Below are 57,321 nucleotides of genomic sequence, written 5' to 3' on the forward strand. Positions count from 1 at the left end.
AAGTTTTTCTCCGGCGGCGCAGTCTCCTGTGCCTCTCAGCCCGTTTCCCGTTGCCGGTGTTCCGTGTTGATGGAGGCGCATTATAGGGAACGGCTGAGAGAGCGCAAGTGCAAACTTCAACTTTTTTGTTGATCGTTCAATTTGCACTCAAAAGGAATAATAAATAAGCAAAACCGCCTCAGAAGGGCCAAAAAAAACGGGCCAGCGGCCCGTTTTTTGATTCCCACTATTACTGATGTGCAGTAATGACGTCGTTTTCCACATCCATTTCGATGGTTTTGCCCGGCACCAGCGACCCTGCGAGGATCTGCTGAGCCAGCGGGTTCTCGATCTGCTGCTGTATCGCACGTTTTAGCGGACGTGCACCGTAGACCGGGTCATACCCATTCTCGGCCAGCAGTTTGATTGCCTCATCAGAGATGTGCAGCTGATAGCCACGTTCATCCAGACGTTTGTACAACCGCTGCAGCTGAATCTGCGCAATAGACGCAATGTGTTTCTCAGCCAGCGGATGGAACACCACTACCTCATCAATACGGTTGACGAATTCAGGACGGAAATGCTGGCCGACCACTCCCATCACAATATCTTTCATCTCCGGATAGCTGAGATTGCCGAACCGCTCCTGGATTAAATCTGATCCCAGGTTAGAGGTCATGATCACCACGCTGTTACGGAAATCGACTGTACGACCCTGCCCATCCGTCAGACGCCCATCATCTAGCACCTGCAGCAAAATGTTGAAAACATCAGGATGCGCCTTCTCGACTTCATCCAGCAGGATTACTGAATAGGGGCGACGGCGCACAGCTTCGGTCAGATAACCGCCTTCTTCATAGCCGACGTAGCCCGGAGGCGCGCCCACCAGCCGTGACACTGAGTGTTTTTCCATAAATTCGGACATGTCGATACGCACCATCGCATCGTCACTGTCGAACAGGAAGTTAGCCAGGGACTTACACAGTTCGGTCTTCCCTACCCCGGTGGGTCCCAGGAACAGGAAGGAACCGATCGGCCGGTTGGGATCAGACAGACCTGCACGGCTTCGGCGGATAGCATTCGATACCGCTTCAACCGCTTCATCCTGTCCGATGACCCGGCCATGCAGATCCTGCTCCATACGCAGCAACTTATCGCGTTCACCTTCCATCATTCTTGCCACCGGGATACCCGTCCAGCGAGCCAGCACATCGGCAATCTCCACATCCGTTACGCGGTTACGCAGTAACTTCATGGTTTTACCTTCCGCCTGAGTCGCTGCGGCTAACTGTTTTTCCAGTGCCGGAATTTTACCGTACTGCAGCTCTGACATCTGAGCGAGATCACCCTGGCGACGAGCCTGCTCTAGATTAAGACGCGCCTGCTCCAGTTCAGCTTTGATGTTCTGCGTGCCGGACAGTGAGGCTTTCTCAGTCTTCCATTCATCTTCCAGCTCGGCGTATTCACGCTCTTTCTGATTCAGCTCGGTTTCCAGCATCTCCAGACGCTTAATACTGGCATCGTCCGCCTCTTTCTTCAGTGCCTGCTGTTCCAGCTTCAGCTGAATGATACGGCGCTCCAGGCGATCCAGTGACTCCGGTTTTGAGTCCATCTGCATACGAATGCTTGATGCCGCCTCATCAATCAGGTCAATCGCTTTATCCGGCAACTGACGGTCAGCAATGTAACGATGAGACAGAGTCGCCGCCGCGACAATAGCCGGGTCAGTGATCTGCACATGGTGATGCAGTTCGTAACGCTCTTTCAGGCCTCGCAAAATGGCGATGGTATCTTCCACACTCGGCTCAGCCACAAAAACTTTCTGGAAACGACGCTCCAGCGCGGCATCTTTTTCAATGTACTGACGGTACTCATCAAGTGTAGTGGCACCCACGCAGTGCAGTTCACCACGAGCCAGCGCAGGCTTAAGCATGTTACCGGCATCCATCGCACCGTCCGCTTTACCGGCGCCTACCATAGTGTGCAGTTCGTCGATAAACAGAATGACGTTGCCTTCCTGTTTCGACAGGTCACTAAGCACACCTTTCAGACGCTCTTCGAACTCACCACGATATTTCGCCCCGGCCACCAGCGCCCCCATATCCAGCGCCAGTACCCGACGACCTTTCAGCCCTTCAGGCACTTCGCCGTTAATGATGCGCTGAGCCAGCCCTTCAACAATCGCGGTTTTACCCACACCAGGTTCACCTATCAGTACCGGATTATTTTTAGTACGGCGCTGCAGGACCTGAATAGTGCGGCGAATCTCTTCGTCACGGCCAATGACTGGATCGAGTTTGCCCTTCTCGGCACGCTCGGTCAGATCAATCGTGTATTTCTTTAATGCCTGGCGCTGATCTTCAGCCCCCTGATCGTTCACGTTGTCTCCTCCCCGCATCTGTTCAATCGCACCGGTGATTTTTTCGCGTGTTGCACCCGCTGCTTTGAGCAGATCGGCCAGTGAGCCACGAGATTCCAGGGCGGCCAGAACAAATAATTCTGATGAAATGAAGTTATCGTTGCGCTTCTGCGCCAGCTTGTCGCACAGGTTTAATACCCGGACGAGGTCAGATGAGGGTTGTACATCCCCTTCGCTGCCTTCAACTTGTGGCAGGCGATCAATGGCCTGCTCAACCTGAGCGCGAAAAGATGCTACATCGACACCGGCCGACGTCAGTAAAGGTGAAACCGATCCGCCTTCCTGTTTGAGCAACGCGCTCATCAGGTGCAGAGGTTCTATGAATTGATTGTCGTGTCCCAGAGCCAGGGACTGCGCGTCGGCGAGAGCCAGCTGAAATTTGTTAGTAAGACGATCCAGACGCATAATTCCTCCCATTACAGGTCAAAATGCTACTGGAGATTAAATGAGGTCATCCCTCAAAATTTCAAGGTTAATGGCCTGAGATTTGAGTAAAAAACACGCTAACTGGACCGTCTTATGGCGTAAGGTTATAACAGCCAGATCAAAGTTGCCATACGCCCGGTCATCCCATCGCGGCGGAAGGAGAAGAAATCGTCGCGCTGCGTAAAGGTACAACGGTTGTCGGCGCTGATTGAATTCACGCCCGCTGCCTGCAGTCGCATACGCGCCAGGAGCCAGATATCAGCGTAAAAACGGTCGCCTGAAGGACGGAAAGCCTGCACGGCGAGGGGATCCTGCATCATAAAGGCCTGACGCACTTCTGCACCGACCTCAAACGCATCCGGTCCAATCGCCGGTCCCAGCCAGGCATGAATCTGCTCAGGTGGCGAGCGAAACTGCGCCAGCGTCTTTTCCAGCACACCCGCACAAAGTCCGCGCCAGCCTGCATGTGCCGCCGCCACCTCCGTCCCATCCTGTGAACAGAACAGAACCGGCAGACAGTCAGCGGTCATGATGGCGCAGACGACGCCAGGCTGATCGGTAATACAGGCATCAGCACGTAATGGCGTACTTTCTCCCGCTGTCAGACGCACCACTTCAGTACCATGTACCTGCTCCAGCCACTGCGGCATTGCAGGCAAACCCGCATTTTTCACCAGCAATTGCCGATTACGCGCCACCGCATCCGGATTATCTCCCACGTGTGCACCGAGATTCAGTGCATTCCAGGGCGATGTACTGACGCCGCCCTGCCGCTGCGTCGAGCAAGCCCGAACGCGTGACGGAGCGGGCCATTGAGGAGTGATCAACTTCATCACCAATTCATCTGGTCTTTAAACTCTTCAGTGTCTGCTTTTAACGCCGCGATCAAATCAACCATGTCCTGCGGAAGCGCAGCATGGAATTCCATCTCAATACCGCTTATAGGATGATAGAGGCGCAACATCGTGGCGTGAAGCGCCTGACGATCGAAACCACGCAGCGTAGTAATGAATGCCTCTGATGCTCCTTTTGGCGGACGCGGACGGCCACCGTAAAGCGGATCGCCCACCAGTGGATGGCTGATGTGCGACATATGCACACGAATCTGGTGCGTACGACCGGTTTCCAGACGCAGACGCAGACGGGTATGAGCCCGGAAGTGCTCCATGATGCGATAATGCGTCACCGCCGGTTTACCCATGGGGTGCACCGCCATGTGGGTGCGTTTGGTTGAGTGACGGCTGATAGGCTGCTCAACAGTGCCGCCCGCAGTCATATTTCCAATCGCAACGGCTTCATATTCACGGGTGATTTCGCGACGTTGCAGCGAGTCCACCAGATGCGTCTGAGCCGGAACGGTTTTCGCGACCACCATTAAACCGGTAGTGTCTTTATCCAGGCGGTGTACGATGCCCGCGCGTGGCACATCCATGATCGCAGGAAAGTGATGAAGTAAGGCGTTTAATACCGTGCCATCCGGATTACCGGCGCCAGGGTGAACCACGAAGTCGCGTGGTTTGTTGATGACAATAATGTCTTCATCTTCATAAACGATGTCGAGTGGCAGATCCTGCGGTTCCCAGCGCTGTGCCTCTTCGATCTCAGCGTCAATCGTGACCAGCTCGCCGCCCAGCACTTTTTCTTTGGGTGTATCGACCATGACGCCGTTTACAGTAACGCGACGGTCAAGGATCCACTCTTTTATGCGAGAACGTGAATAATCAGGGAACAATTCCGCCAAAGTCTGATCTAAGCGTTGTCCGAGTTGTGATTCGGATACCGTTGCGGTGAGTTGAACTTGTTGTGCCATATACAGCTTCTTCGTTAACGTTGGGTTTTCACGGCGATGCCGTTTAATATAATGTGCTATCGTACCTGGTCATTACCGGGAGCTATACGGACAGCTTCCGCCATAACATTTGAGGATAATCACTTCGTCATGACGCGTATGAAACATCTGGTGGCTGCTGCCACACTGAGCCTGGCACTTGTTGGTTGTTCCGGCTCAAATGACGCGGTACCGGACAACCCGCCTTCTGAAATCTATGCTACAGCGCAGCAAAAGCTGCAGGACGGTAACTTTAAAGCCGCGATTAAGCAACTGGAAGCGCTGGATAATCGTTATCCGTTCGGTCCTTATTCGCAGCAGGTGCAGCTGGATTTAATCTACGCGTACTATAAAAATGCCGATCTGCCCCTGGCGCAGGCCGCCATTGCCCGCTTTATGCGTCTGAACCCTACGCATCCGAACATTGACTATGTCATCTATATGAAAGGTCTGACGGATATGGCGCTGGATGACTCCGCGCTGCAGGGCTTCTTTGGTATCGATCGTTCTGACCGCGATCCGACGCACGCTCGTGATGCTTTCCGCGACTTCTCCCAGCTGCTGCGTAATTACCCAAACAGCCAGTATGCGGCTGATGCTCAGAAACGTCTGGTCTATCTGAAAGACCGTCTGGCTAAATATGAGCTGTCAGTGGCGCAATTCTATACTAAGCGTGAGGCTTATGTCGCGGTTGTTAACCGTGTCGAAGGTATGATGCGCGATTATCCGGATACGCAGGCGACACACGATGCCCTGCCGCTGATGGAAAATGCCTACCGTAATCTGCAACTGAACGCAGAAGCCGATAAAGTGGCGAAAATCATTGCAGCAAACAAAAGCTGATAGCCCGAGAGATTTGAGCCATAAAAAAAAGCAGCCTGCGATGGCTGCTTTTTTTTGCTCAAAGAACAGTCAGAAGTGGATCTGATGCCAGCGAGCTAACTCATCAAGCATGCCGTGTTAATCGTTTCGCTTCAAGCCATTTCAGACAGTTTCTCTGCCTTTCTCACAGAATGTTGTGACTGACAAAAAGTGACATTTTTTCGTGATAGAAATCTCACATTCAACGCTTTTTCGCGCTATGCTGAGAAGACCAAGACGGAAATGACAGAGAGGTAAGAACGATGATTCTGAACATTACCAGTAAACAAATGGACATCACCCCGGCAATCCGAAGCCATGTTGAAGACCGTCTCGCCAAACTCGAAAAATGGCAAACCGACCTTATTAATCCGCATATTGTCCTGTCTAAAGAGCCCAAAGAATTCGTGGCTGATGCCACTATTAATACACCGAACGGGACTCTGGTGGCCAGTGCCAAACATGATGATATGTATACCGCCATCAACGATTTGATTGCGAAGCTCGAGCGTCAGCTGAATAAAGTTCAGCATAAGTCTGAAGCGCGCCGCGCCAGTGCCAGCGTAAAAGACATTATCCCCGCCGACGAAGAGTCCTGATTTTCATAACGCGCCTCCGGGCGCGTTTTTTATTGACAGCTTTTAAGCAGTACGGTTACTCTCAGGTCACTCTCTTTACGGACGTTACCATGAAACTTGATCTGTTTTTCTTCGCTTTCTTTTTTACCTTCCCCTGAACGGGAGGCCATTCGTCGTGTGAAAATGAAAGCGAAGACGAACAACGAAGCCTCCCAACCGGGAGGCTTTTTTATTGGATAGCATACAGGTGAGCCCTATGAATCCCGACAATCCATTGCTGGCGCTACGCGATAAGATCAGCGCAGTGGATAACAAACTTCTGACGCTGCTGGCCGAGCGTCGTCTGCTGGCAGTGGAAGTCGCACAAGCAAAACTGGCAACGCATCGCCCGATTCGTGATGTGGAACGTGAACGCGCCCTGCTGGAGAATCTGATTGTGCTGGGAAAAGCGCACAAACTGGATGCGCACTTCATCACCCGCCTGTTTCAGCTGGTCATCGAAGATTCTGTGCTGACTCAGCAAGCGCTGCTACAGAAAAACCTTAACCATCCCCATGCACACGCCGCCCGTATCGCATTCCTCGGCCCGAAAGGCTCTTACTCACACCTTGCCGCACGTAACTACGCATCACGTCATTTTGATAGCATGGTGGAGTGTGGCTGCCTTAAGTTTCACGACATCATTAAGCAGGTCGAGAATGGCGTAGCGGATTACGCGGTGATGCCGATTGAGAACACAAGTTCTGGCTCGATCAACGATGTTTACGATCTGCTACAACAGACCAGCCTTTCCATCGTGGGCGAGCTGACCTTACCTATCGACCATTGCGTGCTGGTGAATGGCCCCACCGATTTGCAGCAGATTGAGACGGTGTACAGCCATCCTCAGCCCTTCCAGCAGTGCAGTCAGTTCATTAACCGTTTCCCACACTGGAAAATCGAATACACCGAGAGTACTGCGGCTGCGATGGAGAAAGTGGCTGCGCTCAATTCGCCTAAGGTGGCGGCGCTGGGCAGTGAAGCCGGTGGCGAGCTCTATCAGCTGCAGGTGCTGGAGCGTAATCTGGCGAATCAGCAGCAAAACCACACCCGCTTTATCGTGCTGGCCCGCAAAGCCATCGAAGTTTCGGATCAGGTGCCAGCCAAAACCACGCTGATTATGGCGACCGGCCAGCAGGCGGGTGCGCTGGTCGACGCGCTGCTGGTTCTGCGTCAGCACAACCTGATTATGAGTAAGCTGGAGTCCCGCCCGATTAATGGCAATCCGTGGGAGGAGATGTTTTACATTGATGTGCAGGGCAATCTGCAATCAGAACGGATGCAGCAGGCTCTTCAGGAACTACAGACCATGACCCGCTCGCTGAAGGTGCTGGGCTGCTATCCCAGCGAGAATGTGGTACCCGTTGAACCTGGCGATGAAACTGCCGAATAGAAAAAAGGCATCCGCAAGGATGCCTTTTTCATTTATGGCCGGCTGTCATTAGCCGAACGCAACAGGCTACGACTTTCCACCAGGAAACGTTTCGCGTGATCGCCAAACCACTGTTCAACCCGGTTAAAGCTGGCAATAAATGCCTGCTTGTCACCCTGCTCAAGCAGCGCGATCGCTTCACCAAACCGCTGGTAATAGCGTTTGATTAGCGCCAGATTACTCTCTGACGACATGATGATATCCGCATAAAGTTGCGGGTCCTGAGCAAATAGTCGCCCTACCATCGCCAGCTCCAGCCTGTAAATCGGTGACGAGAGCGCCAGAAGCTGATCAAGATTGACGTTCTCTTCGGCTAAATGAAGGCCATAGGCAAAGGTGGCAAAATGACGTAGCGCCTGAATAAACGCCATATTCTGGTCATGCTCAACCGCGCTGATGCGATGCAGACGCGCCCCCCAGACCTGGATCTGCTCCAGGAACCACTGATAGGCTTCCGGCTGTCTTCCATCACACCAGACCACCACCTGTTTTGCCAGGCTACCGCTGTCCGGGCCAAACATCGGATGCAGACCCAGAACCGGACCGCTATGGGCGGCCAGCATTGCCTGCAGAGGCCGGTTTTTCACAGACGCCAGATCAACCAGAATACAATCTTCCGGCAGTGGTGGCAGTTGGGCAATAACCTGCTCAGTCAGGTGAATGGGTACGCTGATAATTACCATACCGGCATCGCTGAGCAGCGTTTCAGCCTGCGGCCAGTCCTCTTTATCCAGCGTTTTTACCGTATAGCCCGACAGGCCGAGCATTTTTTCAAAAAGTCGGCCCATCTGGCCCTTACCACCGACGATCACCACCGGCCGCAGTTCAGGACAGAGGGTTTTAAAGCCTTTGTCATTCTCGCTGGTATAGGACTCACGCATCACGCGACGCAGTATATCTTCAATGAGATCCGGTGGTACACCGAGCGCCTCAGCCTCTTTGCGACGGGAAGCCAGCATTGATGCTTCACGCTCAGGCACATAGATAGGCAGACCGTAACGGCTCTTGACCTCCCCAACTTCCGCTACCAGCTCTAGTCGTTTAGCCAGCAGATCCAGCAGCGCTTTATCAACACTGTCAATTTGATCGCGTAACGCGGTCAGTTCAGCCACCATTGCTCTTACACCTCTTGTGACAGACGCGCCGACAGCACTCCCTGCAGATTCTGATGCATCTCACGCAGCAACGTTTCGGTCACTTCCCAGCTGATACAGGCATCAGTGACGGAAACGCCATACTTCATTTCGCTGCGTGGCTGCTCAGAAGACTGGTTACCTTCATTGATATGGCTTTCCAGCATCAAACCAATGATTGAACGGTTTCCGTCTTTGATCTGCGCAATAGCGGATTCCGCTACGCCAGGCTGACGGCTGTAGTCTTTGTTCGAATTGCCATGGCTGCAATCTATCATTAAGGCTGGACGCAGTCCCGCCTTCAGCATCTCTTTTTCACACTGCGCAACATCCTCAGGACCGTAGTTGGGCGCTTTGCCGCCACGCAGAATCACGTGACCATCCGGATTGCCCTGGGTCTGCAGCAGACAGACCTGACCGGCCTGATTAATGCCGACAAAACGGTGCGGCATTGCAGCAGCACGCATGGCGTTAATTGCCGTTCCCAGGCTGCCATCGGTGCCATTTTTAAAGCCGACCGGCATCGACAGGCCCGAGGCCATTTCACGGTGGGTCTGAGATTCTGTCGTCCGTGCGCCAATGGCGGACCAGCTGAACAGGTCGCCCAGGTATTGGGGGCTATTCGGATCCAGCGCTTCAGTCGCCAGCGGCAGGCCCATTTCAACCAGGTTTACCAGCAGCTGGCGCGCAATGTGCAGACCCGCTTCCATATCAAACGAGTTATCCATGTAAGGATCGTTGATCAGCCCTTTCCAGCCGACGGTAGTACGAGGCTTTTCAAAATAGACGCGCATCACGATAAAGAGCTGATCTTTCAGCTGTTCGGAAAGGGTTTGCAGACGACGAGCATATTCCAGAGCCACTTCGGTATCGTGAATCGAACAGGGTCCGCATACCACCAGCAGACGCGGATCGCGGCCGGCAATAATGTCAGAGATAGTCTGGCGGGATGCCGCGACCTGAGCCTGCTGTTCAGTGGTCAGTGGGAACTTTGCTTTCAGCTCTTCAGGCGTGATTAATACCTGTTCACCGGCGATATGCACATTGTTCAGCGCGTCTTTTTGCATGATGACGATCCTTTGGCTCGTATGGGCGGATAAGGGCTCCTCGTTGAGGAATGCAAATACTGTATCACAGGCAATACACAGTGCAATATTATATGTACACTTTTATTACCACGGATCAAAACCTGTAGCTCAACTCCTTAATAAATACACACAAATCAAACAATTAAATTATAATGAATTTTAAAAACATCAATCAATATGTACACATATCTTTACGCCAAGGTTTGTTGCGTTTCTGCCTTCTGCAGGCAAAATGAGGATATTGATTATTTTCATCCGGGTTCACCATGCACTCTTCCTCACCTGCCATTCATCTGCGACCTTTTGAACTTAGCGATGTCCCCGGATTTACCGCTGCGGTTAATGCCTCTCTGGACAGTCTGATACCGTGGATGGTCTGGGCGCATCACAATTATCAGCCTCATGACGCCGAAAGCTGGATCCGCTTTACCCACTGGCAAAGGATGAAACAAGAAGCCGAAGAGTTTGCGATTGTTGATCAGCATGACCAGTTGCTGGGTGGTGCAGGAATACGCTTTGCCCGTCATCCGGGCGACACCAGCGCAATTGGTTACTGGGTTCGCAGTGACGCTCAGCGTCAGGGAATCGCCAGCCGCGCGGTGGCAAAGCTGCTGCCGCTGGGGTTTTCACGACCTGAGACCAGGGTGATTGAAATTCTGGCGGCTGAGGATAACCTGGCCAGTCGGAGAGTCGCTGAAAAGTGCGGTGGCCAGTTTATTGGCTGTCGCTATGGCCTGATCGTATTAGAAGCCGGGCCGGTTAATACGGCGATTTATCATTTTCAGCGGCCGGATGCCGGGTAATTTCTGCCATCTGGCTGCCATCAGGACAAAAAAAGGGGCTGGCAGATGCCAACCCCTTGTTTGCTATTAACTTTTAGATGTCGCGTTAGCGATACCTTAGTTAAGACGCTCTTTAATACGAGCAGACTTACCAGTACGCTCACGCAGGTAGTACAGTTTGGCTTTACGCACAGCGCCACGACGTTTAACAGCGATGCTGTCAATTACAGGTGAATGAGTCTGGAATACACGCTCAACGCCTTCGCCGTTAGAAATTTTGCGAACAGTGAATGCAGAGTGCAGACCGCGGTTACGAATAGCGATAACCACGCCCTCGAATGCCTGCAGACGTTTTTTAGAACCTTCAACGACCCATACTTTCACTTCCACGGAATCACCCGGGCGGAAGGAAGGTACGTCCTGTTTCATCTGCTCTTGTTCAATTTGCTTGATAATGTTGCTCATAATTAAATCTCATATCCTGGGTAAACTGATAGTCGGGGAAGATCACTCTTCCACATCATCGTTTTGTTGCTGTTGAGATTCCCGCTGGAACTCATTCAGCAACCTTGCTTGCTCTTCAGTCAGAGCCAGGTTTTCCAGAAGTTCAGGTCTTCTCAGCCAGGTACGGCCTAGCGACTGCTTCAGACGCCAGCGGCGAATATCAGCATGGTTACCTGACAGTAATACTGCCGGGACTTCCACGCCATCTAACACTTCAGGTCGGGTATAGTGCGGACAATCCAGCAAGCCATCAGAGAACGAATCCTCGTCGGCTGACGCCTGCTTGCCGAGTACGCCAGGAATAAACCGGGCGACTGCATCAATCATCGTCATCGCTGGCAGTTCCCCGCCACTGAGAACGTAATCACCGATTGACCATTCTTCATCAATTTCGGTCTGGATTACGCGCTCATCAATCCCTTCATAACGGCCACAGACCAGAATTAACTTGTCCCGTGCCGCCAGTTCGCAAACGCCCTGTTGGTCTAATTTGCGACCCTGAGGTGAAAGATATATCACCCTGGCCCCATCACCTGCCGCTGCTTTCGCTGCGGAGATGGCATCCCGTAAGGGTTGTACCATCATCAGCATTCCCGGTCCGCCACCGTAAGGACGATCATCCACGGTACGGTGCCGGTCGTGCGTGAAGTCACGAGGACTCCAGCTCTGAATGCTGAGCAGACCGTTTTTTACAGCCCGGCCAGTTACCCCGTAATCGGTAATAGCGCGAAACATTTCTGGAAACAGGCTAATAACACCAATCCACATTGTATTCGCCGTTACGTTACCGTTCGATTCGGAGATCAAAAACCAGGATCCCAATCTACCTCAATGACGCCAGTAGAGAGATCGACTTTCCTGATAACCTGTTCATCAAGAAACGGAATTAACCGCTCCTGAGCACCGAACGCATCCTTCAGGTTTGCCTTAACGACGAGAACGTCGTTCGAGCCGGTTTCCATCATATCGATGACTTTGCCCATCTCGTAGCCTTCGAGGTTAACCACCTGGCAGCCCATAAGGTCTTTCCAGTAGTAGTCGCCCTCTTCCAGCGATGGCAACTGCGTCGAGTCAACCTGAATTTCGCAATTGGTTAACTGAGCCGCCGCATCCCGATCTTCAATGCCTTTGACTTTGATGATCAGGTCCTGATTGTGGTGCTTCCAACCTTCAAGTTCGACTTGCTGCCATTTACCGGCACGCTGGATGAACCAGGGTTGGTAGTTGAAGATGCTTTCAGCGTCTTCAGTGGAGGAAAACACTTTGAGCCAGCCGCGAATACCGTAGGCGGCTCCCATCTTACCCAATACAATTGGGTTAGCAGGAGGCTGTGCGGCAAGTTGTCTGCTCATGCTCACCACCGTGACAGATTAAGCTGCTTTCTTAGCTTCTTTGACCAGCGCGTTAACGCGATCAGAAAGCGTTGCGCCCTGGCCAACCCAGTGCTCGATACGATCCAGATCAAGACGCAGACCTTCAGCCTGACCAGATGCGATCGGGTTGAAGAAACCAACGCGCTCGATGAAACGACCGTTGCGTGCATTGCGGCTGTCAGTGACGACGACCTGATAGAACGGACGCTTTTTAGCGCCGTGACGTGCCAAACGAATTGTTACCATAACATCCTCTTCAGTTAATAAAACACCCGGCCCCCATCGAGGAACGGGGTCCGGGTGCTGTATAAAAAGCCCGAAAATTTTAATCATTTTGGCGAAAAAAGCAACCTAAACCGTACCTTTTCGAGCTTTTTTGTGGAACGCTTTAGCGGCCAGGGAAACCTGGCGGCATCATACCTTTCATGCCGCGCATCATTTTCGCCATACCGCCCTTCTTCATTTTCTTCATCATACGCTGCATGTCGTCGAACTGCTTTAATAAGCGGTTAACGTCCTGCACCTGCATACCGGAACCGGTAGCAATGCGGCGCTTGCGCGAGCCTTTGATGATTTCTGGTTTCTCACGCTCTTTGCGTGTCATCGAGTTGATGATGGCTTCCATGCGCACCAGGACTTTGTCATCCATCTGTGACTTCACATTATCAGGCAGCTGTCCCATACCCGGGAGTTTACCCATCAGGCTGGCCATGCCGCCCATGTTGCGCATCTGCTTCAACTGCTCAAGGAAGTCATTAAGATCAAAACCGTCGCCGGTTTTCAGCTTCTTAGCCAGTTTCTCGGCCTGATCGCGGTCAACCTTACTTTCGATATCTTCGATCAGTGACAGTACGTCACCCATGCCGAGAATACGTGAAGCGATACGTTCCGGATAAAACGGCTCAAGAGCTTCGGTCTTTTCGCCGACACCCATGAATTTAATCGGTTTGCCGGTTATATGACGAATTGACAATGCCGCACCACCGCGTGCATCACCATCAACTTTCGTCAGAATAACACCGGTCAGCGGCAGCGCTTCATTAAAGGCTTTAGCCGTGTTAGCCGCATCCTGGCCGGTCATGGCATCGACCACAAACAGCGTTTCTACCGGCTTGATCGCGGCATGAACCTGCTTGATTTCGTCCATCATCGCTTCGTCAACGTGCAGACGACCAGCGGTATCCACCAGCAGCACATCGTAGAACTTCAGGCGAGCTTCACGTAGCGCATTATTGACGATATCAACCGGCTTCTGGCTGAGATCGGATGGGCAGAAATCTACACCAACCTGTTGTGCCAGAGTTTCCAGCTGTTTGATTGCCGCCGGACGATAAACGTCGGCCGAAACCACTAAGACTTTCTTTTTGTGCTTCTCACGCAGGAACTTCCCCAGCTTAGCGACGCTGGTCGTTTTACCGGCACCCTGCAGGCCCGCCATCAGTACTACGGCTGGCGGCTGAGCGGCCAGGTCGAGTGCGTTGTTCTCAGCACCCATCGCCGCAACCAGTTCGTTACGAACGATTTTGATAAACTCCTGACCTGGGGTCAGGCTTTTATTCACATCATGACCGACCGCGCTCTCTTTCACACGGTTGATGAAGTCACGCACCACGGGCAGCGCAACGTCAGCTTCAAGCAGTGCCATACGCACTTCACGCAGGGTCTCTTTGATGTTCTCTTCAGTCAGCCTTCCGCGGCCGCTGATATTTCGCAGGGTTTGCGACAAACGATCGGTTAAATTATCAAACATGGTCTCTCACTAAAAAAAAGATCGCGAGGCGCCTGATCGGCAGAATGCGGCGGATTATAACACGAAGCCTCGGCGATCTCTGCAATTGCCCCTCAGATCGTTTGGAGCCTGCTTCGGCTGGCGCTATACTGCCTTTTCCTTATCTGACTGAACCTGAAAGGATCTATGTTCGTTTTCGCGATAGTGGCGCTATTCGCCTACTCCTTAAGTCTTGCCCTGATCATTCCCAGCCTGTTGAAACGCAACGGCGGCTGGCGGCGAATGGCGATGCTCTCTGCCTGTGTGGCGCTGGTGACACACGCGGTGGCCTTGCAGCAACGCATATTTGCTGTTGATAGCGGACAGAATTTAAGCCTGCTCAACATAGGCTCGCTGGTTAGTCTGTTGATCTGCGCCATCATGACCATTGTGGCGGCACGTAACCGTGGCTGGCTGCTGCTGCCGATTGTTTACAGCTTCGCGCTGATCAATCTGGCCTTCGCCACTTTTGTCCCTAATGCATTCATCACCCATCTGGAAACCACGCCAGGCATGATGATCCATATCGGCCTGTCCCTGTTCGCCTACGCAACGCTGATCATTGCTGCGCTCTATGCGCTTCAGCTGGCGTGGATCGATTATCAGTTAAAAAACAAACGACTGGCCTTTACGCAGGATATGCCGCCTCTGCTGACCATTGAACGTAAGATGTTTCATATCACCCAGGTCGGCGTCGTTCTGTTAACACTGGTGCTCTGCACCGGTCTGTTTTATATGCAGGATCTCTTCAGTGCAGAAAACGTTGATAAAGCAGTGCTCTCGATCATCGCGTGGTTTGTTTATATCGTTTTGCTTTGGGGGCACTATCATGAAGGCTGGCGTGGTCGCCGCGTCGTCTGGTTTAACTGCAGCGGTGCGGTGCTGTTGACCATGGCTTACTTCGGCAGTCGCATCCTGCAGCATCTGCTTGTCCCTACCTCTCGTTAAAAAGGAAGTTCTGCGTTGGAGAATGTTTCAACCACCACGCTGATTATTATTCTCTGCGTCATGGTACTGGTTTCAGCTTATTTCTCAGGTTCTGAAACCGGCATGATGACGCTGAATCGCTATAAACTGCGCCACCAGGCTAAAAATGGTGATCGCGCAGCTCGACGTGTCGAAAAACTGCTGCGCCGCCCTGATCGTCTGATCAGTCTGGTCCTGATTGGTAATAACCTGGTCAACATCCTTGCTTCCGCGTTAGGCACCATTGTCGGAATGCGTCTGTATGGTGATGCCGGCGTCGCCATTGCAACCGGCGTGCTGACCTTCGTGGTACTGGTCTTTGCTGAAGTGTTGCCCAAAACCGTGGCGGCGCTTTATCCGGAAAAAGTGGCCTATCCCAGCAGCTTTTTACTCACCCCGTTGCAATACGTCATGTTACCGCTGGTCTGGCTGCTGAACACCATTACACGGTTGCTGATGCGCATGGTGGGGATTCGCTCTGACGGCTCTGTTAACTCCGCGCTGAGTAAAGAAGAGTTACGCACCATCGTCTATGAGTCGCGTAGCCTGATGTCACGCCGTAATCAGGACATGCTGCTCTCTGTGCTCGACCTGGAAAAAGTGAGCGTGGATGACATTATGGTGCCGCGTAATGAGATCGTGGGTATCAACATTAACGATGACTGGAAGTCAGTCGTTCGTCAGCTGAGCCACTCGCCACATGGCCGCATTGTGCTGTATCGGGACTCACTGGATGACTGCGTCGGCATGCTTCGCGTGCGTGAAGCCTGGCGCATGATGACAGAGAAAAAAGAGTTCACCAAAGAGATGCTGCTGCGCGCCGCCGATGAGATCTACTACATTCCCGAAGGAACGCCACTAAACACCCAGTTGGTGAAGTTTCAGCGCAACAAAGAGAAAGCGGGCGTGGTGGTGGATGAATATGGCGACATCAAAGGGCTGGTGACAATAGAGGATATTCTGGAGGAGATTGTCGGCGACTTTACAACCTCCATGTCACCGTCGCTGGCAGAAGAGGTGATGCCGCAGAATGATGGCTCTGTGCTGATTGAAGGCAGTGCCAGTGTGCGTGAAATCAATAAGGCGTTTAACTGGCATCTGCCAGAGCAGGAAGCCCGCACCATCAACGGCATGCTGCTGGAAGCACTGGAAGAGATCCCTGCCATCGCCACACGTGTTCAGATCGGTCACTACAATGTCGATATTCTGGACGTGCAGGACAACATGATTAAGCAGGTGCGGATAACGCCTGCTACGCCACTGAAAAAGTCGGTCGGATCCTGAAGCCATAAAAAAACGCCGCAATCGACATGATGCGGCGTTTTTATTAGCAAAGAAGCCCTGACTACCTGACTAGATGTGCAATTCTTTCAGCTTTTCAGCAGGCAGTTTCAGATCTTCATTGCGGTTAACGCCGATCTCATGTGCCAGCACATTGCGGGCGATCTGCTGCGCTTCATCCAGTGAGTGCAGCTTGTAGCTGCCACACTGGTATTCATTCAGCTCAGGGATCTGGTTCTGGTCTTTGACTTTCAGAACATCTTCCATCGCCCCTTTCCACGCTTTCGCAACGCGCTGCTCGTCTGGCGTACCAATCAGGCTCATATAGAAGCCGGTGCGGCAACCCATTGGCGAGATATCAACGATTTCCACACCGTCACCGTTCAGGTGGTCACGCATGAAGCCTGCAAAAAGATGCTCCAGCGTATGAATGCCACGCTCAGTGAGGATATCAATGTTCGGGCGGCAAAAACGCAGGTCAAAAACGGTAATCGTATCGCCATGCGGAGTCTTCATGGTTTTCGCAACGCGTACTGCCGGTGCGCCCATGATGGTGTGGTCAACGGTAAAACTGTCCAGTAGTGGCATACGTCACCTCCTGTTCTGAGAATTTTTTTTAAAACGATGAAACTTTTCTGTTCGCCCAACGTCTGAATATATGAAAGACGCGCATTTGTTATCATCATCCCTGACAACAGAGATGTTAATTTGGCCACATTGATGTGGCCTTTTTCTTTTCTACCCTTCCCGGCCTGCCAGATACGCTTCAAAATCCAGCTTATCATCAGCTTCCAGCTGCTGCTGTGCAGTTACAGATTCCTGCGCCTGACGCGTGAAATCCTCTTCTGTCAGCACTTCCAGTGGCTCTTCGCAGAGCAGATGGCGATACTGTTCAGCCAGCGCCACACCGGTTCCGGTGACACCATTCTCCTTCATTGCCTGAAGGATGCGCGCCGAGTAGGTTAGCTCAGGATCGTCGAACGATGCTACCAGTTGATCGCAAACCTGCTGATATTCCGTGCTGTCCTCATTGTGACTGTCTAAGACTTCAGCAACCCGACGCAGATCGGCAAACAGGGTTTTGCCCACTTCAACCAGCGAATGTTCCGCTTCTCCACAGCCCACAGCAATTTTCTGATCCGGTTTACGCCCTTCCAGCACCACACGATTCCAGTTTTTGCGGGTGCATTGCAACTCATCTGCACTCATTTCCGGCGCATCGGCCAGAGTACACCAGATCAGGAACAGGTCGAGGAAACGAACCTGATTCTCATCAACGCCGATGGCAGAGAACGGGTTAATATCCAGCGAACGCACTTCAATGTATTCGATGCCACCACGCAGCAGCGCATCAGAAGGCGCTTCACCCGAACGTGTGACACGCTTAGGCCGGATTGGGGCATAGAGCTCGTTCTCAATCTGCAGCACGTTGGTGTTGAGCTGCAGCCAGTTACCGTCAGCATCTTTAGTGCCCATCGCCGCATACTCTTCTGATGGCGTTTTGATCGCCTTCTTCAGTGCAGTGACATAGCCTTCCAGCGAATTAAACGTGATGCCCAGAGAGCTCTGCGATTTATTGGTGTAGCCTAAATCGCTCAGACGCAGCGATGTGGCGTACGGCAGCCACATCGTGTCTTTGTCATTGGTTTCGAAGGGCAGCGCGCTCTCACGGCCCTGCAGGAAGCTGGAGCTGATAGCTGGCGAGGCACCAAACAGATATGGGATCACCCAGCCGAAGCGATAATAGTTGCGGATCAGCCGCAGGTAGCCCGCTGAGATGGTCTCTTTTCCGCTTTCCTGATCTTTCACGTCAGCCCACTCCTGCCAGAATGAAAGTGGCAGCGAGAAGTTGTAGTGAATGCCGGAGATGGTCTGCATCAACGCGCCATAGCGGTTTTTCAGGCCTTCGCGATAGAGGGTCTTCATCTTACCGATATTGGATGTGCCATATTGCGCCAGCTCGATGTTGTCTGCGTCGTCAATCACACACGGCATACTGAATGGCCACATGCGTTCATCACCCAGTTCACGGGCAACGTGGCGGTGAATATCGCGCAGGAATGCCAGCATATGATCGATGCTGTGATCCACTGGCGTAATAAATTCCAGTAACGTTTCGGCAAAATCAGTGGTGATCCAGTCATGCTTAAGCGCAGAGCCCAGAGATTCCGGGTGGCCGCTTTTTGCCAGATCGCCATTTTCCTGTACACGCAGCGTTTCACGTTCGATGCCACGGCCAATCCCTTTAAGGGCATTGGGATGCGCTTCCAGCCAGGAAAGCGCTTTAGATACGTCCGGGATCACATTACCCCCCCGCTGTGATAATAATTTATTTTTGTTCAGCATAATGTTAACCGTAGCCTCGAATCTGTGCGAATCAATGCCACCATTGCAAACCCTGTAATGTGGCAGTCGCGATAACGATATAACGCAGTGTTTTGCCGATAGCGAGAAACAGCATCGCGGGCAGCCAGGCGAAACGTAACCAGCCTGCGAGAACGCAAAGCAGATCACCTATCACCGGCAGCCAGCTGAATAACAGTGCTGCAGGTCCCAGTCGGTGCAACCACGTCATTGCTGTGTCATGCCATCGCCCCTGACGTTTTAGCGGCAGCAAGCGACCAATAAGAATGTTGGTTAAACCGCCCAAGGTGTTTCCCAGTGATGCGGCTAAAAGCAACCCGTAAACTGATGTCTTTTTTGCGATTAATAGTGCTATCAGCAATGCTTCAGAGCTTCCCGGCAGGAGTGTCGCACTTAGAAAACTGCTGCCAAACATTGAGGCATAGGTAAGAACGTCACTCACAGTAAGCGGACATCCACCACAGCCATGCCTGCCGCTTTCGCAGCCTGAATACCAAAGTCTGCATCCTCAAACACTACACAACGTGCCGGAGCCACACCCATCAGCTCAGCGCAGCGTAAGAAGGTTTCAGGCTCAGGTTTATGACGCTGTACGTCGTCAGCACCGACAACTGCCGTAAAGAGCTCACGCACGCCCAACTGCGTTAATAACGCCTCTGCCATGCTATGTTCGCTTCCTGTACCTACCGCCATCGGACGACGCCCGTGGTACGCTTTCACCACGTCCATTAAAGGCAGCGGCTTAACGTTTTCCAGCAGCATCGCTTTCACAGCAGCGGTTTTTTCTGCGGCAAGAAGATGGGGATCGTGTGACGACTGATTGGATTCAATGATGAACTGCGCAAGCCGCCAGGCGGGTGCGCCATTGAAGTCGATAATACGTTCTTCATCCAGCGTTAATCCGTAACGCTGGAGAACCTGACGCCACGCTTTTCGATGTGTCGGCTCAGTATCAAGAATCGTGCCGTCCATATCGAAAATCAGGGCGTCATATTGATCGTACATTGTCACTCCGGACGTTCACCAAATGAGACATTACTTTAGCCTAATGTGGACAGGTTGTCGCCAGGGTGGATGAACAGCAAATGCTTTGAAAGCATTAGCAATTTTTGTTTTCAGATAAAGGTGATCGTGCGCGGCCAGTCATAACCGTACGAATTTTCAGCGATTTTTTAACATTATTCTTGCAAGCAAGCAGCTGCGGACGGGCGTGGGCAGTAAAATGGAGAGCGCTGACGCGGAAAAAAGGTGTTACGTGTCGCTTAAGTCAGGATGATGAATCAGTGAGGCAGATTACGCAGAAAAACAGTGCGGGTAAAGCCAGAGGGTAACTGCAGGGGAGAGGTCTGAATAGTGATTCAATTCGCGCCAGGCTCTGCGGAGATGATAAGCGTGATATCTGCCTGTGAGCGCTAAACGATTTTTACGTCATAACAAAGTGGGGGTTTTTGAAACTGAAGATAATGGTGCATCCAGGAGGATTCGAACCTCCGACCGCTCGGTTCGTAGCCGAGTACTCTATCCAGCTGAGCTATGGATGCATTGGGGTCTGTCTTTTGAGGTACAGCTTTTTATGGACTTACAGAAACCAACCTGAGGATGTTACAAAGAATGGTGCATCCAGGAGGATTCGAACCTCCGACCGCTCGGTTCGTAGCCGAGTACTCTATCCAGCTGAGCTATGGATGCATATATCTAATTCTTGTACAGCGCAGGGTGCTAACTACTCACCATGAAAGGAATTGCTAATTCGCTTTGTTTTTTTCGATGGTGCATCCAGGAGGATTCGAACCTCCGACCGCTCGGTTCGTAGCCGAGTACTCTATCCAGCTGAGCTATGGATGCATCGAAAATGGCGGTGAGGGAGGGATTCGAACCCTCGATACAGCTTTTGACCGTATACTCCCTTAGCAGGGGAGCGCCTTCAGCCTCTCGGCCACCTCACCATACGCTTTCTTTCGAACTGTGCGTCTGAACGTTGTTTCTGCTCATCGGCACTGCGTGGCGCACATATTACTTTCCCGGACTTTTAAGTCAAACAATTTTTCTGAAACTTTGTTTGATTGAGCAAATCACACACAATTGGGACAAAATGGCGACAAAAAGAGTGATTTATCAACAACGAAAGATGATGAGGTTAACAAAACAGTAGGGAAGCGGGAGAAAAGAAAAGAGACGATTTTTAGATAAAGCGGTAGCGCCTCGCACAGGTGCGAGACGCTGAATCCGTTAAACGCTGGTTTGTTGCGTTTTTTCAGCCTGGATGCGTTGATAGATCTCTTCGCGATGCACAGACACTTCTTTCGGCGCGTTAACCCCAATACGAACCTGGTTACCCTTAACACCCAGCACCGTTACAGTTACCTCATCACCGATCATGAGGGTTTCACCAACTCGACGAGTTAGAATAAGCATTCTTTGCTCCTTGAAAGATTAAAAGAGTCGGGCTAGTACAGGCTCCCGGCATTATCCATCATTTAACGCTGCACATTGACTATGAGAAATACACCAATGCACATCGATGCGCCAATACATTCTGCTGATAGTTAGTTTAGCCGAAATACACTACATCAACCTGACTTTGTCATTTGCTGCTTTAGCACCGTATTAAAAAGCGTCGGAACTGGAGTTCTGACGCTTTTTACAATGCCTTGTTCTATATGTTACAGGCGGCTGTTAACCCAGCTCTCAACCCCTGCCAGAGCCCCTTTCAGCGCTTCAGCATCAGTACCACCAGCTTGTGCCATGTCAGGACGCCCACCGCCCTTCCCGCCAACCTGCTGTGCCAGACCGGCAATCAACTCACCCGCTTTAACGCGGTCAGTCAGATCTTTGGTCACACCCGCAATCAGCGACACCTTACCTTCAGCAACCGTCGCCAGCACAATAATCGCCGACCCCAGTTGATTCTTAAGATCATCAACCATGGTACGCAACATTTTAGGTTCAACATTGTTGAGCTCACTGACCAGCAGTTTCACTCCCTTAACGTCGATGGCATTGCTGCTCAGTGAAGCGCTCTCCTGCGCGGCTTGCTGATCGCGCAGTTGCTGCAACTCTTTCTCCAGCGCCCGCACATGATCAACCAGACCACGCACTTTCTCGTTCAGGTTGCTGCTGTTCGCTTTTACCAGCTGCGCCAGATCCTGTAGCTGGCTGCTCTGCGCATTGACCTGCGCCAGCGCGCCTTCACCCGTAATCGCTTCGATACGACGAATACCCGCTGCAGTCCCTGACTCAGCCTGAATACGGAACAGGCCGATATCACCGGTGCGCGTAGCATGGGTACCACCGCACAGCTCAACCGAGAAATCACCCATAGTCAGAACGCGCACGCGCTGATCATATTTCTCGCCAAACAGTGCCATTGCACCTTTAGACTTTGCCGCATCCAGATCCATCACTTCGGTTTCTACCGGCAGGTTGCGACGAATCTGCGCATTGACGATATCTTCGACCTGACGAATCTCCTGAGGTTTCATCGCCTCAAAATGCGAGAAGTCGAAACGTAGGTATTTATCGTTAACCAGCGAGCCTTTCTGCGCAACATGCTCACCTAAAACCTGACGCAATGCGGCATGTAACAAGTGGGTTGCAGAGTGGTTAAGACGAATGCGCGCACGACGTGCCGCATCAACCTGCGCCTCAAGACGATCACCGATACGCAATTGCCCTGCGGTCAGCTTACCGACATGACCGATTGCCTGACCATATTTTTGTGTATCCTGGACGCTAAATTCAGCATTCTTCCCTTTCAGCAGGCCGGTATCGCCTACCTGACCACCTGATTCACCATAGAATGGCGTTTCATCCAGCACGACCACAGCATCCTGACCCGCAGACACTTCATCAACCGCTTCGCCCGCAACATAAAGCGCTTTAACTGTGGCGGCTAAATCGAGCTGGTCGTAGCCTTTGAAGGAGGAGGCGGCATCGATGCGAATAACGTTGCTGTAGTCAGCGCCGAAGCCACTTGCTTCACGTGCGCGCTGACGCTGTTGCTCCATCGCCTGCTCAAAGCCCGCTTCGTCGATTTTCAGATTACGTTCGCGGCAGACATCAGCCGTTAAATCAGCCGGGAAGCCAAAGGTATCGTAAAGCCGGAAGACGATTTCGCCATCCAGCGTGTCACCCTGCAGTTTTTCCAGCTCTTCGTCCAGCAGGGCCAGTCCGCGCTCCAGCGTTCTGGCAAACTGGTCTTCTTCGCTTTTCAGCACCAGTTCAACCTGAGCCTGCTGACGCTGTAACTCTTCGCCTGCAGCACCCATGACCTCAACCAGTGGCGCAACCAGCTTATAGAAAAAGGCTTCCTTGGCGCCCAGCATGTTGCCATGACGCACGGCACGACGAATGATACGACGCAGCACATAGCCACGGTTCTCATTCGACGGAATCACGCCATCGGCAATCAGGAAAGCACAGGAGCGGATGTGGTCGGCAATAACGCGCAGCGATTTATTACTGAGGTCAGTCGCACCGGTAACCTGTGCAACAGCCTGAATCAGTTTCTGGAACAGGTCGATTTCATAGTTGGAGTTGACGTGCTGCAGAACGGCAGAAATACGCTCAAGGCCCATTCCGGTATCAACCGACGGTTTTGGCAGCGGCAGCATAGTGCCATCAGCCTGGCGGTTGAACTGCATAAAGACAATGTTCCAGATCTCAATGTAACGGTCCCCATCTTCCTCCGGGCTTCCCGGCGGGCCACCCCAGATGTGATCGCCGTGATCGTAGAAGATTTCGCTGCATGGACCACAAGGACCGGTATCGCCCATCTGCCAGAAGTTATCTGACGCATACGCGCTGCCCTTGTTGTCGCCGATACGAATAATGCGCTCGCGTGGCACACCGATTTCATTCGCCCAGATATCAAAGGCTTCATCATCGGTTTCATAAATCGTCACCCACAGACGCTCTTTTGGCAGGCTGAACCACTGCTCGCTCGTCAGCAGTTCCCAGGCAAAACCAATCGCCTCTCTCTTGAAGTAGTCACCAAAGCTGAAGTTACCCAGCATTTCAAAGAAGGTGTGGTGACGTGCGGTGTAACCGACGTTTTCAAGATCGTTGTGTTTACCGCCTGCGCGTACGCAGCGCTGTGACGTGGTCGCACGTGTGTAATCACGTTTGTCCTGACCGAGGAACACATCTTTAAACTGGTTCATCCCGGCGTTAGTAAACAACAAGGTTGGATCGTTATTCGGTACGAGGGAGCTGCTGGTTACAACCTCATGTCCCTTGCTATGAAAAAAGTCGAGAAACGCTTGACGGATCTCAGCAGTGCTCTTGCTCATATATGTCCTGGAATCACGCTAACGAACGTTCCCTCTGATCGGCGCGGCCACATTCTCGTGGTGCCTGATTAGCGGAACAAAAAGTGGGAATAAGATAAATTTTCTTCAGTGGGAAGTAAAATTACATCGGCTTTTAGTCATCAAAATTTCTGAAAACAGACTGGATATCGTCGGTCTGAAAGCCCTTTGACTGCAGATAGCGTAAGACTTTCGCCTTCTCTTTCCACTCTGTAGGCAGCGGGTGTCCGAATTTTCGTTCAGCCAGCTGAGCCGCGCAGGCTGCCCAGTCGACTTCCGTCTCTTCCATTGCAATATCAATGGCTTCACGGTCGATGCCTTTCTGGGCCAGTTCAAGACGCACGCGCTGCGATCCAAAGCCTTTACGGCTTCGACTCTGAATAAACCGTTCGGTGAAGCGTTCGTCGTTTAACCAGCCGCTGTCCTGGCACCAGTCCAGTACCTGCTCCAGCAGCGCTTCGGTAATAATTTCGGGCTCTTTTTTTTGCGCCCATGCAGCACGCTGAGCTGACTGTTGCAGCTTACGGGCTAATTCTGCACGGCTGTGATCGCGCTGACCCAGGATACGCATCGCACGGTCAAGCAGACGAGAGTAAGAGACGGCATTAGGTTGGGGCTGAGAGGGTTCAGTCATACTGCGCACCTTGTACAAACAGAATGAGATTATGGCGACAGAACAGAGCAGAGGGAAGGCAAGAAAGGCAATAGAGGGGCTAAAAAACTACGGGAGAGGCTTTCGCCCCTCCCGCATCAGAGATTAGAAGTCTTCGTTCGCTTCACTTGCTGCGTCTTCTTTCTCGGCAGCCTTGTCGGCTGCTGCGAGTTTGTCATCCGCGCCGTTGAGCAACATCTCACGCAACTTCAGATCAATTTCGTTTGCCACAGCCGCATTCTCTTTCAGGAAGTTGCCAGCATTCGATTTACCCTGACCAATCTTGTCGCCATTGTAGCTGTACCAGGCACCCGCTTTTTCAATCAGCTTGTGCTTCACGCCCAGGTCGACCAGCTCGCCAAAGGTATTAATACCTTCGCCGTACATGATCTGGAACTCAGCCTGTTTGAATGGCGCAGCGATTTTGTTTTTCACCACTTTAACGCGTGTCTCACTGCCGACCACGTTATCGCCCTCTTTAATTGCACCGATACGGCGAATATCAAGACGGACAGAGGCATAGAACTTCAGCGCGTTACCACCCGTGGTGGTTTCCGGGTTACCAAACATGACACCAATTTTCATACGGATCTGGTTGATGAAAATCAGCAGAGTATTGGACTGCTTCAGGTTACCGGCCAGTTTACGCATCGCCTGGCTCATCATACGTGCCGCGAGGCCCATGTGTGAGTCACCGATTTCACCTTCGATTTCCGCTTTAGGCGTCAGAGCGGCAACGGAGTCGACGATGATGACATCAACGGCACCAGAGCGCGCCAGCGCATCACAGATTTCCAGCGCCTGCTCACCAGTATCGGGCTGTGAGCAGAGCAGGTTATCAATGTCTACGCCCAGTTTTTTGGCGTAAACCGGATCCAGCGCATGCTCGGCATCAATAAAGGCACAGGTTTTGCCTTTACGCTGTGCTGAGGCGATAACCTGCAGAGTCAGCGTGGTTTTACCGGAAGACTCGGGTCCGTAGATCTCAACGATACGGCCCATTGGCAGACCGCCTGCACCTAATGCGATATCCAGCGACAGCGAGCCGGTAGAGATCGTTTCCACATCCATTGAGCGGTCTTCACCCAAGCGCATGATGGAGCCTTTACCAAATTGTTTCTCAATCTGGCCAAGCGCGGCAGCTAAAGCCTTCTGTTTGTTTTCATCAATCGCCATTTCAACTCCTAATCAAGCCGGGTAAACACGCACTCAGGGTGCCTGTACTCTTTCTGTTGCCGACAATTATACTGTATAGTCATACAGTATCAAGTTTAATTTGTCAGAAATTCGCCATACAGTTTCTGTAAGGCCCATGCCACCGACTGGCGGCGAACGGCATCGCGATTGCCATTAAAAATCTGTTTAAAAGTCAATATTTTATCCTGCGGCCCGGCAAAGCCAAACCACACCGTGCCGACCGGTTTTTCTTCACTGCCGCCATCCGGACCGGCAATGCCGCTGACAGAAATAGAATAGTCAGCATGAGCCGCCTGGCGGGCTCCCAGCGCCATCTCACGCACTACCGCATCACTTACCGCGCCATACTGCGCCAGCGAGTCAGCCTGAACATTCACCAGCTGCTGTTTGGCCTCATTACTGTAGGTCACGAAACCGCGTTCGAACCAGGCGGAACTGCCGCTGATATCGGTAAAGACTTTGGCAATCCACCCCCCCGTGCAGGATTCCGCACAGGTTACGGTGGCATTGCGCTGCTTCAGTTGCTCACCTATCTGCGCACTGAGTGCCTGTAATTGCTGATCATCCATTGCAGCTCTCCCTTAAGCTATGAGTTGAAGGTGGTGCAGAAAGACCACTTTTTCAAGGTCACTCGATCCTGTTGCACTGTTTTTGCGACCGGCTTTCCATCACGCTTACTCTTTTTTCACTGCAACCATGAAAAGACGCGGGAAAGCGAGCAGAACCTGACCATTGGCCTGAGCCGGATAGGCGGTGAGCAGACGCTGGTGATAATCAGACAGAAAATCTCTCTGTTCAGATGCATCCAGCGTCGCCAGGAAAGGCCGTAATCCGGTCGCCTGCAGCCAGCTGATAATCGCCTGCGCATCGGCCATCACGTGATAATAGGTGGTACGCCAGATATCCACTTCACAGCCTGCCTGCGTCAGCAAATTGTAATATTCACCAGTGGAAAGCAGCTGTGTACGCTCAGCGGCATCGGCTTTAATCCGTGAACGCCAGCGCTCCGTGGCTGCCACCTCGCGCATCAGTTGATGTGAGGGCTCATTGAGGTTATCAGGCATCTGGATCGCCAGCACGCCACCGGATGCCAGTTGCCTGACCAGGTGGGGAAACAGCGTGACATGATTATCCAGCCATTGCAGAGACGCGTTGGCATAAACCACCTGCTGCGGCGCATCCGCCTGCCAGCTGCTGATGTCCGCCTGGACAAAACGACAGTGCGGCAGGCGTTCACCCGCCTGAGATAACATCGCCGCTGAACTGTCGAGCCCGGTGATCTGCGCCAGCGGCCAGGCATCGGCGAGCAGCTCGGTACTGTTGCCAGGCCCGCATCCCAGATCGGTTACCTGCTCAACCTGTTCCAGACTGATACGCGCCAGCAGTTCGCGGGCTGGACGGGTTCGTTCCGCTTCAAATTTACGATACAGCACAGGATCCCACTCTTTCATCATCACCTCTCGCTCGTTTATCAGATGCATCCGCTTACTGAGACGGATAAAAGATGAAAAAGTGCGACCCGTTGCTCATTTTTGAATCATGCGCTGGCAGAGGCTGGCTGGAATAATTAAGTTGAAACGCTGTTTCACTTTTTAACATCCGATACAGGAGTCAGCTATGAGTGAAAAATCGGCTTTTGCCGGTGTCTGGTGCCCTACTGTCACGCCGTTTAATACGCAGGGTGCCGTCGATATTGATGCGCTCGGACGACATTTCTCCCGCCTCAATGACGCCGGTATCGATACCCTGCTCGTGATGGGCAGCATTGGCGAATTTGCCTCACTGACGCAGCAGGAGCGTTTACAGCTGATTCAGGAAGCCCGATCCTTATCACCGCTGAAAATGGTAGCTAACGTCTCGGCCACCTGTATCCCTGACATGCTGAAGCTGGCTGAAGCCGCCTGGAAAAATGACTTTGATGCGGTGATGGTGCTGCCGCCCTACTATTACGGCCAGACGCAAAAGCAGCTGATGCACTACTTCGAAGCACTTGATGCGCAGCTGGGGGGGAAATGGTTTGCCTACAATTTTCCTGCACGCACCGGTTGCGATCTGACACCAGCGCTAATTGCCGCGCTGGCGGCAAAGCTCCCCAACTTTATCGGCATCAAAGATACGGTGGATTGCCTGTCGCATAATCGGGCGATGATCGAAGAAACCCGCAAGGTACGCAGTGATTTTGCCGTGCTGTCGGGGTATGACGAATATCTGCTTCCCAATCTGCTGGCGGGCGGTGCCGGGGTGATTTCAGGCCTGAATAATATTGTGCCGGAGTACTTTGCAGAAATGATGGCGGCCTGGCGGACGGGCAATCTGCCTGAGCTGGCGCGTCTGCAACAGCAGATTGGCAGGCTGATGGCGATTTACACTGTTGGCGATGATTTTGTGACAACGATTAAAACGGCCGTGGCACGACGCTATAACTCGATGAGCAGCACCTCAAGAAACTACGGTGGCACGCTGAATGCGGAGCAGTGTGCCGCGATCGATCGACTGTTCAGCTAATAGAATAACGGGCGCGTCCCTGCGCCCCGGATCTCAGTTCTTTTTCACGAACTCAGATTTTAATTTCATCTGACCAAAGCCCTCGATTTTACAATCGATGTTGTGGTCCCCTTCCACCAGGCGAATACCTTTCACTTTGGTGCCGATCTTCAGCGATGAAGAGCTGCCCTTCACCTTGAGATCTTTGATCACCGTGACGCTGTCGCCATCTGCCAGCAAATTGCCGTTGGCATCACGCACTTCCAGCGATCCGTTGCTGCTGTCAGCCTCTCCTTCGGTCCAGATATGACCGCAGGAGGGACAGTTGAGGTTCTCGCCATCTTGCCAGGTGTAATCGGCGTGACAAGCTGGGCAGGAAGGTAAAGACATAACGACTCCAGAGGTATCAGTGGCTGTGTGGCCTGAAAAAGGGCGTCATCATATAACCTTACAGTTAACAAGGATAGTCTTTATAACAGGCCGCCCTGCCGTGCTTTGCTTACGGCCTCACCCAGTTGCCATACCGCCATCGCATAATGGGTACTATGGTTGTAGCGGGTGATGACATAAAAATTCGGCAGGCCGTACCAGTACTGGTAGCTGGTGCCTAAGTCGAGGCGCAGCAGACTGACCTGATTGTTACCGTCCAGCGAGCCCTGTGGCGACAGGCCTGACGCCGCCAGCATGCTCACGCTGTAACTGGTTTTGAAACCATCTTCCAGCATCGGTGCCTGACCGCTGGCCGGAACCGCCACATTTTCACCGCTGCGCCAGCCGTGCTTCTGGAAGTAGTGCGCCACGCTGCCGATAGCATCCACCGGATCCCACAGGTTTGCATGCCCGTCGCCGTTGAAATCAACTGCATAATCGTTGTAAGAAGAAGGCATAAACTGACCATAACCCATCGCCCCGGCGAAAGACCCTTTCAGCGCCAGCGGGTCATCCTGCTCTTTACGCGACATCAGAAGGAAGGTTTCCAGCTCGCTGCTGAAGTATTCGGCGCGGCGCGGATAGTTAAACGATAAGGTCGCAAGCGCATCCAGAATCCGCGTTTTCCCCATCACGCGACCCCAACGGGTTTCCACGCCAATGATGCCGACAATAATTTCCGGCGGCACGCCATAGACCTGCTGCGCGCGTTGCAGCGCATCCTGATACTGGTTCCAGAATGCCACACCGTTTTGCACGTTATCCGGCGTAATGAACTTGTTGCGATAGCGGATCCAGGCCCCATTAGGGCCCGGCGATGGCGTATAGCTTGGTGCCTGTCGATCCATTAACCGCAGTACATAGTCCAGTCTTTTTGCCTGACCGATGATGTTGTGTAACTGCTCACGATCAAAGTCATGCTTCTCCACCATCTTATCGATAAATTGCTCTGCTGCCGGATTACCGGCGAAGTCACCAAACATCGCCTGTCCGCTATGCGACGGCTGCAGTAAAAAACCGCCCTGTGGCGCAGCCAGCATCTTCTGCTGGGTCGGAACTTCAGGTTTGCTGCTGCAGGAGGCCAGAAGCGGAATGAACGCAAGGAGGGCTAACTTGAGACGCATCGGTTATCCATAAACGAGGAGGGTAAATTCAGATGCGGTAATAGTAGTCGTTCAGCGCGGTGACATACAGTCCGGAATCTTAAAAAAACGTCAACGCAGCGGTAGGTTAAAAACGGCTGCGGGGTGGAGTCTCCTCCGCAGCCATCCTGCGTTTAGCGGCGGTTTCTCACCAGCTGATAACGACGGGTCAGATACTCAACCGGCGCGCTCCAGATATGTACCAGGCGGCAGAACGGGAACAGCAGGAACAATGTCATCCCCAGCACCATGTGCACGCGGTAGATCACGGCTACGCCTTCCAGATGCTGCGACGCACCACCGTGGAAGGTCACCACCGCCTGCGCCCAGCCCACCAGCTTCATCATTTCACTGCCGTCCATATGCTGGGCAGAGAACGGAATGGTCAGCAAGCCCAGCGTAGCCTGAGCCACCAGCAGGGTCATAATCAGAATGTCGCCGACGCTACTGGTCGCCCGCACCCGAGGATTGGTCAGACGGCGCTTCAGCAGCAGCGCGCCACCCGCCAGCGTCATCGCACCGAATAGCCCACCGGCAATCATCGCCAGCTTCTGCTTCACGTCAATTGGCAGGAACGATTCATACATCCAGTGTGGCGTCAGCATCCCGACGATGTGGCCGAAGAAAATACCGATGATGCCGATGTGGAACAGGTTAGAGGCAAGACGCATCCCTTTTTTGTCCAGCATCTGACTGGAACCGGCCCGCCAGCTGTACTGCCCGTAGTCATAGCGCAGCCAACTCCCCACCAGGAAGACTGTTCCGGCCAGATAGGGGTAAATATCAAAGAAGAAAGTGTTAATAAAATTCATGCTGATTCTCCTGTGGTGCGCGCAGTCGCTGCGGCGATATCGAGATACTGCGGCGCGACCGCATCGGCGAAGCGACGCTGATGCATCGCCTGCTGGGCCGAGGCGCAGCCCTGTTCGCCGAGAAACTTAATCTGTTCCTCTTCCCACACCGCATCGAGTGCTGCCGGAGTATCATCGCGCGCTTCCTGCGCCACCTGGGGTTTGAGGGCCGCAGGATCGACCGTACTACCTGACAACGTCAGTAACACCGTGAAGAGATCGGCGTAAGGACTCTGGCGATCTTCCAGACGCGCCGCCAGTAAGGCCAGAATCGGCACGATGTCATCCAGTCCCTGACGTGCGGCCTCATCACTTTTACAGGCGAGATATTCCAGGTAGAGCGGCAGATAATCGGGCAACTCTTTGCTGTCCAGCTCCAGACCGTCGGCCCGGTACTGTTCCAGCAGATCGACCATCGCCTGACCGCGATCGCGGGATTCACCGTGCACATGTTCAAACAGCAGCAGCGAGGTGGCGCGGCCGCGATCAAACAGCTCGCAGTAGTCAGCCTGCACATCCAGCATTGGCCTGGCGCAGAGCTGACTGATGAAGCACAAAAGCCGTGCGCTCTGCTGCAGATTGAGTTCAGGGGCGTTTTCCAGCGCCGCGATCAGATCGGGATAGTGGGTAAACAGCGCCTCATCCGGGTAATCCAGCAGGCGCGACAGCACGCGCAGCGTCATCATGAGGCATCCTCCGGACGCGTGGTTTTCTTACTAACGTCGATAGCATCGATACGGCGGCTGTTGAACAGGTTGAATTTGCTGTCGCTGCCGTGACAGCCATCGCCAAAGCTAAAGCCGCAGCCTTTGCTTTCAGGGAAGGCTTCACGCGCCAGTTCGCGATGACCTGAAGGCACCACAAAGCGATCTTCATAGTTCGCAATCGCCAGATAACGGTACATCTCCTGCGCCTGTGCTTCAGTCAGACCGACCTGCTCCAGCGCCCGAATGTCATGCGCACCGTCTACGCTTTCTGCGCGCTTGTAATGGCGCATCGCCAGCATGCGTTTTAGTGCCAGCAGTACCGGCGCGGTGTCACCTGCGGTCAGCAGGTTTGCCAGATACTCAACCGGAATGCGCAGGCTTTCCACATCCGGCAGCACGCCGGTGTGCGCCAGCGCCCCACCATCCACGACCGACTGAATGGGTGACAACGGCGGCACATACCAGACCATCGGCAGCGTGCGGTATTCAGGGTGAAGCGGCAGCGCCAGCTTCCACTCCATCGCCATTTTATAAACCGGTGAACGCTGTGCTGCGTCGATCACGCTCTGCGCGACGCCATCTTTCAGCGCCTGCGCAATCACCACCGGATCGTTGGGATCAAGGAAGATATCCAGCTGGCGCTGATAGAGATCTTTCTCGTTTTCTGCTGCGGCAGCCTCTTCAATTCGGTCAGCGTCATAGAGCAGCACGCCGAGGTAGCGGATACGGCCAACACAGGTTTCCGAGCAAACAGTCGGCTGACCCGCTTCGATGCGTGGATAACAGAAAATACATTTTTCTGATTTGCCGCTTTTCCAGTTGAAGTAGATCTTCTTGTACGGACAGCCGGTCAGGCACATGCGCCAGCCGCGACATTTATCCTGGTCGATCAGCACGATGCCATCTTCGCCACGCTTGTAGATCGCGCCGCTTGGACAGGTCGCCACACACGCTGGATTAAGGCAATGCTCACACAGGCGTGGCAGGTACATCATGAAGGTGTGTTCAAACTGGCCGTAAATCTCCTTCTGGATGTTATCGAAGTTCTTGTCCTGCGAGCGTTTGGCAAACTCGCCGCCAAGGATCTCTTCCCAGTTCGGGCCGTTTTCGATCTTTTTCATCCGCTGACCGGTGATCAGCGAGCGCGGACGTGCGATCGGCTGATGTTTACCGGCAGGTGCATTGTGCAGATGCTGATAATCGAAATCGAACGGCTCGTAGTAATCATCCAGTGCAGGCACATCCGGGTTGGCGAAGATCTTCGACAGCAGGCCGACGCGACTGCCCATGCGCGGCTCCAGTTTGCCGTTGATCTTACGGATCCAGCCGCCCTTCCACTTCTTCTGATCTTCCCAGGCGTGCGGATAGCCGACGCCAGGTTTGCTTTCGACATTGTTGAACCAGGCGTATTCCATGCCCTCGCGGCTGGTCCAGACGTTTTTACAGGTCACCGAGCAGGTGTGGCAGCCGATACATTTGTCGAGGTTCAGCACCATGCCGACCTGTGAACGAATTTTCATAGTTTTACCTCCTGCTGGCTGCCCTGGCAGGCATCGTTGCCTTCCCCATCTAACCAGTTAACGTTGTTCATTTTTCTCACCACCACGAACTCATCGCGGTTAGAGCCGACGGTGCCGTAGTAGTTAAAGCCCCAGGAGAGCTGCGCATAACCGCCGATCATATGGGTCGGTTTCGGGCAGGTTCGCGTCACAGAGTTATGGATGCCGCCACGCTGGCTGGTGATCTCCGAGCCGGGGATATTCACGATGCGTTCCTGGGCGTGGTACATCATGGTCATGCCGGCCGGGATACGCTGGCTCACGACCGCACGCGCGGTCAGCGCACCGTTAGCGTTGAACGCCTCGATCCAGTCGTTATCCACAATGCCCAGCTCGCGGGCATCATCTTCACTCATCCAGACGATGGGTCCGCCGCGTGACAGCGTCAGCATCAGCAGGTTGTCGCTGTAGGTAGAGTGAATGCCCCATTTCTGATGTGGCGTCAGGAAGTTCAGCGCCTTCTCCAGGTTACCGTTGGGCTTGCTGTTCAGCAACGGCTTCGCCGCGCGGGTATCGATGGGCGGACGATAGACCATCAGACTTTCACCGAAGGCGCGCATCCACTCATGATCCTGATAGAGCTGCTGACGGCCGCTCAGGGTTCGCCACGGGATCAGCTCATGGACGTTGGTGTAGCAGGCGTTGTAAGAGACATGCTCATCTTCCAGGCCTGACCAGGTCGGGCTGGAGATAATTTTGCGCGGCTGCGCCTGGATATCGCGGAAGCGGATCTTCTCGTCTTCCTTGTTCAAAGCCAGATGCGTGTGGTCACGGCCGGTAATCACACCCAGTGCCTGCCAGGCTTTCACCGCCACCTGACCATTAGTTTCCGGTGCCAGCGCCAGGATCACTTCTGCTGCATCGATCGCCGTGTCGATATTCGGCCGTCCCGCCGCCGGGCCATCCGCTTTGACATAGTTCAGCTGTTTGAGGAAATCGACCTCTTTGCTGGTGTTCCAGCTGATGCCTTTGCCGCCATTACCCTGGGTATCCAGCAACGGTCCCAGCGAGGTAAAGCGCTCCCAGGTCGCCGGATAGTCGCGCTCGACCACCATAATGTGTGGCGCGGTTTTGCCTGGAATCAGGTCGCACTCGCCTTTTTTCCAGTCTTTTGCCTCAAACGGCTGCGCCAGTTCAGCAGGCGAGTCATGCAACACCGGCAGCGTAACCACATCCGTTTCAACGCCTAAATGTCCAGGGCAGAGATCAGAGAACGCTCTGGCAATGCCTTTATAGATCTCCCAGTCGCTTTTGGAATCCCAGGCCGGGTCAACAGCGGCCGAAAGCGGATGAATAAACGGATGCATATCCGAGGTATTCATATCGTCTTTTTCATACCAGGTAGCGGTAGGCAACACCACGTCGGAGTAGAGACAGGTGCTCGACATGCGGAAGTCGAGTGTGACCACCAGATCCAGTTTGCCTTCGGCGCCCTGGTCCAGCCATTCCACTTCTTCGGGCTTCACGCGACCCTGCTGGCCCAAATCTTTTCCCTGAATACCGTTTTCGGTGCCCAGCAGGTATTTCAGCATGTACTCATGCCCTTTACCGGATGAGCCAAGTAAATTGGAACGCCAGACAAACAGATTGCGTGGGAAGTTCTGCGGGTCATCCGGCTGTTCAGCGGCAAACCGCATGGTGCCCTGCTTCAGGCTTTCCACGGTGAAATCCAGCGGTGACTGACCGGCGGCTTTCGCCTGCGCTGCGATGTGCAGCGGGTTGACGTTAAGCTGAGGCGCGGAAGGGAGCCAGCCCATGCGTTCAGAACGAACATTAAGGTCGATCAAACTGCCGCTGTAACGGCTTTTGTCCGCCAGCGGTGACAGCAGTTCGCTGGTGGCCAGGGTTTCATAGCGCCACTGACTGGAGTGGTTATAGAAGAAAGAGGTACTGTTCATCTGACGTGGCGGACGCTGCCAGTCGAGGCCAAAAGCCAGCGGAGTCCAGCCGGTCTGCGGACGGAGTTTCTCCTGGCCAACATAGTGCGCCCAGCCCCCCCCGCTCTGACCGACACAGCCGCAAAAAATCAGCATGTTCATCAGGCCACGGTAGTTCATATCCATGTGATACCAGTGGTTCATACCGGCACCGACGATGATCATTGAACGGCCACGGGTTTTCTCTGCGTTTTCGGCAAACTCGCGGGCAATGCGAATGATGTTTTGACGCGAAACACCTGTAATCTGTTCCGCCCAGGCCGGACTATAGGCTTTAATCTCGTCGTAGTTTTGCGCGCAGTTGGCATCATCCAGACCGCGATCCAGACCGTAGTTCGCCAGGGTCAGGTCGTAGACGCTGGTGACCCACGCTTCACTGCCATCGGCCAGCTGCAGACGTTTTACCGGCAGCTTGTGCAGCAGGATCTCATCCAGCGCGACGCTGTTGAAATGCTCGCTGGTGATGCCACCAAAGTAAGGAAAACCAACCTCAACCACCTCATCGTGGCTGCCGAGCAGACTAAGCTGAAGCTCGACTTCCTTCTGTGACAGGCCGTCACGCTGCTCCAGGTTCCATTTGCCTTTTTCGCCCCAGCGGAAGCCGATAGAGCCCTGCGGTGCAATCAGTTCACCGGTCGCCTGATCCAGCGCCACGGTTTTCCATTCCGGGTTATTTTCCTGACCCAGGCCATCCACCAGATCGCTGGCGCGCAGCTGACGGCCCGCCGCGTAGTAACCCCCCTCACGGGGCTCCAGCATGACCAGCATCGGCATATCGGTATAACGACGTACGTAGTCGCGGAAATAACCGACTTCGCGATCAAGATGAAACTCTTTCAGCATCACGTGGCCCATCGCCAGCGCCATCGCGCTGTCGGTGCCCTGCTTCGGACTCAGCCACTGGTCGCATAGCTTCGCGACTTCAGCATAGTCCGGGGTGATCGCCACGGTTTTTGTCCCTTTATAGCGGACTTCGGTAAAGAAGTGCGCATCCGGGGTACGGGTCTGCGGCACGTTCGAACCCCAGGCAATGATGTATGAGGAGTTGTACCAGTCGGCCGATTCCGGCACGTCGGTCTGCTCACCCCAGGTCATCGGTGACGCAGGTGGCAGATCGCAGTACCAGTCGTAGAAACTCAGGCAGGTGCCACCAATCAGTGACAGGTAACGTGCGCCGGCAGCGTAAGAGACCATCGACATCGCCGGAATCGGCGAGAATCCCATAATACGGTCAGGGCCATAGGTCTTCGCGGTGCAGATGTTCGCGGCGGCGATCATCTCGTTCACTTCCTGCCAGCTGGAGCGAACAAAGCCACCGCGTCCACGGGCCTGCTTGTAACTTTTGGCCTTTTCAGGATTGCTGATAATGGATGCCCAGGCATCCACCGGATCGCTGTGCTGCGCTTTCGCATCACGCCACAACTGAATCAGCTTCTTGCGCATTAGCGGATATTTCAGGCGGTTAGCGCTGTAAAGATACCAGGAGTAGCTGGCACCGCGTGGGCAGCCGCGCGGCTCATGGTTAGGCAGATCGGGACGGGTACGCGGGTAGTCGGTCTGCTGGGTCTCCCAGGTGACCAGACCGTTTTTCACGTAGATTTTCCAGCTGCATGAGCCGGTACAGTTAACACCGTGTGTGGATCGCACAATTTTATCGTGCTGCCAGCGGCTGCGGTAGCCATCTTCCCAGTCGCGATTACTGTTTAAGGTCTGGCCATGCTGGCCGGAAAACGGCTCAGCCAGCTGTTTAAAATAACGAAATCGATCAAGAAACTTGCTCATCCGGAATACTCCTGAAGGCCTGGTATGACATTGCTGACTCTGCATCTGTCGCGACACAGAAAGTAAAATTTTGCCGGTGCGCCACACCGGCTTTGTCGTTATCAGGCGCGTGCTTTTCGTCCGTAAACCACCCAGGTCACGGCGATACAGCAAAGGTAAAAGACCAGGAAGATTTTCATCGCGCCAGCGGGTGAACCGGTCATGGCGAGCGACAGGCCAAAGGTCTGCGGAATAAAGAAGCCGCCAAGCGCGCCAATCGCAGAGATAAAGCCCAGCGCAGCCGAGGTTTCTGTCGCCGCTTCACGCTGTGCCAGGGTATCGTCGCCACCCTCGGCTTTGATACGTTCCAGCGTCAGCTTGCGGAAGAGCACCGCAATCATCTGATAGGTAGAGCCGCTGCCCAGACCGGAGGTCAGGAACAGGCCCATAAATACGGCGAAGAAGGCGATAAACGAACCGTCATGTCCGTTACCCGGCAGGGTGAGGAACAGCAGCGCGGCAAACAGCGCCATGAGGATATAGTTGACCAGCGTGACGCGGGTTCCGCCGAGGCGGTCAGATATGATGCCGCCTGCTGAACGGGCCAGCGCGCCAATCAACGGACCGAAAAAGGCGTAGTGCATGATCACGACATCAGGAAACTGTGTCTTCGTCAGCATGGCAAAACCGGCAGAGAAACCAATAAAGGAACCAAAGGTCGCCAGATAGAGCAGCGCCATGACCCACAGGTGTGGACGTTTCAGCACCGGCAACTGCTCACGTAGCGAGGATTTCGCCGCTGCCAGGTCGTTCATGCCGAACCAGGCTGCCAGCGTGCCGATTGCCAGGAACGGCACCCAGATCCAGGCCGCATTTTCCAGCCAGAGGCTGTCGCCGGTGACGGTGGTATGGCCCACATCAGCAAAATCAAAGATGGCACAGGAGATCGCCAGCGGCGCGACAAACTGCATGACGCTGACGCCAAGATTACCGAGGCCGCCGTTGATGCCCAGCGCGCCGCCCTGGCGGGCTTTGGGAAAGAAGAAGCTGATGTTGCCCATGCTCGAAGCGAAGTTAGCGCCGCCAAAACCGCACAGCAGGGAAATCACCATGAAAGTCGCAAATGAGGTCTGGCTATCCTGCACGGCAAAGCCTAGCCACAGGCAGGGAATAATCAGGATACCGGTGCTGAAGGCGGTCCAGCGGCGTCCGCCAAAGATAGGAATAACAAAAGAGTAAGGGACGCGCAGCAAGGCGCCGGAGACTGACGGCAGCGCGGTCAGTAAAAAGAGCTGTTCAGTACTGAAGTTGAAGCCAACTTTGTTCAGGTTCACCGCGACGGTGCTGAACAGCATCCAGACGCAGAAGCCCAGCAACAGGCAGAAAACAGAAATCCACAGGTTACGGCTGGCGATACGTTTACCGCGTGACTGCCAGAACGCATCGTTTTCCGGTTGCCAGTCCTGAATTAACGCGCCGCGCGTCGGGGTTTGCAAAGAGGCGGATTGGGTCATAAATCTCTCATCAGCAGAATAATAATTGTGCATATCCTGCGCATCCGGCCTGGCGGCGTGCTTGATACAAATCAACGGCAAGGCAGGTTACGAAGGTGTGGCACCCCCAGCCTGTCCCGGTTAAGTAGTTTAGTGAATCCGGATAACCCTTATAAATCATGCGGTTTAATTGAGGCGACAGATGCCATCAGCAAAAGGAAGCCAGAATGGAAATAAAGGAGTAGTCCATTAGGGGTATATAGCGACCCCGCTTCATCGGTAAGATAGGCCTCCCGCCCGCTCAGGCCGGCGAATATGACAGGAACAGGAGCCATTGTGGCGACAGAGAAATTCACGCTCTTATTGATCGACGACCATCCCATGCTGCGTAACGGGTTAAAGCAGCTGATTGCGCTGGATGAACGACTGCAGGTGGTTGCCGAAGCGGGTAATGGCATCGATGGACTGGCGCTGGCACAGCAGCATGATCCCGACCTGATCCTGCTTGATCTTAATATGCCGGGTCTGAACGGACTGGATACCCTGACCCAGCTGCGTGAAATTGCTCTCTCTGGCCGGGTGGTGGTATTCAGCGTTTCAGATAATGAAGAGGATGTGGTCTGCGCGCTGAAGCGCGGCGCGGATGGCTATCTGCTGAAGGATATGGAACCGGAAGCCTTGCTAAAAGCGCTGCATCAGGCTGCTGCCGGGCAAATCGTGCTGAGCGAAGCGCTGACTCCGATTCTGGTTGCCCGATTACGCGAAGCGCAGCCTGCTCAGATGCGCGATATCAATCAGCTGACCCGCCGTGAACGCGACATCCTGCAACTGATCAGCGACGGGATGACCAACAAAGCGATTGCCCGCAAACTGGACATCAGTGAAAGCACAGTCAAGGTCCACGTCAAATATCTGCTGAAAAAGATGAACCTTAAATCCCGGCTTGAAGCCGCCGTCTGGGCGCTGCAGAACGGGCTGCACTAACCCGCCCCCATCCTGATGCGGTGCATTGCCGCCCTGCCCGCCGTAAACTGTCGCAGAAATCGCGAGCCACCTCGCAGCCCCGGGTCAGAGTCCTGAAAAAAGGCTCTTTTATGTCGCCAGCCGCCGCCACATTTGCCAGGATGCCCTTCAGGTTACACCCGGTCAGGATCAGGGCGATGTATCAGGCTGGCATATGCCCTGCCCTATTCGTTATCATCTGACTATCCTGCACGCCTGGAATCCCTTTCGGTTTCATGGGCGTTGACCCCCAGAAATTTACCGCATTAAAGATGAGTCAAAACCTTATGCAAGAGCCAACTGAAAAGGACTTTCCTTCTCACACGCCCATGATGCAGCAGTACCTTCGCCTCAAGGCAGAGCATCCTGACATTCTGCTGTTTTACCGTATGGGTGACTTCTACGAGCTGTTTTATGACGATGCGAAGCGCGCCTCACAGCTGCTGGAGATTTCACTCACCAAACGCGGTGCGTCAGCGGGCGAACCGATTCCGATGGCCGGGGTACCCTATCATGCGGTGGAAGGCTATCTGGCTAAACTGGTTCAACTGGGCGAGTCCGTAGCCATTTGCGAGCAGATAGGCGATCCGGCGCTGAGCAAAGGCCCGGTTGAGCGTAAAGTGGTTCGTATCGTCACGCCAGGCACCATCAGTGATGAGGCGCTGCTACAGGAGCGGCACGACAATCTGCTGGCAGCGATTGTGCAAAGCCCGCGCGGTTTTGGTTACGCCACGCTGGATATCAGCTCCGGCCGTTTTCGCCTGAGCGAACCTGCCGATGCAGAAACCATGGCGGCAGAGCTGCAGCGCACCAATCCGGCTGAGCTGCTCTATCCCGAAGATTTTCAGGCTATGTCGTTGATCGATCAGCGACGTGGCCTGCGCCGGCGCCCGCTGTGGGAGTTTGAGATTGACACCGCGCGCCAGCAGCTGAACCTGCAGTTTGGCACCCGTGACCTCAATGGCTTCGGCGTGGAGAGCGCACACCTCGGACTGAGTGCGGCGGGCTGCCTGCTGCAATATGTCAAAGATACTCAGCGCACCACGCTGCCGCACATCCGCTCGCTGAGCATGGAGCGGCAACAGGACAGCATCATCATGGATGCCGCCACCCGCCGTAATCTGGAGATTACCCAGAACCTGGCCGGTGGCACCGACAACACCTTAGCGGCCGTGCTGGATAAAACCGTCACGCCGATGGGCAGCCGGATGCTGAAGCGCTGGCTGCATATGCCGCTGCGCGATGCGCGCATCATTAACCAGCGTCAGGAATCGATTGCTGAGCTGCAAAATCTCAGCGACGTGCTACAGCCAGTGCTGCGTCAGGTCGGCGATCTTGAGCGAATCCTGGCCCGCCTGGCGCTGCGTACAGCACGTCCGCGCGATCTGGCCCGCATGCGTCATGCATTTCAGCAACTGCCAGAACTGAACCAGTTGCTGGCCGATGTCGAAGCACCGCAGCTGCAGAAACTGCGCACACAGATGGGCGAGTTCACCGCGTTACGTGAGCTGCTGGAGCAGGCGGTAATTGAGTCACCACCGGTGCTGATCCGTGATGGCGGAGTGATCGCGCCCGGTTATAACGCAGAGCTGGATGAGTGGCGCGCGCTGGCCGATGGCGCAACCGACTATCTCGATCGGCTGGAGATTCGCGAACGCGAGAAGCTGGGACTGGATACCCTTAAGGTTGGTTTTAACGGTGTGCATGGCTATTACATCCAGGTCAGCCGTGGGCAGAGTCATCAGGTTCCGATGCACTATGTCCGTCGTCAGACCCTGAAAAACGCTGAGCGCTATATCATCCCGGAACTGAAAGAGTACGAAGACAAAGTCCTCACCTCTAAGGGCAAAGCGCTGTCGCTGGAGAAAAGCCTGTATGAGGCGCTGTTCGATCAGCTGCTGCCGCATCTTGAAGCGTTGCAGCTCAGTGCCGCCGCGCTGGCAGAGCTGGATGTGTTAAGCAACCTGGCGGAACGCGCCTGGTCACTTAACTATTGTCGCCCGGTGTTGCAGGATAAAGCCGGGATTAAAATCAGCGGCGGTCGCCATCCGGTGGTTGAACAGGTCCTGAAAGAGCCGTTTATTGCCAACCCGCTGTCCCTGGCACCCCAGCGCCGAATGCTGATCATTACTGGCCCTAATATGGGCGGTAAGAGTACCTATATGCGGCAGGCCGCGCTGATTGCGCTGATGGCATGGATTGGCAGTTTTGTTCCAGCCGATGAGACACTGATTGGCCCGCTGGATCGCATCTTTACCCGCGTCGGTGCCGCTGATGACCTCGCCTCCGGGCGCTCAACCTTTATGGTTGAGATGACCGAAACCGCCAACATCCTGCACAACGCCACTGAAAACAGCCTGGTGTTGATGGATGAGATTGGACGCGGAACCTCCACCTATGACGGTTTGTCGCTGGCCTGGGCCTGCGCCGAAAACCTGGCGAACCGCATCAAAGCGATGACGCTGTTTGCCACCCATTACTTCGAGCTGACCACCCTGCCGGAAAAAATGGAAGGCGTGGTCAACGTCCATCTGGATGCCGTTGAGCACGGTGACACCATCGCCTTTATGCACAGCGTGCAGGAAGGAGCCGCGAGTAAGAGTTATGGTCTGGCGGTAGCCGCACTGGCTGGCGTGCCCAAAGAGGTGATTAAGCGGGCGCGCAACAAGCTGAAGGAACTGGAGAACGTTTCAAATCACTCCGCGTCATCGACGGTCGATGGTTCTCAGCTGCCGCTGCTGGTCGAAGAGACCTCGCCTGCCGTAGAGGCACTTGAGGCCCTGGATCCGGATACACTGACACCGCGTCAGGCGCTCGACTGGATTTATCGTCTTAAATCGCTGGTCTGATAATACGCTGCACCGCTTAATGCGCGGTGCTTTTGTTTACCCGCAATCACTTTTCTGCAGACATAAAAAAAGCGATGGTTTTCACCATCGCTTTTTGCATTCGTACTCAGATAATCTTATAAACGATTATTCACGAAAAAGTGCTTCAATGCTCAGGCCCTGCGCCTGCAGGATTTCACGCAGACGGCGCAAACCTTCAACCTGGATCTGGCGTACACGCTCACGGGTTAAGCCGATTTCACGACCTACATCCTCAAGCGTTGCCGCTTCATAGCCCAACAGGCCGAAACGACGTGCCAGCACTTCACGCTGCTTGGCGTTCAGTTCGAACAGCCATTTGACGATGCTTTGTTTCATATCATCGTCCTGCGTGGTGTCTTCCGGGCCGTTGTCTTTCTCATCGGCCAGAATGTCCAGCAGCGCTTTTTCAGAATCACCGCCTAATGGCGTATCAACCGAGGTAATGCGTTCGTTAAGACGTAACATGCGGCTTACGTCATCAACCGGTTTATCCAGCTGTTCGGCGATCTCTTCTGCACTCGGCTCGTGGTCGAGTTTATGAGAAAGTTCACGCGCAGTACGCAGATAAACATTCAGTTCTTTCACAATGTGAATTGGCAGACGAATGGTACGGGTTTGATTCATGATCGCCCGTTCAATAGTCTGACGAATCCACCAGGTGGCGTACGTTGAGAAACGGAACCCGCGCTCCGGGTCAAATTTCTCTACGGCGCGAATCAGGCCGAGGTTACCTTCTTCAATCAGGTCCAGCAGAGCTAAACCACGATTGCTGTAACGACGGGCGATTTTTACCACCAGGCGTAAGTTACTTTCGATCATGCGGCGACGGGAAGGGATATCACCCCGCAATGCACGGCGAGCGAAGAAAACTTCTTCCTCTGCCGTTAACAACGGAGAATAGCCAATCTCCCCGAGATAGAGCTGCGTCGCATCTAATACACGCTGCGTCGCACCCTGTGATAGCAACTCTTCTTCCGCTACGTCGCTATCACTGGCTTCGTTTTCAACGAGTGCCTTCTCGTCAAAAATTTCAGCTCCGTTCTCATCGAATTCCGCGTTCTCATGTAACTCGTTTACTTTCAGCGTATTCTGGCTCATAAGCGGCTCCTACCCGTGATTCCAGGGCAGAACATACATCTGTTTTGTTCTGCCGGATTATCGCTGCGGTAAATAACGCAACGGGTTTACGGATTTCCCCTTGTAACGAATTTCAAAGTGTAATCTGACTGAACTGGTTCCGGTGCTACCCATGGTAGCGATCTTTTGCCCCGCCTTAACTTCCTGTTGTTCCCGAACCAGCATTGTATCGTTGTGGGCGTAGGCGCTCAGGTAATCATCGTTGTGTTTAATGATGATTAAATTACCGTAACCCCGGAGTGCGTTACCTGCGTAAACCACTCGTCCTGAAGCAGTGGCCACAACAGATTGTCCGCGCGTCCCGGCGATATCGATGCCTTTGTTGCCACCTTCGGCGGCAGAGAAGTTATCGATAATCTTCCCGTCAGTCGGCCAGCGCCAGCTTCCGACCGGCGTTGAACTGTTGGTTGTACTGCTAACCGTTGGGGGTGCGGTAACCACTGGAGCTGTTGTCGTTGCAACATTTGCTCCTTTCGAAGGCAACAATTTGCTGCCACCCGAATTACCCGAATCATCAGAATACGTAATAACAGGTTGCTGTGCAACAACAGGCGCTTTAATTTGCGGTGCCGCCGGAACCCCGCCCTGCGTTGCATCAGCAACGGTAATGGGATTGCCGCCAGTAATCGGCTGACCCGACCCATTGCCAATCTGTAAAGTCTGGCCGACATTCAGGCCATATGGCGCAGGAACATTGTTGCGCTGGGCTAAATCACGGAAATCGTTGCCGGTAATCCAGGCGATGTAAAATAATGTGTCGCCTCGCTTAACGGTATAAGTTTCACCGGAGTAGCTACCCTTAGGAATGTTCTGATAACTGCGATTGTAAACAATCCGGCCATTCTGCGTCTCAACATTACTGTTGGTACTAATCATTCCACCAGTAGCGGGGACAGATGCTGAATTTTTGCTTAACATTTGTCCCTGGGCTGGTGTGGCAGGAACGCCGCCTGAAACCGTGTCTGCTCCAGACTGGTTTGTGTTCATGCCGCCATTATCGCCAACGCGACTGATGGGGGCCTGTGAATTGTCGCTGGAGCTGCAGCCTGCCAGCCAAAAACCTACCAGTGAAAGCGCCGCCAGACGGCGTAACTGAAAAAGTGTGCTTCCCGTGCTCATTAATCCCCCGTGATGGCAACTCTGATCTATCTGTTTCACTGTATCTGCCAGCAGGATACTCTGCGCGGCGCGATAAAATCTGCGTTTTCGTTGTATAAACCGGATAGTAACAACATCAGGTACGTGGTGCCATGAAACAGTTGTGAAGAAATACGAAGAGGGTCAGGCCAGATCGCCCTGCACCAGTGGGACAAAACGTACTGGTTCGATGATCTCTTCTGTGACCTCTTCGCCCTGACGACGCAGGCGCTTCAGTACCTGCTGATCTTCGCCAACCGGCAGCACCATGATGCCGCCTTCTGCCAGTTGTGCTATCAGCGCAATCGGAATTTCCGGTGGTGCGGCAGTGACGATAATGGCGTCGAACGGGCCACGTGAAGGCCAGCCCTGCCAGCCATCGCCATGACGGGTCGAGACATTATGCAGATCCAGCTGTTTCAGGCGACGCTTAGCTTGCCACTGCAGCCCTTTGATGCGTTCCACTGAATAGACATGGTCCACCAGATAGGCAAGAATCGCCGTCTGATAACCTGAACCCGTCCCAATCTCAAGTACGCGAGAATGCGGATTAAGTTCCAGCAGCGCGGTCATCCGCGCGACCATATAAGGCTGAGATATCGTCTGGCCAGAGCCGATAGGCAGGGCAACATTGTCCCAGGCTTTATGCTCGAACGCCTCGTCAATAAAACGTTCGCGCGGGACCTCGCTAATGGCTTTCAGCAGGTTTTCATCATCAATGCCCTGCTGACACAGTTGTGACAGCAGTGTCTCAATACGCCGATTCACCATGCCAGGTTTACCTCAGCTTTTGCCAGCCAGTCACTGAGCACGTCCTGCGCGCTGTGCGCCGTTAAGTCGACATGCAGCGCGGTGACCGAGACGTAGCCCTGATCCACGGCAGCAAAATCCGTATCCGGACCCGCATCGAGCTTTTCGCCTGGTGGTCCAATCCAGTAGAGGGTATTGCCGCGCGGATCCTGCTGCGCAATCACCTGATCCGCTGGATGGCGGCTGCCACAGCGCGTCACGCGGATACCTTTTAGTTCGGACAACGGCAGATCAGGGACATTGATGTTGAGAATGCGGCCGGTACGCAGCGGTTCATGCGTCAGCGCCCTGAGGAGTGCGCAGGTCACCGCCGCTGCGGTGTCGTAATGCTGATGGCCATTGAGCGACACCGCGATTGCCGGTAAGCCAAGATGTCGTCCCTCCATTGCTGCCGCCACTGTGCCGGAATAGATCACATCGTCGCCCAGATTGGGGCCAGCATTGATGCCTGATACCACAATGTCGGGACGCGGCTGCATCAGCGCATTCACCCCCAGATAGACGCAGTCGGTCGGCGTCCCCATCTGAACCGCGATATCACCGTTTTCATGGGTGAACGTACGCAGAGGTGTTTCCAGCGTTAATGAGTTTGAGGCACCGCTTCGGTTACGATCGGGGGCAACAACCTGTACGTCAGCAATCTGCCGCAGGGCTTTCGCCAGAGTCTGAATACCTGGCGCATGAATGCCGTCATCGTTGCTGAGCAATATCCGCATTTCGTTCTGACCTTTTTTTATTCGACTGGTCGCCGTGACTGAACCTGTTTTAACGGCATGGCAACAGGTGAGAAATGGACAGCGATTTTTGCATTCTAGCGAGGCGCGCCAGGAAGTGGTAGGCGTAAATCACACGACAGTGGGGGTTTGCCGCAACATTACCCACACAGCGGGTCAGGTTGCGGCGAAGATTACTCATCAATCTGATCGGGCGAGTCTGCGGGGGTCAGTAGCTCACGAACCACGCTGGTCGCAAAGCTGCCTGCGGGCAGCCAGAATGACAGCGACAGCGTGACGTCATCCCACCAGCTCCACTGCATATCGCGCGGCACCATCAGCATGGCGCGACGGGCTGCATCAACCTTTTCACGTTCAATCAGTCCCAGCAGCAGCGTGTCATTCGCCAGCGCCTGCTGTTCGAAGGCAAGCGCGTCAGCCTGCGGGCCCGGCTCACCACGTCCGGGTAGCGGCGCGGTAATGCGCAGCTCATGCTGATCAACCCGGCGCTGTGACTCTTCAAGTTCATCAGGTTGAGCGATAAACCAGCTGCCGCGTCCGGTCAGCTGTAAAGCATCGCCGTTAAGCACCTGAGTCAGGCCGCCCTGCTGTTGCAGACGCGCACTGGTCACCTGATTAAACAGCGCACTGCGCGCGGCAGAGAGCATCAGGCTGCGCTTGTTGCGGTCACGAACAATGATTTCATTGCGCGCCCATTTTTCCGCCATCACCAGGTTGTTGCCACCGCGACCAAAGCGCTGTTCACCAAAATAGTTGGGTACGCCCGCATCGCGAATCTGCGCCAGTCGCGTTTCGACTGCATTACGGTCACTAATCTGGCGGATGACCAGACGGAACGCATTCCCTGCCAGCGCGCCGATGCGCAGCTTGCGTTTGTGGCGCACCGCCTGAAGGATCTCGATCCCTTCCAGCGCAAAACCGCGCAGGTCGGGCATTGCATTACCCGGCAGACGAAAACAGAGCGTCTGTTCTGTCACCGCATGGCGATCTTTCATCCCGGCATAGCTCATGTCGCGCTGATGAATACCGAGATACTTAGCCAGTGCCTCCGCTACAAAGCGGGTATTGGCCCCGACTTTGCGGATGCGCACCAGTAAGTGCTCACCTTCACCATCCGCGCTATAACCGAGATCTTCAATCACCACGAAATCTTCCGGATTGGCTTTGATCACGCCAGAAGCCCTGGGTGTGCCGTGCAGGTAATTCAGAATCATTGGCTGTCAGCTTTCAGGACTAACGCGACCGCTTCGCAGGCAATGCCTTCGCCGCGCCCGGTAAAGCCGAGTTTCTCGGTAGTAGTCGCTTTAACGTTGACCGCGTCCATATGGCAGCCCAGATCCTCTGCAATGTTAATGCGCATCTGCGGCACGTGCGGCAGCATTTTCGGTGCCTGAGCAATAATCGTAACGTCGACATTACCGATGCGATAGCCTTTGGCTTCGATACGACGCCAGGCTTCACGCAGCAGGCCGCGGCTGTCGGCTCCTTTGAAGGCCGGATCGGTGTCGGGGAACAGCTTGCCGATATCCCCCATTGCCACTGCGCCCAGCAGCGCATCAGTCAGCGCATGCAGCGCCACATCGCCATCCGAATGGGCGATAAAACCGTGTTCAAACGGGATCCGCACACCGCCAATCACTAACGGACCCTCTCCGCCAAAGGCGTGAACGTCAAAACCGTGACCGATACGCATCATGCGCTCTCCTTTAATTGAATCTGATTCAGATAAAAAGCCGCCAGCGCCAGATCCTCTGGCCGGGTGACTTTGATGTTATCACTGCGTCCGCTGACCAGCAGCGGATGGTAACCGCAATACTCCAGCGCCGAGGCTTCATCGGTGATGGTTGCGCCTTCTGTCAGCGCCCGCGTCAGGCAGGCAGTAAGCAGCGCATGCGGGAAAAATTGCGGTGTTAAGGCGTGCCAGAGATCGTCGCGTTCCACGGTATGGGCCACTGCGTCTTTGCCTGGCTCGCCCCGTTTCATGGTGTCGCGCACTGGTGCAGCGAGAATTCCACCCACGTGGCTCTGTTCACGCACGTTAAGCAGTTTCTGGAGGTCGTCGGGATGCAGACAGGGACGCGCAGCGTCATGAACCAGCACCCAGGCGGAACCCTGTGCGGCCTGCAATCCGGCCAGCACCGATTCGGCGCGGGTCTCTCCGCCTGTGACCCTGAGCACACGAGGATCGCGAGCCAGCGGCAGCGAAGCGAAATGCTGATCATCAGGGCTGAGGGCGACAATCACCTGTTTGATGGCGGGATGGGAAAACAGACGAGCAATGCTGTGTTCCAGAAGGGTGTGCTGACCAATCGTCAGATACTGCTTCGGACAGGTTGATTGCATGCGGCTGCCGATCCCGGCAGCAGGCACCACGGCAATCACATCCGCAAGGGAGGCCAGAGTGTTCATGTTTTATCGTTGTTGGTTGAGCGCTGCTTGTTGCGCGTTGCGTTTGCTCTGGTCAGGCACCAGACGATAGAAAGTCTCACCGGGCTTAATCATGCCCAGTTCATTGCGTGCGCGCTCCTCGATCGCTTCCGAGCCGCCATTGAGATCGTCAATTTCGGCAAACAGCTGATCGTTTCGCGATTTAAGTTTGGCATTGTTTGCCTGTTGCACCGCGACATCATCATTGACGCGCGTATAGTCATGGATGCCATTTTTCCCCAGCCACAACGAATATTGTAGCCAGCCAAGCAGCACCAATAACAGTAACGTCAGTTTTCCCATCCCGCCCCCTAAAAACGGCCCAATCATCCCATAACTTTGCACAGGACTCCACACCAGCGGCGAAAATGGCGCGCTTTGCTGCGCGTCTGTGTAATCAGTACCGATTCTGACGGGAAAAGATTTGTAACCTGCCGATGCGTTTGCACATCAGCGCGGACGCCGTAATGGCTTACCAGCCGGAGAGAAAAGAGAACATTAACCAGAAGAGAGTCACCACCATAATGACCGTGGCGAGGGCGGCCCAGAGCCAGTGTCCGCTCAGCAGCGTACTCAGTGCGATGCCCGTAACCACGGCAACCGGCAGCAGCGCCAGAAAGAATGGCCAGGTATAGAGAAAGAAGAACAGGGTGTTAGAGCCGAACAGCAGGAAAGGAAGTGCCAGCGCACACCAGTAAGCGAGTAAGCCGATAACGCCGCCCGGCAGCAATGAGCGTGGCTCATCCTGGGGGGAGTCATCTTTACGAGCGAGCATGGGTGTGATGTTCTGCATAGGCATCCTGTTGTAGCGAGGGCGGCAAACCCGAAGCGATTTGCCGCTGTCTCTTCAGGATCTGATGATATCGCGGTCGCGCAGTACGTCTAACAATTGGGCGGCCAGTTTTGTAACCAATTGTTCTCCATCCAGCTGGATTTCCGGGCTTTCGGGTGCTTCATAGACGCTGTCGATACCGGTGAAATTACGCAGCTCACCAGCGCGTGCTTTGCGGTATAACCCTTTCGGGTCGCGCGCTTCGCACACCGCTAACGGCGTATCGACAAACACTTCGATAAACTGCCCCGGCTCCAGCAGGTCACGCACCATCTGACGCTCGGCGCGATGCGGCGAAATAAAGGCCGTAAGCACCACAAGTCCGGCATCCACCATCAGTTTCGCCACTTCGCCGACCCGCCGGATGTTCTCCTTGCGGTCATCATCGCTGAAGCCGAGGTCACGACAAAGGCCGTGACGCACATTGTCACCATCCAGCAGATAGGTGCTGACACCGATGCGGTGCAGCGCCTGCTCCAGCGCACCTGCGACCGTCGATTTCCCCGAGCCCGAAAGCCCGGTGAACCACAGCACCACGCCCTGATGGCCGTGCTGCTGTTCGCGTGAGGCTCGTGTTACCGGATGGTCATGCCACACCACGTTATCATCGTGCTGAGCCATTATTGACCGCCCAGCAGATCGCGTGCATTCCAGTGTGGGAAATGACGGCGCACCAGCGCATTCAGTTCCAGCTCAAATGCGCTGAACTCACCAGCGTTAACCGGGGCATCATGGTTTGGCTGATGAATCATGCCGGCACCTACGGTGACGTTGGTCAGGCGATCGATAAAGATCATGCCGCCGGTCACCGGGTTCTGCTGATAGCTGTCGAGTACCATCGGTTCGTCGAAGGTTAACTCAATGCGACCTATACCGTTCAGCGGCAGTGCATCAACCTGACGCGTCTCCAGCGAGTTGATCTCGACCTGATGCAGCACCTTCTCTACCCGACCACGGGTTTTCTTACCGGCGATTTTCAGATCATAGCTCTGACCGGCCTGCAGCGGCTGTTCTGCCATCCAGACCACGTCAACGCTGGCAGACTGAACCGCAGCCAGCGTTTCGCTGGCATCGACCAGCAGATCGCCACGGCTGATATCAATCTCATCCTGCAGTACCAGGGTGATCGCTTCGCCAGCGCCCGCTTCCTGCAGATCGCCATCAAAGGTCACAATGCGGGCAATGGTCGACTCCACGCCAGACGGCAGTACTTTAACGCGCTGGCCCACCTGCACGCTGCCTGATGCCAGGGTACCGGCATAGCCACGGAAATCCAGGTTAGGACGGTTGACATACTGCACCGGGAAACGCATCGGCTGATGATCGACGACGCGCTTCAGCTCCACAGTCTCCAGTACATCCAGCAGTGTCGGGCCGCTGTACCACGACATCGTCTGACTGGCAGAGGCCACGTTATCCCCTTCCAGCGCCGACATTGGCACAAAGCGGATATCGAGGTCGTCCGGCAGCTGGCCAGCAAAATCCAGGTAATCCTGTTTGATCTGCTCGTAGCGTGCCTGATCGTACTCCACCAGATCCATCTTGTTGATCGCCACCACCAGGTGTTTGATCCCCAGCAGCGTCGAGATAAAGCTGTGACGACGGGTCTGATCCAGCACGCCTTTACGCGCGTCGATCAACAGGATCGCCAGATCACAGGTAGATGCACCGGTCGCCATATTACGGGTGTACTGCTCATGTCCCGGCGTGTCGGCGATAATAAATTTACGCTTTTCAGTCGAGAAGTAGCGGTAGGCCACATCAATGGTAATGCCCTGCTCACGCTCAGCCTGCAGACCATCTACCAGCAGCGCCAGATCGAGTTTCTCGCCCTGGGTGCCATGGCGTTTGCTGTCGTTGTGCAGCGAGGAAAGCTGATCTTCATAGATCTGACGGGTATCATGCAACAGACGGCCAATCAGAGTACTTTTTCCGTCGTCAACGCTGCCGCAGGTCAGAAAACGCAGCAGGCTCTTGTGCTGTTGAGTGGTCAGCCAGGCTTCAACGCCGCCCTGGTCAGCAATCTGTTGTGCAATTACGGTATTCATCTGGCGTCTCCTTAGAAATAACCCTGGCGTTTTTTCAGTTCCATCGAACCGGACTGATCGCGATCGATCATGCGGCCCTGACGCTCGCTGGTGGTGGAAACCAGCATCTCTTCGATGATCTCAGGCAGCGTCTGCGCTTCGGACTCGACTGCACCAGTCAGCGGCCAGCAGCCGAGCGTACGGAAACGGACCATCCGCTGGGTGATCTCTTCACCCGGCTGCAGGTTGATGCGATCGTCATCGATCATCATCAGCATGCCATCACGCTCCAGCACCGGACGTGGCGCGGCGAGATAGAGCGGTACGATCTCGATGTTTTCCAGGAAGATGTACTGCCAGATATCCAGTTCGGTCCAGTTCGACAGCGGGAAGACGCGGATGCTCTCGCCCTTGTTGATCTGACCGTTGTAGTTGTGCCACAGCTCAGGGCGCTGGTTTTTCGGGTCCCAGCGATGGAAGCGGTCACGGAAGGAGTAGATACGCTCTTTGGCACGTGACTTCTCTTCATCGCGACGTGCGCCGCCAAAGGCCGCATCAAAACCATATTTGTTCAGTGCCTGCTTCAGCCCTTCGGTTTTCATAATGTCAGTGTGTTTAGCACTGCCGTGGACAAACGGGTTAATCCCCATCGCCACACCTTCCGGGTTGCGGTGAACCAGCAACTCTGCGCCCATCGCTTTCACGGTGCGGTCGCGAAATTCATACATTTCGCGGAATTTCCAGCCGGTATCCACATGCAGTAACGGAAATGGCAGCGTGCCTGGATAGAAGGCTTTACGCGCCAGATGCAGCATCACCGAAGAGTCTTTACCGATGGAGTACATCATCACCGGGTTGCTGAACTCCGCCGCGACTTCGCGAATGATGTGAATACTCTCCGCCTCCAGCTGACGCAGATGAGTGAGTCGTTTTTGGTCCATGATTTTCCCTCAAGCCAGATTGACAACGGCGGACTCGCGAGCCCCCTGCTGTGCCGAATGTTTAAACCAGGCGAGTTGCCCGTGCAGATTAACCACCTCGCCGATCACCAGTAGCGCCGGAGTAGGTGCTGAGGCGGCCAGCGCCTCAAGTTGTTCTAAGGTGCCGGTCAGCACCTGTTGATCCTGACGGGTGCCGCGACTGATTACCGCCACCGGCGTTGACGGCGCACGACCGTGCTGAATCAGCGCCTGGCTGATGGCAGCCGCTTTAACCGTTCCCATGTAGATCGCCAGCGTCTGACGCGCACGCGCCAGCGATGGCCAGTCAATGTCATCCCCATCGGGACGGCAGTGACCGGTAATAAACATCACGCTCTGCGCGTAATCGCGATGGGTCAGCGGAATACCGGCATAGGCTGTCGCCCCGGCAGCCGCGGTAACGCCCGGCACCACCTGGAAAGGAATGCCCGCCTGCTGCGCCGCCTGCAGTTCTTCGCCGCCACGGCCAAAGATAAACGGATCACCACCTTTAAGGCGGACAACACGCTTGCCTTTCAGCGCCAGTGAAACCAGTAACTGGTTTATCTCTTCCTGCGGCAACGTGTGTGCGCTGGCCCGTTTGCCGACGCAGATGCGATCGGCGTCGCGGCGCACCAGATCCAGTACTTCTTCGCTGACCAGATGGTCATAGAGCACCACATCGGCTAACTGCATCACCTGCAGCCCGCGCAGCGTCAGCAGGCCGCTGTCACCAGGCCCGGCTCCCACCAGAAAAATTTCGCCCTGGCGGGTCGGCTCTTCCTGCAGTTCACGGTCCAGCGTGCGTTTCGCCTCTTCGACGTTACCGGCTGACATCTCACTGGCGAACCGGCCGTTAAAAGCCCTTTCCCAGAAGCGCCGACGATCAGACATGCGGCTGAAGCGCTGTTTGACTTTATCGCGCCAGAGTCCGGCCACTTCTGCCATCTGGCCGAGGCTGGCGGGCAGCAGCGTTTCGATTTTTTCGCGCAGCATGCGTGCCAGCACCGGTGCAGTGCCGCTGGAGGAGATCGCCACCACCAGCGGTGAGCGGTCAACAATCGAGGGGAAGATGAAGGTGCATTTTGGCTGGTCATCCACCACGTTAACCAGCTTATGCCGCGCGTTAGCGGCTTCAAACACCTGGGCGTTGAGATGGTTGTCATCGGTGGCAGCAATCACCAGGAAAACGCCATCCAGCTGGGACGGATCAAATTCGGTCGCCAGCCACTCCAGCTCCTGCTTATCCAGCAGTTCCTGCAGTTCAGGGCAAAGTTCACGAGAGGCGATCAGAACGCGCGCACGCGCACGACGCAACAGTTCAATTTTTCGCGACGCAATATCTCCACCGCCGACAACCAGAACCGGGCGGCCAGAGAGATCGGCAAAAAGAGGCAAATAGTCCACGTTAACCCTGATGTTTTAACTTTGTATTAACGCGACTATACGTCGCTGGGTTTATCCAGATGAAATTACGAATTGGAATGAGTAGTTACCGAATGGAATAACGACGCCGCAAAGCACAGAACAATTTGGTCTTAGCAGATGAAATTTAATGCCTTTTTCGTGAACAGGTTCACAGATTCGCACTCGTTCCTGCGGCTGTAAAAGCAGATAAGTGCCAGCGATAAGTGCGCGTCGCTTCTTTCTGTTCACGCAGCGCCCGATTCCGCTAACCAGGTCGCAGAACAAAAAGAGTATAATACGCGCGACATGACTGGCCCTGGCCGGCATGCAGCACGCCTCCCGGATAATGAAAAGAAGGATGCATTATGTTTTGTTCCCTCCGCTTGAGGGTAGCGACAGCTTTTTTTGGCGCACTCATTTCCCCGCTGGCGCTGGCCTCGCAAACTGGCCAGTTTGCCGAACAGCAGGTCCGGCACATCGCCACTTATTTCCCTGGCCGCATGAGCGGCAGTCCGGCTGAGCTGATGGCCGCTGACTACCTGCAACAGCAATTTACCGCGCTGGGTTATAAAACCAATACCCGCCAGTTCAACACCGGCTATAAGTGGCAGGAAGATGACGGCACGCAGCGCTGGCATAAGCTCACGGCCACTTCGGTGATTGCTGCGCGCGCAGGCAGCGTGCCGCAGGAGATTCTGATCGTGGCGCATCTGGATACCTGGACGCCGCAAAACAGCAACCAGGTCCATCATAATCTGGGTGGCTTACGGCTGCAGGGTGTTGACGATAATGCGTCCGGCCTTGGCGTGATGCTGGAGCTGGCACAGCAGCTGAGTCGCAAGCCGCTGCACTATGGCATCCGCTTTGTAGCCCTGAGCGCCGGAGAAATGGATTTGCACGGCATGGATGATTATGTTGAGCGTATGAGCGCGCGCGAAAAGAAGAACACGTTGCTGGTCATCGATCTCAACAGCCTGATCACCGGCGATCATCTCTATTTCAATAGCGGCATGAACACGCCCAGGGCGGTGCGCAAGCAGACCAGCGATCGCGCCCTGCTACTGGCGCGTCAGCAGGGCATTCCCGCCGCCAGTCATCAGCTGAATCGCAAGGACTTTAACGGTCTGAATGCCTTCGACAAGGCGGGCTTTCCGTTGCTGGATGTCACCGCCAGCAACTGGACGCTGGGTAACAAAGATGGCGCGCTGCAGCGTCATCGCAGCCCGCACTTTCCTGATGGCGTGACCCGTCATCAGACTGACCTGGATAATCTGAGCTATATCGACCGCTGGCTGCCGGGTCAGATAGCCGTGCGAACCCGCGACAGCATCCGCGTGCTGCTGCCGCTGATCAGCGAACTGAGCAATCCCAAAGTGTGATGGTCTGATAGGTACGTGGTCTTTCTGAATTATTTTCGTCCGATAGAAGACGTTGACGCGCTGCTGGTCAGGGAGATGGAACGTGAAGCGCTGGAGGCGATCTTAGCGGAAGATCCGTTTGTCGCGGTGGCAGAGTATGAGGTGACGAAAGTGAATGTGACCCGTGCAGCGGAGGCGTTTGCCGGATTAAAAGGCGTTTAACCTCCCGCCTGACGGTCGCGAAACACTTCTCTCCCTGATTTCAGGGAGAGAAGTACGGCATTAGCCTTCGTGCAGACCACACTCACGCTTAAGACCGAAGAAGCGTGTCTCTTCTTCTGCCATACCCGGCTCCCACTTGCGGGTGGTATGGGTATCGCCCACCGAAAGATAACCTTCATCCCACAGCGGATGGTACTTCAGCTTGTGCTGCTCCAGATACTGATGAATCTGGCGGTTATCCCAGTCGATAATCGGCAGCAGCTTGAAGACGCCACGCTGCACGCCCAGCACCGGCAGATTCGCCCGGCTGCCGGACTGATCGCGGCGCAGGCCGGCAAACCAGGTCTGCGCGCCCAGGGTTTCAATAGCGCGGTTCATCGGCTCGACTTTGTTAATCTCGTTATATTTCTCAATCCCCTCAACGCCCTGCTCCCACAGTTTGCCGTAACGCGCTTCCTGCCAGGCCGGTGAGGTTTCAGCGCGAAACACTTTGAGGTTGAGATTGAGCTGGTCTGCCAGCTCATCAATAAAACGATAGGTCTCCGGGAACAAATAGCCGGTGTCAGTCAGGATCACCGGAATATCGGGCTGCTGACGCGTCACCAGATGCAGCGACACCGCGGCCTGAATACCGAAACTGGAGGAGAGCACATAGGCGCCCGGCAGATTCTCCAGCGCCCAGCTGACCCGCTCTTCCGCTGATGACTTCTCCAGCTGCGCATTGGTCGCAGCCAGCGCCATTGCACGCTGGACTTTGGACATCTCATTCAGTGCTGCGAGGTCGGGCTGACTCATTTTGCTTCCTCCCAAAAATCGCGTGCCGGGTCCAGCACCGGCGCAACAATGCCCGCGCGGATGGTGAAGTCACCAAAGCCTTCTGCGGCCTGGCGCTCGGTGGCCCAGCGTCCCACCAGCTCATCAATCGTGGCGAGAATTTCGCTTTCGTTAATGTTTTCACGGTACATACGGGGAATACGCGTTCCGCTGCGGTTTCCGCCCAGATGCAGGTTGTAGCGGCCTGGCGCTTTACCCACCAGACCCAGCTCAGCCAGCATGGCACGGCCGCAACCGTTCGGACAACCAGTAACGCGTAACACTATGTGCTCATCGCCGACGCCATGCGCGTGCATGATCCCTTCCACTTTGGTCACAAACGCTGGCAGGAAACGTTCGGCTTCTGCCATCGCCAGCGGACAGGTCGGAAACGCGACGCAGGCCATCGAGTTTTCGCGCTGTGGGGTGACGTGATCCATCAGACCATGTTCACGGGCGATCGCTTCGATCTGCGCTTTTTCACTTTCCGGCACGCCCGCCACAATCAGGTTCTGATTAGCGGTCAGGCGGAAATCACCCTGATGAATTTTCGCAATTTCCGCGATGCCGCTTTTCAGCGGTCGGCCCGGATAGTCGAGCAGTCGGCCATTTTCAATAAACAGCGTGAGGTGCCATTTATTGTCGATGCCTTTGATCCAGCCAATGCGATCGCCACGGGTGGTGAACTCATAGGGACGGATCGGCTCAAATGTCACACCGGCACGTTTTTCAACTTCTGCTTTAAAGGTCTCGACGCCAACGCGTTCCAGAGTGTACTTAGTTTTGGCGTTTTTACGGTCGGTACGGTTACCCCAGTCGCGCTGAGTCGTGACAACCGCCTCGGCTACATCAAGGATCTTCTCAACCGGGAAATAACCAAACTCGCTGGCGGTGCGCGCATACGTTGCTTTATTACCGTGCTCAATCGACAGGCCGCCGCCCACCAGCAGGTTGAAGCCCACCAGCTTGCCGTGCTCGGCGACCGCGACAAAGTTCAGATCGTTGGCGTGCAGATCCACATCGTTATGCGGCGGGATCACTACCGTGGTTTTGAATTTACGCGGCAGATAGGTTTCACCGAGGATCGGTTCTTCATCGGTGGTGGCGACTTTTTCTTTATCCCACCAGATCTCTGCATAGGCACGGGTGCGTGGCAGCAGATGCTCAGAGAGCTTCTTCGCCCACTCATAGGCTTCCTGATGCAGTTCCGATTCCACCGGATTCGAAGTACAGAGCACATTACG

At 54.4% G+C, this 57,321-nt stretch carries 54 protein-coding genes, 4 tRNA genes and 1 other annotated feature (1 of these 59 only partly in view); of the genes, 12 read left to right on the forward strand and 46 right to left on the reverse strand.

What is annotated here, in order from left to right:
• Positions 1-229: 229 nt before the first annotated feature.
• From clpB to rluD, 3 genes are all read right to left on the reverse strand, one after another.
• Complete coding sequence (gene clpB / locus HZZ01_RS14855) at positions 230-2,815, reverse strand: ATP-dependent chaperone ClpB (RefSeq protein WP_179898395.1); 2,586 nt, start codon at positions 2,813-2,815, stop codon at positions 230-232.
• Between the two features lie 113 nt (positions 2,816-2,928).
• Positions 2,929-3,657: a purine nucleoside phosphorylase YfiH gene (yfiH, locus tag HZZ01_RS14860; RefSeq protein WP_179898396.1), complete on the reverse strand. Its 729-nt coding sequence runs from the start codon at positions 3,655-3,657 to the stop codon at positions 2,929-2,931.
• The gene (rluD, locus tag HZZ01_RS14865) at positions 3,657-4,634 is read right to left on the reverse strand and encodes a 23S rRNA pseudouridine(1911/1915/1917) synthase RluD (protein WP_179898397.1); all 978 of its coding nucleotides are present in this window, start codon (positions 4,632-4,634) and stop codon (positions 3,657-3,659) included. Before rluD ends, yfiH begins: the two co-directional genes overlap by 1 nt.
• A gap of 129 nt (positions 4,635-4,763) precedes the next feature.
• Between rluD and bamD the strand changes: the two genes are divergently transcribed.
• From bamD to pheA, 4 genes are all read left to right on the forward strand, one after another.
• Entirely contained in the window at positions 4,764-5,495 is a 732-nt protein-coding gene (gene bamD, locus HZZ01_RS14870) for an outer membrane protein assembly factor BamD (protein ID WP_090965572.1), read from the forward strand.
• Positions 5,496-5,776: 281 nt separating this feature from the next.
• A complete protein-coding gene (gene raiA, locus HZZ01_RS14875) occupies positions 5,777-6,112 on the forward strand; it encodes a ribosome-associated translation inhibitor RaiA (RefSeq protein WP_003849030.1) in 336 nt (111 codons plus the stop codon).
• A gap of 88 nt (positions 6,113-6,200) precedes the next feature.
• Positions 6,201-6,325 (forward strand) — a sequence feature (Phe leader region).
• Positions 6,202-6,249, forward strand: coding sequence for a pheA operon leader peptide PheL (gene pheL / locus HZZ01_RS20890; RefSeq protein WP_187507180.1), 48 nt, complete (start codon positions 6,202-6,204; stop codon positions 6,247-6,249). (Overlaps the previous feature by 48 nt.)
• Before the next feature lie 22 nt (positions 6,326-6,347).
• Complete coding sequence (gene pheA, locus HZZ01_RS14880) at positions 6,348-7,523, forward strand: bifunctional chorismate mutase/prephenate dehydratase (protein WP_179898398.1); 1,176 nt, start codon at positions 6,348-6,350, stop codon at positions 7,521-7,523.
• A 32-nt stretch (positions 7,524-7,555) separates the two neighbouring features.
• Here pheA and tyrA read toward each other — a convergent pair whose 3' ends face one another.
• A complete protein-coding gene (tyrA, locus tag HZZ01_RS14885; RefSeq protein WP_179898399.1) occupies positions 7,556-8,677 on the reverse strand; it encodes a bifunctional chorismate mutase/prephenate dehydrogenase in 1,122 nt (373 codons plus the stop codon).
• A 5-nt stretch (positions 8,678-8,682) separates the two neighbouring features.
• A complete protein-coding gene (locus HZZ01_RS14890; protein ID WP_179898400.1) occupies positions 8,683-9,762 on the reverse strand; it encodes a 3-deoxy-7-phosphoheptulonate synthase in 1,080 nt (359 codons plus the stop codon).
• A gap of 287 nt (positions 9,763-10,049) precedes the next feature.
• On the opposite strand from HZZ01_RS14890, the gene HZZ01_RS14895 reads away from it, so the two are divergent.
• Entirely contained in the window at positions 10,050-10,586 is a 537-nt protein-coding gene (locus HZZ01_RS14895; protein ID WP_179898401.1) for a GNAT family N-acetyltransferase, read from the forward strand.
• 96 nt (positions 10,587-10,682) lie between these two features.
• Here HZZ01_RS14895 and rplS read toward each other — a convergent pair whose 3' ends face one another.
• The 5 genes from rplS to ffh form a co-directional block, all read right to left on the reverse strand.
• Positions 10,683-11,030, reverse strand: coding sequence for a 50S ribosomal protein L19 (rplS, locus tag HZZ01_RS14900; protein ID WP_003849035.1), 348 nt, complete (start codon positions 11,028-11,030; stop codon positions 10,683-10,685).
• Between the two features lie 42 nt (positions 11,031-11,072).
• Entirely contained in the window at positions 11,073-11,837 is a 765-nt protein-coding gene (gene trmD, locus HZZ01_RS14905) for a tRNA (guanosine(37)-N1)-methyltransferase TrmD (protein WP_136197232.1), read from the reverse strand.
• 35 nt (positions 11,838-11,872) lie between these two features.
• Entirely contained in the window at positions 11,873-12,421 is a 549-nt protein-coding gene (gene rimM / locus HZZ01_RS14910; protein ID WP_179898402.1) for a ribosome maturation factor RimM, read from the reverse strand.
• A gap of 18 nt (positions 12,422-12,439) precedes the next feature.
• Positions 12,440-12,688: a 30S ribosomal protein S16 gene (gene rpsP, locus HZZ01_RS14915; protein WP_003849041.1), complete on the reverse strand. Its 249-nt coding sequence runs from the start codon at positions 12,686-12,688 to the stop codon at positions 12,440-12,442.
• 142 nt (positions 12,689-12,830) lie between these two features.
• Positions 12,831-14,192, reverse strand: a complete 1,362-nt coding sequence (ffh, locus tag HZZ01_RS14920; protein WP_003849043.1) for a signal recognition particle protein — start codon at positions 14,190-14,192, stop codon at positions 12,831-12,833.
• Between the two features lie 165 nt (positions 14,193-14,357).
• Here ffh and HZZ01_RS14925 point away from each other — a divergent pair, with 165 nt between their 5' ends.
• Both HZZ01_RS14925 and HZZ01_RS14930 read left to right on the forward strand, forming a co-directional pair.
• Positions 14,358-15,158, forward strand: coding sequence for an inner membrane protein YpjD (locus tag HZZ01_RS14925; RefSeq protein WP_090965656.1), 801 nt, complete (start codon positions 14,358-14,360; stop codon positions 15,156-15,158).
• Positions 15,159-15,173: 15 nt separating this feature from the next.
• Positions 15,174-16,460 (forward strand): HlyC/CorC family transporter, encoded by a 1,287-nt coding sequence (locus tag HZZ01_RS14930; protein ID WP_179898403.1) that lies wholly within the window; start codon positions 15,174-15,176, stop codon positions 16,458-16,460.
• A 69-nt stretch (positions 16,461-16,529) separates the two neighbouring features.
• Here HZZ01_RS14930 and luxS read toward each other — a convergent pair whose 3' ends face one another.
• The 14 genes from luxS to tam all read right to left on the reverse strand — a co-directional run bounded on the left by luxS (position 16,530) and on the right by tam (position 27,430).
• On the reverse strand, positions 16,530-17,045 hold the full coding sequence (luxS, locus tag HZZ01_RS14935) for an S-ribosylhomocysteine lyase (protein WP_009086888.1): 516 nt from the start codon (positions 17,043-17,045) through the stop codon (positions 16,530-16,532).
• Positions 17,046-17,195: 150 nt separating this feature from the next.
• Positions 17,196-18,803 (reverse strand): glutamate--cysteine ligase, encoded by a 1,608-nt coding sequence (gene gshA / locus HZZ01_RS14940; RefSeq protein WP_179898404.1) that lies wholly within the window; start codon positions 18,801-18,803, stop codon positions 17,196-17,198.
• A 31-nt stretch (positions 18,804-18,834) separates the two neighbouring features.
• On the reverse strand, positions 18,835-19,263 hold the full coding sequence (locus HZZ01_RS14945) for a YqaA family protein (protein WP_179898405.1): 429 nt from the start codon (positions 19,261-19,263) through the stop codon (positions 18,835-18,837).
• Positions 19,260-19,826: a fructose-1-phosphate/6-phosphogluconate phosphatase gene (gene yqaB, locus HZZ01_RS14950; protein ID WP_179898406.1), complete on the reverse strand. Its 567-nt coding sequence runs from the start codon at positions 19,824-19,826 to the stop codon at positions 19,260-19,262. The genes HZZ01_RS14945 and yqaB overlap by 4 nt, the downstream gene beginning before the upstream one ends.
• 459 nt (positions 19,827-20,285) lie before the next feature.
• Positions 20,286-20,362, reverse strand: a tRNA-Arg gene (locus HZZ01_RS14955).
• Between the two features lie 71 nt (positions 20,363-20,433).
• Positions 20,434-20,510: transfer RNA gene (locus HZZ01_RS14960), tRNA-Arg, on the reverse strand.
• 79 nt (positions 20,511-20,589) lie between these two features.
• Positions 20,590-20,666: transfer RNA gene (locus tag HZZ01_RS14965), tRNA-Arg, on the reverse strand.
• A gap of 8 nt (positions 20,667-20,674) precedes the next feature.
• Positions 20,675-20,767: transfer RNA gene (locus tag HZZ01_RS14970), tRNA-Ser, on the reverse strand.
• Between the two features lie 283 nt (positions 20,768-21,050).
• On the reverse strand, positions 21,051-21,236 hold the full coding sequence (gene csrA / locus HZZ01_RS14975) for a carbon storage regulator CsrA (RefSeq protein WP_008927091.1): 186 nt from the start codon (positions 21,234-21,236) through the stop codon (positions 21,051-21,053).
• A gap of 248 nt (positions 21,237-21,484) precedes the next feature.
• Positions 21,485-24,112, reverse strand: a complete 2,628-nt coding sequence (gene alaS, locus HZZ01_RS14980; RefSeq protein ID WP_179898407.1) for an alanine--tRNA ligase — start codon at positions 24,110-24,112, stop codon at positions 21,485-21,487.
• Positions 24,113-24,245: 133 nt separating this feature from the next.
• Complete coding sequence (locus HZZ01_RS14985) at positions 24,246-24,764, reverse strand: regulatory protein RecX (protein WP_179898408.1); 519 nt, start codon at positions 24,762-24,764, stop codon at positions 24,246-24,248.
• A gap of 123 nt (positions 24,765-24,887) precedes the next feature.
• Entirely contained in the window at positions 24,888-25,958 is a 1,071-nt protein-coding gene (gene recA / locus HZZ01_RS14990; protein WP_179898409.1) for a recombinase RecA, read from the reverse strand.
• A 95-nt stretch (positions 25,959-26,053) separates the two neighbouring features.
• Complete coding sequence (pncC, locus tag HZZ01_RS14995) at positions 26,054-26,548, reverse strand: nicotinamide-nucleotide amidase (RefSeq protein WP_179898410.1); 495 nt, start codon at positions 26,546-26,548, stop codon at positions 26,054-26,056.
• A gap of 105 nt (positions 26,549-26,653) precedes the next feature.
• Positions 26,654-27,430 (reverse strand): trans-aconitate 2-methyltransferase, encoded by a 777-nt coding sequence (gene tam / locus HZZ01_RS15000; RefSeq protein ID WP_179898689.1) that lies wholly within the window; start codon positions 27,428-27,430, stop codon positions 26,654-26,656.
• Positions 27,431-27,596: 166 nt separating this feature from the next.
• Between tam and HZZ01_RS15005 the strand changes: the two genes are divergently transcribed.
• Positions 27,597-28,484: a dihydrodipicolinate synthase family protein gene (locus HZZ01_RS15005; RefSeq protein ID WP_179898411.1), complete on the forward strand. Its 888-nt coding sequence runs from the start codon at positions 27,597-27,599 to the stop codon at positions 28,482-28,484.
• 33 nt (positions 28,485-28,517) lie between these two features.
• Here the strand turns inward: HZZ01_RS15005 and HZZ01_RS15010 are convergent, their stop codons facing one another.
• The 7 genes from HZZ01_RS15010 to HZZ01_RS15040 all read right to left on the reverse strand — a co-directional run bounded on the left by HZZ01_RS15010 (position 28,518) and on the right by HZZ01_RS15040 (position 38,363).
• A complete protein-coding gene (locus HZZ01_RS15010; protein WP_179898412.1) occupies positions 28,518-28,853 on the reverse strand; it encodes a zinc ribbon domain-containing protein YjdM in 336 nt (111 codons plus the stop codon).
• Positions 28,854-28,933: 80 nt separating this feature from the next.
• Positions 28,934-30,016, reverse strand: a complete 1,083-nt coding sequence (mltB, locus tag HZZ01_RS15015; RefSeq protein WP_179898413.1) for a lytic murein transglycosylase B — start codon at positions 30,014-30,016, stop codon at positions 28,934-28,936.
• A 152-nt stretch (positions 30,017-30,168) separates the two neighbouring features.
• Positions 30,169-30,846, reverse strand: a complete 678-nt coding sequence (gene narI / locus HZZ01_RS15020) for a respiratory nitrate reductase subunit gamma (RefSeq protein WP_179898414.1) — start codon at positions 30,844-30,846, stop codon at positions 30,169-30,171.
• A complete protein-coding gene (gene narJ / locus HZZ01_RS15025) occupies positions 30,843-31,571 on the reverse strand; it encodes a nitrate reductase molybdenum cofactor assembly chaperone (protein ID WP_179898415.1) in 729 nt (242 codons plus the stop codon). The genes narI and narJ overlap by 4 nt, the downstream gene beginning before the upstream one ends.
• Complete coding sequence (gene narH, locus HZZ01_RS15030) at positions 31,568-33,112, reverse strand: nitrate reductase subunit beta (RefSeq protein ID WP_179898416.1); 1,545 nt, start codon at positions 33,110-33,112, stop codon at positions 31,568-31,570. The genes narJ and narH overlap by 4 nt, the downstream gene beginning before the upstream one ends.
• A complete protein-coding gene (locus HZZ01_RS15035; protein ID WP_179898417.1) occupies positions 33,109-36,870 on the reverse strand; it encodes a nitrate reductase subunit alpha in 3,762 nt (1,253 codons plus the stop codon). Before HZZ01_RS15035 ends, narH begins: the two co-directional genes overlap by 4 nt.
• 101 nt (positions 36,871-36,971) lie before the next feature.
• The gene (locus HZZ01_RS15040) at positions 36,972-38,363 is read right to left on the reverse strand and encodes a NarK family nitrate/nitrite MFS transporter (RefSeq protein ID WP_179898418.1); all 1,392 of its coding nucleotides are present in this window, start codon (positions 38,361-38,363) and stop codon (positions 36,972-36,974) included.
• A 294-nt stretch (positions 38,364-38,657) separates the two neighbouring features.
• On the opposite strand from HZZ01_RS15040, the gene narL reads away from it, so the two are divergent.
• Together narL and mutS are read left to right on the forward strand one after the other, a co-directional pair.
• Positions 38,658-39,326 carry a two-component system response regulator NarL gene (gene narL / locus HZZ01_RS15045; RefSeq protein ID WP_179898419.1) on the forward strand — a complete coding sequence of 223 codons (669 nt, stop codon included), beginning with the start codon at positions 38,658-38,660 and terminating at the stop codon, positions 39,324-39,326.
• 305 nt (positions 39,327-39,631) lie between these two features.
• Complete coding sequence (gene mutS / locus HZZ01_RS15050; RefSeq protein ID WP_179898420.1) at positions 39,632-42,193, forward strand: DNA mismatch repair protein MutS; 2,562 nt, start codon at positions 39,632-39,634, stop codon at positions 42,191-42,193.
• A gap of 126 nt (positions 42,194-42,319) precedes the next feature.
• Here mutS and rpoS read toward each other — a convergent pair whose 3' ends face one another.
• From rpoS to cysG, 13 genes are all read right to left on the reverse strand, one after another.
• Positions 42,320-43,312: an RNA polymerase sigma factor RpoS gene (gene rpoS, locus HZZ01_RS15055; protein ID WP_003849090.1), complete on the reverse strand. Its 993-nt coding sequence runs from the start codon at positions 43,310-43,312 to the stop codon at positions 42,320-42,322.
• Positions 43,313-43,369: 57 nt separating this feature from the next.
• Positions 43,370-44,470, reverse strand: coding sequence for a murein hydrolase activator NlpD (gene nlpD / locus HZZ01_RS15060; protein WP_179898421.1), 1,101 nt, complete (start codon positions 44,468-44,470; stop codon positions 43,370-43,372).
• Positions 44,471-44,632: 162 nt separating this feature from the next.
• Positions 44,633-45,259, reverse strand: coding sequence for a protein-L-isoaspartate(D-aspartate) O-methyltransferase (locus tag HZZ01_RS15065; RefSeq protein ID WP_179898422.1), 627 nt, complete (start codon positions 45,257-45,259; stop codon positions 44,633-44,635).
• The gene (gene surE / locus HZZ01_RS15070) at positions 45,253-46,014 is read right to left on the reverse strand and encodes a 5'/3'-nucleotidase SurE (RefSeq protein ID WP_179898423.1); all 762 of its coding nucleotides are present in this window, start codon (positions 46,012-46,014) and stop codon (positions 45,253-45,255) included. Before surE ends, HZZ01_RS15065 begins: the two co-directional genes overlap by 7 nt.
• Positions 46,015-46,205: 191 nt before the next feature.
• Complete coding sequence (gene truD / locus HZZ01_RS15075) at positions 46,206-47,246, reverse strand: tRNA pseudouridine(13) synthase TruD (protein ID WP_179898424.1); 1,041 nt, start codon at positions 47,244-47,246, stop codon at positions 46,206-46,208.
• Complete coding sequence (gene ispF, locus HZZ01_RS15080; RefSeq protein ID WP_008927107.1) at positions 47,243-47,725, reverse strand: 2-C-methyl-D-erythritol 2,4-cyclodiphosphate synthase; 483 nt, start codon at positions 47,723-47,725, stop codon at positions 47,243-47,245. Before ispF ends, truD begins: the two co-directional genes overlap by 4 nt.
• On the reverse strand, positions 47,725-48,441 hold the full coding sequence (ispD, locus tag HZZ01_RS15085) for a 2-C-methyl-D-erythritol 4-phosphate cytidylyltransferase (RefSeq protein WP_179898425.1): 717 nt from the start codon (positions 48,439-48,441) through the stop codon (positions 47,725-47,727). Before ispD ends, ispF begins: the two co-directional genes overlap by 1 nt.
• 3 nt (positions 48,442-48,444) lie before the next feature.
• Entirely contained in the window at positions 48,445-48,762 is a 318-nt protein-coding gene (ftsB, locus tag HZZ01_RS15090; protein ID WP_179898426.1) for a cell division protein FtsB, read from the reverse strand.
• 169 nt (positions 48,763-48,931) lie between these two features.
• Positions 48,932-49,252, reverse strand: a complete 321-nt coding sequence (locus tag HZZ01_RS15095; RefSeq protein ID WP_179898427.1) for a DUF3561 family protein — start codon at positions 49,250-49,252, stop codon at positions 48,932-48,934.
• Positions 49,253-49,306: 54 nt separating this feature from the next.
• Positions 49,307-49,912, reverse strand: coding sequence for an adenylyl-sulfate kinase (gene cysC, locus HZZ01_RS15100; protein WP_090965709.1), 606 nt, complete (start codon positions 49,910-49,912; stop codon positions 49,307-49,309).
• Positions 49,912-51,339, reverse strand: a complete 1,428-nt coding sequence (gene cysN, locus HZZ01_RS15105; protein WP_179898428.1) for a sulfate adenylyltransferase subunit CysN — start codon at positions 51,337-51,339, stop codon at positions 49,912-49,914. The genes cysC and cysN overlap by 1 nt, the downstream gene beginning before the upstream one ends.
• An 11-nt stretch (positions 51,340-51,350) precedes the next feature.
• The gene (gene cysD, locus HZZ01_RS15110; RefSeq protein ID WP_033733611.1) at positions 51,351-52,259 is read right to left on the reverse strand and encodes a sulfate adenylyltransferase subunit CysD; all 909 of its coding nucleotides are present in this window, start codon (positions 52,257-52,259) and stop codon (positions 51,351-51,353) included.
• A 9-nt stretch (positions 52,260-52,268) separates the two neighbouring features.
• On the reverse strand, positions 52,269-53,684 hold the full coding sequence (gene cysG / locus HZZ01_RS15115; protein ID WP_179898429.1) for a siroheme synthase CysG: 1,416 nt from the start codon (positions 53,682-53,684) through the stop codon (positions 52,269-52,271).
• Between the two features lie 365 nt (positions 53,685-54,049).
• Here cysG and HZZ01_RS15120 point away from each other — a divergent pair, with 365 nt between their 5' ends.
• Together HZZ01_RS15120 and HZZ01_RS15125 are read left to right on the forward strand one after the other, a co-directional pair.
• On the forward strand, positions 54,050-55,063 hold the full coding sequence (locus HZZ01_RS15120) for an aminopeptidase (protein ID WP_179898430.1): 1,014 nt from the start codon (positions 54,050-54,052) through the stop codon (positions 55,061-55,063).
• 15 nt (positions 55,064-55,078) lie between these two features.
• A complete protein-coding gene (locus HZZ01_RS15125) occupies positions 55,079-55,264 on the forward strand; it encodes a hypothetical protein (RefSeq protein ID WP_179898431.1) in 186 nt (61 codons plus the stop codon).
• Between the two features lie 60 nt (positions 55,265-55,324).
• On the opposite strand, the gene HZZ01_RS15130 is transcribed toward HZZ01_RS15125, so the two are convergent.
• Together HZZ01_RS15130 and cysI are read right to left on the reverse strand one after the other, a co-directional pair.
• Entirely contained in the window at positions 55,325-56,059 is a 735-nt protein-coding gene (locus tag HZZ01_RS15130; protein ID WP_004571209.1) for a phosphoadenylyl-sulfate reductase, read from the reverse strand.
• On the reverse strand, positions 56,056-57,321 hold the 3' portion of the coding sequence (cysI, locus tag HZZ01_RS15135) for an assimilatory sulfite reductase (NADPH) hemoprotein subunit (protein WP_179898432.1). The gene runs 456 nt beyond the window's last position; the window shows 1,266 of its 1,722 coding nt (coding positions 457-1,722); its start codon lies beyond the right edge, outside the window; the stop codon is at positions 56,056-56,058. The genes HZZ01_RS15130 and cysI overlap by 4 nt, the downstream gene beginning before the upstream one ends.

It is taken from the genome of Pantoea sp. WMus005, from assembly GCF_013415305.1.
In the GTDB taxonomy this organism is placed as follows: domain Bacteria; phylum Pseudomonadota; class Gammaproteobacteria; order Enterobacterales; family Enterobacteriaceae; genus Pantoea; species Pantoea rara.

Bases quoted from the DNA above. Each gene is read 5' to 3' on its own strand.
- clpB (WP_179898395.1), bottom strand. From the start codon at position 2,815: ATGGGAGGAATTATGCGTCTGGATCGTCTTACTAACAAATTTCAGCTG.
- yfiH (WP_179898396.1), bottom strand. From the start codon at position 3,657: ATGAAGTTGATCACTCCTCAATGGCCCGCTCCGTCACGCGTTCGGGCT.
- rluD (WP_179898397.1), bottom strand. From the start codon at position 4,634: ATGGCACAACAAGTTCAACTCACCGCAACGGTATCCGAATCACAACTC.
- bamD (WP_090965572.1), top strand. From the start codon at position 4,764: ATGACGCGTATGAAACATCTGGTGGCTGCTGCCACACTGAGCCTGGCA.
- raiA (WP_003849030.1), top strand. From the start codon at position 5,777: ATGATTCTGAACATTACCAGTAAACAAATGGACATCACCCCGGCAATC.
- pheA (WP_179898398.1), top strand. From the start codon at position 6,348: ATGAATCCCGACAATCCATTGCTGGCGCTACGCGATAAGATCAGCGCA.
- tyrA (WP_179898399.1), bottom strand. From the start codon at position 8,677: ATGGTGGCTGAACTGACCGCGTTACGCGATCAAATTGACAGTGTTGAT.
- HZZ01_RS14890 (WP_179898400.1), bottom strand. From the start codon at position 9,762: ATGCAAAAAGACGCGCTGAACAATGTGCATATCGCCGGTGAACAGGTA.
- HZZ01_RS14895 (WP_179898401.1), top strand. From the start codon at position 10,050: ATGCACTCTTCCTCACCTGCCATTCATCTGCGACCTTTTGAACTTAGC.
- rplS (WP_003849035.1), bottom strand. From the start codon at position 11,030: ATGAGCAACATTATCAAGCAAATTGAACAAGAGCAGATGAAACAGGAC.
- trmD (WP_136197232.1), bottom strand. From the start codon at position 11,837: ATGTGGATTGGTGTTATTAGCCTGTTTCCAGAAATGTTTCGCGCTATT.
- rimM (WP_179898402.1), bottom strand. From the start codon at position 12,421: ATGAGCAGACAACTTGCCGCACAGCCTCCTGCTAACCCAATTGTATTG.
- rpsP (WP_003849041.1), bottom strand. From the start codon at position 12,688: ATGGTAACAATTCGTTTGGCACGTCACGGCGCTAAAAAGCGTCCGTTC.
- ffh (WP_003849043.1), bottom strand. From the start codon at position 14,192: ATGTTTGATAATTTAACCGATCGTTTGTCGCAAACCCTGCGAAATATC.
- HZZ01_RS14925 (WP_090965656.1), top strand. From the start codon at position 14,358: ATGTTCGTTTTCGCGATAGTGGCGCTATTCGCCTACTCCTTAAGTCTT.
- luxS (WP_009086888.1), bottom strand. From the start codon at position 17,045: ATGCCACTACTGGACAGTTTTACCGTTGACCACACCATCATGGGCGCA.
- gshA (WP_179898404.1), bottom strand. From the start codon at position 18,803: ATGCTGAACAAAAATAAATTATTATCACAGCGGGGGGGTAATGTGATC.
- yqaB (WP_179898406.1), bottom strand. From the start codon at position 19,826: ATGTACGATCAATATGACGCCCTGATTTTCGATATGGACGGCACGATT.
- csrA (WP_008927091.1), bottom strand. From the start codon at position 21,236: ATGCTTATTCTAACTCGTCGAGTTGGTGAAACCCTCATGATCGGTGAT.
- alaS (WP_179898407.1), bottom strand. From the start codon at position 24,112: ATGAGCAAGAGCACTGCTGAGATCCGTCAAGCGTTTCTCGACTTTTTT.
- HZZ01_RS14985 (WP_179898408.1), bottom strand. From the start codon at position 24,764: ATGACTGAACCCTCTCAGCCCCAACCTAATGCCGTCTCTTACTCTCGT.
- recA (WP_179898409.1), bottom strand. From the start codon at position 25,958: ATGGCGATTGATGAAAACAAACAGAAGGCTTTAGCTGCCGCGCTTGGC.
- pncC (WP_179898410.1), bottom strand. From the start codon at position 26,548: ATGGATGATCAGCAATTACAGGCACTCAGTGCGCAGATAGGTGAGCAA.
- tam (WP_179898689.1), bottom strand. From the start codon at position 27,430: ATGAAAGAGTGGGATCCTGTGCTGTATCGTAAATTTGAAGCGGAACGA.
- HZZ01_RS15005 (WP_179898411.1), top strand. From the start codon at position 27,597: ATGAGTGAAAAATCGGCTTTTGCCGGTGTCTGGTGCCCTACTGTCACG.
- HZZ01_RS15010 (WP_179898412.1), bottom strand. From the start codon at position 28,853: ATGTCTTTACCTTCCTGCCCAGCTTGTCACGCCGATTACACCTGGCAA.
- mltB (WP_179898413.1), bottom strand. From the start codon at position 30,016: ATGCGTCTCAAGTTAGCCCTCCTTGCGTTCATTCCGCTTCTGGCCTCC.
- narI (WP_179898414.1), bottom strand. From the start codon at position 30,846: ATGAATTTTATTAACACTTTCTTCTTTGATATTTACCCCTATCTGGCC.
- narJ (WP_179898415.1), bottom strand. From the start codon at position 31,571: ATGATGACGCTGCGCGTGCTGTCGCGCCTGCTGGATTACCCGGATGAG.
- narH (WP_179898416.1), bottom strand. From the start codon at position 33,112: ATGAAAATTCGTTCACAGGTCGGCATGGTGCTGAACCTCGACAAATGT.
- HZZ01_RS15035 (WP_179898417.1), bottom strand. From the start codon at position 36,870: ATGAGCAAGTTTCTTGATCGATTTCGTTATTTTAAACAGCTGGCTGAG.
- HZZ01_RS15040 (WP_179898418.1), bottom strand. From the start codon at position 38,363: ATGACCCAATCCGCCTCTTTGCAAACCCCGACGCGCGGCGCGTTAATT.
- narL (WP_179898419.1), top strand. From the start codon at position 38,658: ATGACAGGAACAGGAGCCATTGTGGCGACAGAGAAATTCACGCTCTTA.
- mutS (WP_179898420.1), top strand. From the start codon at position 39,632: ATGCAAGAGCCAACTGAAAAGGACTTTCCTTCTCACACGCCCATGATG.
- rpoS (WP_003849090.1), bottom strand. From the start codon at position 43,312: ATGAGCCAGAATACGCTGAAAGTAAACGAGTTACATGAGAACGCGGAA.
- nlpD (WP_179898421.1), bottom strand. From the start codon at position 44,470: ATGAGCACGGGAAGCACACTTTTTCAGTTACGCCGTCTGGCGGCGCTT.
- HZZ01_RS15065 (WP_179898422.1), bottom strand. From the start codon at position 45,259: ATGGTGAATCGGCGTATTGAGACACTGCTGTCACAACTGTGTCAGCAG.
- surE (WP_179898423.1), bottom strand. From the start codon at position 46,014: ATGCGGATATTGCTCAGCAACGATGACGGCATTCATGCGCCAGGTATT.
- truD (WP_179898424.1), bottom strand. From the start codon at position 47,246: ATGATTCTGAATTACCTGCACGGCACACCCAGGGCTTCTGGCGTGATC.
- ispF (WP_008927107.1), bottom strand. From the start codon at position 47,725: ATGCGTATCGGTCACGGTTTTGACGTTCACGCCTTTGGCGGAGAGGGT.
- ispD (WP_179898425.1), bottom strand. From the start codon at position 48,441: ATGAACACTCTGGCCTCCCTTGCGGATGTGATTGCCGTGGTGCCTGCT.
- ftsB (WP_179898426.1), bottom strand. From the start codon at position 48,762: ATGGGAAAACTGACGTTACTGTTATTGGTGCTGCTTGGCTGGCTACAA.
- HZZ01_RS15095 (WP_179898427.1), bottom strand. From the start codon at position 49,252: ATGCAGAACATCACACCCATGCTCGCTCGTAAAGATGACTCCCCCCAG.
- cysC (WP_090965709.1), bottom strand. From the start codon at position 49,912: ATGGCTCAGCACGATGATAACGTGGTGTGGCATGACCATCCGGTAACA.
- cysN (WP_179898428.1), bottom strand. From the start codon at position 51,339: ATGAATACCGTAATTGCACAACAGATTGCTGACCAGGGCGGCGTTGAA.
- cysD (WP_033733611.1), bottom strand. From the start codon at position 52,259: ATGGACCAAAAACGACTCACTCATCTGCGTCAGCTGGAGGCGGAGAGT.
- HZZ01_RS15120 (WP_179898430.1), top strand. From the start codon at position 54,050: ATGTTTTGTTCCCTCCGCTTGAGGGTAGCGACAGCTTTTTTTGGCGCA.
- HZZ01_RS15130 (WP_004571209.1), bottom strand. From the start codon at position 56,059: ATGAGTCAGCCCGACCTCGCAGCACTGAATGAGATGTCCAAAGTCCAG.